Genomic DNA, 55,495 nt, shown 5'->3' on the forward strand with positions numbered 1-55,495 from the left:
GGCCTGAGCGCGATCGGAGCCGACGAACTCGGCTCGGCCGCCCAGCGCGACCGCCGTCGCCGTAAACAGTGTTCTAACACTGTTTCTCACTCACGACGGGAGTCAGCGGGGCCGGTTGGGCTTCTTCGGCAGCAGGTCGTAGAGGCCCTTGCGGGCGCCGTTGTCGTTGACGTTGCGGGCCACCGCCACCTCGGAGATGAAGTCCTCGAAGACGAACTCCTCGTCGGCCGGGACCACCGCGGGTGCCTGGTTCTGCTCCAGGTAGCTGTCCAGCGTCGTCGCGATCTCGCGGAACGACAGCGCCTGCAACGTCTCCGGGGCGTAGGTCGTCACCGGGACGCCGTTCGCCGCCGCCTCGTTCATCACCACGCCCAGCGGCAGGTGCGACAGCATCGGGATGCCGAACTCGTACATCTCCTGCAGCGCCGCGGCCGCGTAGTGCGAGATCGGCCGCCGGTAGAGGCTCGGCACCAGACCGAACCAGGACAGCGGGGGCCGCCCGACCGTCTGCTCGACGTACCGGACCTGGTCGGCCAGCAGCCGCAGCGCGCGAATGCTCGTCTTGTCCGGCTGGACCGGGACCAGGATGCCGTGCGACGCCGCCAGCGCGTTGTTCGTCAGGACGTCCAGCGCCGGCGGGCAGTCGATGATGCAGTGGTCGTAGTTGGCGAACTGGATGACCCGTGCCAGCTGCCAGCCGGGCACGCGGAACGAGTCGAGCCGCCGGATCAGGTCGAACATCCCCGGTGACGTCGGCACGACGTCGAGCGCGCCGCCCTTGCCGAGGTTGCTGCGCGGGTGCGGGACGACGATCTCCTCGATCGGGCCCTTCCACGTCTTGGCCAGCGCTTTCGCCAGGCTCGGCTTGTCCGGGGGCACCTCGGACAACCCGAGCATCTCGGTCGTCGCGTGGCCCTGCGGGTCGAGGTCGACCAGCAGTACCCGGCGCCCCTGTTCGGCCAGTGCGGCCGCGGTGCCGACGCTCAGCGAGGTCTTGCCGACCCCACCTTTCTGGTTGACCACCGAGGTGATCTGCATGCCGGAGCGCTCCTCAAGTCGGTCGTTCCGCGAAGGCTATTGGATGCGGGCCCGTTGTGGGTGGCTATCCGCCCCCGGCCTGTCGCGGTCGCACCATCAGCGCCTGCGCGCCGGTGGCCACCGGGCCGTCGCCGTCGTGCAGGATGCTCGTCGCCGTGCCGACGCCGTGCTTGCCGACCAGGGTGACCGCGTCGAGGCCGATCCACTCGCCCGCCGGCGGGCGCCGCAGGTGCACGGTCAGCTCGGAGTTGATGAACCACCACTTGCGCGGGTCGAGGTAGTTCGACACGCCGTTGCCGGAGTCGGCGACGGCGAACAGGCGCTGCAGTCCGCTCGGCTCCTCACCGTCGACCAGCGGGACGCGCTGGCGGGCCCAGACCGCCGCCGGGCCGGGCACGTCCATGCCGCCGCGGACCGCGCGCCACTCCACCGCGTCGAGGTAGCCGGCCTGCCAGCCTTCGGGCCACTGTGACTCCGTGACGCTGGCCGGGGTGGGCATCAGCGGCCCGGCGTCGGTGGCGATCTCGGCCGTGTCGGACGTCGCGATGCGCCACGCCGAAGCTCGTGCCACGACGCGATCCGCGCTCGCCAGCTCGGCCTGCAGCAGTTCGACCGACCGGCCGGGCCGTTCGATCCGGGCCCGCACGGCGAGCTCGGCGACCGGGGCCGGGCCGAGGATCTCGACGGTGACCCGCGCGAGTTCCGCCGGGTGCGCGGGTTCGACGTTTTCGAGCGCCCGGACCAGCAACGCCGACGGCGGGCCGAAGTGCTGGGAGTCGGAGGACCAGGGCCCGGCCGTGTGGGCGGTCGCGGAGTACCGGTCGCCGCCGAGCGGGACGTAGAAGGCGTCGGCCATCAGTCGGCCCGGTCCAGCGGCGTCTCGTCGCCCGCGTCGGGCTCCGGCCAGCCGGGGTAGGCGGGTGGCGTGCCGCCGTATTCGGGACAGTGCGCCTGGTGGTCGCACCAGTTGCACAGCTTGCTCTTGTTCGCCCGGAAGTCTCCGGTCTTGCCCGCCTTGAGGATGGCCTGCCAGATGGCTTCCAGCGTCCGCTCGAACCGGATCAGCTCGGCTTCGTCCGGGGTGTAGGCCAGCGACTGGCCGTCGGTGAGGTACATCAGCTTCAGCTGGCGCGGCACGATCCCGCGCAGCCGCCACAGCACCACGGCGTAGAACTTCATCTGGAACATCGCCTTGGCCTCGCCGATTTCACGCGGCGCGGCGCCGGTCTTGTAGTCGACGACCCGGATCTCGCCGGTCGGCGCGACGTCGACGCGGTCGATGTAGCCGCGCAGCAGCACGCCGGAACCGAGCTCGATCTCGACGTGCAGCTCGCACGCCTCCGGCTCGAGCCGCCGCGGGTCTTCCAGCTCGAAGTAGGCGTCGAGCAGCTTTTCCGCCGACCGCAACCAGTCCGCGTGGTCGTCGGGCTTCTCGCCGTCGAACAGCTCGGTCCACTCCGGACGGTCTTCGGACAGCTCCGTCCACGCCGGGCCGAGCAGCTCCCGCGCCTGGGCGGGCACGCGCTCCGCGGCGGGCAGCGCGAACAGCCGCTCCAGTACCGAGTGGACGAGCGTGCCGCGCAGCTGGGCCTTGGTCGGTACCTCGGGAAGCCGGTCGACCGCGCGGAACCGGTAGAGCAGCGGGCACTGCTTGAAGTCACTGGCCCTCGACGGCGACAACGCGGGCCGCCGGCGCACCTCGGTGGCGACGGCGGCGGCTGGGGGTTCCGTGGTGACGGTGTCGGCGTCGGACATGGGCAGAGCGTAACGCCGGGGTACGACAGTTCCGGCGACCGCAACGCCCGCCGGCCCCGACAGGTCCGGACAACCCGCGTACCCGGGCAGTCGGTTCGGCCCCGGCGCCGAGCCGACCCTCCGGGTACGCGAGTCGTCCTTCCAGGTACAGGTGCCCGCCATGGGCGACACCACCCGGACCGGATCACCCGGTACCCACACCGGGGGCTCTAGGCTCTCCGGCATGGCCGCGACCAGTGAGCAGGGCACCGGGGGCACCCGGCAGGCCGTCCTCTCGGACGGCGGTCTCCTGCTGTTCCGGGTCGCCGGCGTGCCCGTGCTGCTGGCGCCGTCCTGGTGGATCGGCTCGCTGGTCGTCGTCGTGCTGTACGCGCCGCTGGTCGGGCGGCTGCTCCCGGACGCCTCCACCCTGACGTCGTGGCTGCTGGCCGGCGCTTTCGCGCTGCTGCTGGGCCTGTCGGTGCTCGCCCACGAGCTCGGCCACTGCCTGGCCGCGCTGCGGCTGGGGATCCCGGTGCGGCGGCTGCGCCTCTTCCTGCTGGGCGGGCTGTCCGAAGTGGCCCGCACGCCGAAGCGGCCCGTCCACGAAGGCCTCGTCGCCGCGGCCGGCCCGGCGGTGTCATTGCTGCTGGGCGGGTTCTGTGGCCTGCTGATGTTCGCCGTCCCACCGGACGGCGCGGTCTGGATGCTGGTGGCCGAATGCGCGGTGGCGAACCTCGCCGTCGGCGTGTTCAACCTGCTGCCCGGCCTGCCCCTGGACGGCGGGCGGCTGGTCCGCGCGGGCGTCTGGGCAGCGACGGGGATCCGCGCGAAGGGCACGCGTGCCGCGGTCGCCGGCGGCGCGGTCGTGGCCGCGGGGCTGCTCGTGTGGGCGCTGTGGGGCCTGGCGACCGGGAGCCCGGACCGCTGGCTGCGTCTGGGCGTCTGCGTCGTCACCGCGTGGTTCGTGATCCTCGGCGCGCGCTCGGAGCTGGCCGCGGAAGCGCGCCGCACCTGGCCCGAAGGACTGGAGCTGGGCGAGCTGGTGCGGCCGGTGCTGCAGCTGCCCGCCGAGAGCCCGGTGTCGGACGCGCTGGCCGCGTCGGCGGGCCGGGGCGTGGTACTCGTCCGGGCCGACGGAGTCGCCGCCGGGCTGCTCGACACGGGCGCGGCGGAGCGGCTCGCGGGCACGTCGCCGCACGCGCCGGCGGAACTCGCCGCCGAGCCGATCCGGGCCGAGACCGTGCTGCTGGCCTCGGAACCGGGGGAGGACGTCGTCGAACGCGTCCGCGAAACCGCGGCGTGGCAGTTCCTGGTGGTCGACGACGAGGGCCGCCCGGCGGGCGTGCTGCGCCGGGACGACCTGCGGGCCGCGCTGAACCGCCGCGCCCGCTGACACCCGCTGCGTCCACGGCCCGGGCGGCCTGCGAAGATCTGTCGTCGGCCATTCGGGGTACTGGAGGAAGTGTTGTCGGTCAGCGGACCGTTTCGCGCGGGTGATCGGGTGCAGTTGACCGACTCGAAGGGGCGGCACTACACCCTGACGCTGGCCGACGGCGGGGAGTACCACACCCACCGCGGCGGGCTCGCCCACGACGACCTCATCGGCCGTCCCGAGGGCTCGGTGGTGACCTCCGCGGGCGGGTCGACGTACCTGGCGCTGCGCCCGCTGCTGCCGGACTACGTGCTCTCGATGCCGCGCGGCGCGCAGGTGATCTACCCGAAGGACGCCGCGCAGATCGTGATGTGGGGCGACATCTTCCCCGGCGCTCGCGTGCTCGAGGCGGGCGCGGGTTCTGGTGCGCTGACGTGCTCGCTGCTGCGCGCGGTGGGCCCGGCCGGGAGCGTGCACTCCTACGAGATCCGCGACGACCACGCCGTGCACGCCGAGCACAACGTCGTGAAGTTCTTCGGCGAGAAGCCGGCGAACTGGTCGCTCACGGTGGCGGACCTGGCGTCCCACGAGGGCGAGGTCGACCGGGTCGTGCTGGACATGCTGGCCCCGTGGGACCAGCTGCCGAACGTCGCCGCCCACCTGGTGCCGGGCGGCGTGCTGACGGTCTACGTCGCGACGGTGACGCAGCTGTCGCGCGTCACCGAGTCCTTGCGCGAGCAGCAGTGCTGGACCGAGCCCGAATCGTGGGAAACGCTGATGCGGCCGTGGCACGTGGTAGGCCTGGCGGTGCGCCCGGACCACCGGATGGTCGCGCACACGGCCTTCCTGCTCACGGCCCGGCGGCTCGCGGACGGCACCGTGTCCCCGCGCGTGTCGCGGCGCCCCGCCAAGGGCAAGGGCTGACGTCATGACCGCGCGCCGGTGCCGGCGCGCGGCCGGCTTCGCCGGTTGGGCGGCTTGCCGGGCGCTCGGCGGTTTCGCGCTGGGCGCGCTGCCGACTTTCCGGCAGCCGACGTCGCCGCCGCGCTGGATCGGGGGTGACGTGATCGAGCCGGGCGCCGGGCGCCGGGTCGGAGCCGGACCGCGGTGCCGACCTTGCCGCGCCGGCCATTCCGCTGGTCTGCCTGGCCACTCGCCGGCCCGCGGGGTTCCGGCCGAGCTAGCCCGGCACGCACCAGTGCCCGGACTCCTTGTGCAGCGGGAAGGGCGTGTCCTTCGTCCCGCCCGCGGCCTCGACGTGCACCTTCGCCGTCGCGGACTCGCCGCGGACCTCCGGCGGCTCCTTCAACGTCGCCGTCACCGGGCCGGCCGCGTCCCACGTCCGCTGCAACCCCGCCAGGGCTGCTGCGCTCTGCGGGCGGCACGTCAGCTTGCCGAACGCCGCCGAGTCGTGGTGCGCGATCGCGTCGACGATCGCGCGGGCCAGCACGGTCACCGCTGCTGTATCACCCGCGTCGGGCGCGGTGGACGTCGACGCGCGGGTGGCCGGGGCCGGCGGGGTCGAAGGGGCGGGCGAGGAGCCGGACGGCGCGACGAGCAGCAGTCCCAGCACCACGCCCGCACCGGCCACGCCGAGCAGCACGAGCCCGGCGGCGAGCGCGCGGTTCACCGCCGGCGCGTGCTCACGAGCCGTCCGCCCTGACGTTGGACAGGCACCACAGGCCGGATTCCTTCTGGGCCGACATCGTGCCGACCTTGGTCTTGCTGCCGTCCGTGGCCGAGTAGCGCACGGTGGACTTCTCGCCGGTGTCCTGCGGCGAGCCGGTGAGCTTCACCGTGACCTTCGGGATGTCGCCCGTCGTGCCCTCGAAGACGCTCCGGCAGATGGTGTCGGCCAGCGCCTTCTCGTCGCTCGCGTTGTAGGCGGCGACCGTCGTGTCGAACAGCTCCTGCGAGCTGCCCTGGCCCGAGGGGGCGGGGCCACCGGCCGGCTTGCTGCCGGTCGTCGACGGCTTGGTGGGCGAGGTGGCCCGTGGCTTCGAAGCGGACGTCTTCGGCGCGGACGTCGGCGCGGCAGAGCTGCTGCTGGCGGGCGGGGCAGCGGTGTTGCCGTCGTCGCCGTTGGCCAGGACGACCCACGTCACGCCGCCGCCGACGAGGACCACCGCGGCGGCCGCGATGCCGACGATCAGCCCGGTTTTCTTCTTCTTGGGCGGCGGGGCGTCACCGAAGCCACCGCCCCCGTACGGGTCGTGACCGCCGTAGTTCTGCTGCTGCTGGCCCCACTGGTCCTGCTGGCCGTACTGCGGGTAGCCCTGCTGGGGCTGAGGACCCGTCTGCGGCGGGTAACCGCCCTGCTGCGGCTGACCGTACGGGTCGGGCTGGCCGAACTGCTGGGTGCCGCCGTAGCCCGGCTGGGGCTGCGGTCCGCTCTGGGGGTAGCCACCAGGCTGCTGGCCGTACGGCCCGGGCTGCTGCCCGTAGCCGCCGGGCTGCTGGCCGTAGCCGCCCGGTTGCTGCGGCGGGTAGGTCATGGGTGGTGCCCCCTCGCGTTCCTTCGGCTCCGGACGCCGTCCTCAGGGCGGCCGGCGTCGGCCCGATGCTAGCCATCGGGCCGGGGCGCCGCGCGGTTAGGGCGGAACTCGCCCGAATCGTCATCCCGGGGCACGGTTGGGCCGTCTGTGGAGCGGGTACTCCCGCCGTGCTTGGTTCGTCCCGGCCCGGACGGGCCCGCGACGCGCCGGGGCCACGGCACCGAAATGGCCGCTTGCGCTGCGGGAATGTCCGTGCTGGACCAGGCGAGGAAACCGCGACGCGCCGATCTTGTGATCCGGAAAGGCCTTTTCTTGTCGGTGATCGCCGGTACCGTGGAATGAAAAGCACTCCGAGGAGGTGCCCGATGCATCATGACCTTCCCGGAGGTCGGCGCGAGGAGGCCGACCCTTCAGCAACATCCGGAGCTGGGACGACGGCGGACGAGCAGGCTCGGCAGATCCGTTTTCTCGAGGAGGAAGTGGCGCTGCTGCGCCGCAAACTGACCGACTCGCCACGGCAGAACCGAGTTCTCGAACAGCGGCTCGCCGAGGCCTCGGAAAGGGTGAGCCAGCTCACCGAACGCAACACCAAACTGGTCGAAACCCTGCGTGAAGCGCGAGGACAGCTCCTCGCGCTGCGTGAGGAAGTCGACCGGCTGGCCCAGCCACCGTCCGGGTACGGCGTCTTCGTCGAGGCGTACGAGGACAACACGGTGGACGTCTTCACGGCCGGCCGGAAGATGCGGGTGTCGGTCTCACCCGCGGTCGAGCTCTCGTCGTTGCGTCGCGGCCAGGCGCTGCGGCTCAACGAGGCGCTCACCGTGGTCGAGGCCGGCGGCTTCGAACGCACCGGCGAGGTGTGTGCCTTGCGTGAGGTGCTCGCCGCCGACGTCGAGGGCGGCAGCCTTCGCGCGCTGGTGGTCGGGCACGCGGACGAGGAGCGGGTGGTCCTGCTCTCCGATCTGCTGGCCGAGCAGCCGCTCAAACCGGGCGACTCGCTCCTGGTCGACTCCAAGGCCGGCTACGCGTACGAGCGCGTGCCGAAGGCGGAGGTCGAGGACCTGGTGCTGGAGGAGGTGCCCGACGTCCGCTACGAGGACATCGGTGGCCTCACCCGGCAGATCGAACAGATCCGCGACGCGGTGGAACTGCCGTTCCTGCACGCCGACCTGTACCAGGAGTACCAGCTGCGCCCGCCCAAGGGCGTCCTGCTCTACGGCCCGCCGGGCTGCGGCAAGACGCTCATCGCCAAGGCGGTCGCGAACTCGCTGGCCAAGAAGGTGGCCGCGGCACGGGGCGACAACGAGGACGGGAAGTCCTACTTCCTGAACATCAAGGGTCCCGAGCTGCTCAACAAGTTCGTCGGGGAGACCGAGCGGCACATCCGCCTGATCTTCCAGCGGGCGCGGGAGAAGGCCTCCGAGGGCACCCCGGTGATCGTGTTCTTCGACGAGATGGACTCGATCTTCCGGACCCGTGGGTCGGGCGTTTCGTCCGACGTGGAAACCACGATCGTGCCGCAGCTGCTGTCGGAGATCGACGGTGTCGAAGGCCTGGAGAACGTCATCGTCATCGGCGCCTCCAACCGCGAGGACATGATCGACCCGGCGATCCTGCGGCCGGGCCGGCTCGACGTCAAGATCAAGATCGAGCGTCCGGACGCCGAAGGCGCGAAGGACATCTTCTCCAAGTACCTGGCCGAAGGCCTGCCGATCCACGCCGACGACCTCGCCGAGTTCGGCGGCGACGCCAAGGCGACGTTCGACGCGATGATCCAGCACACGGTCGAGCGGATGTACGAGGAGAGCGACGAGAACCGGTTCCTCGAGGTGACCTACGCCAACGGGGACAAGGAGGTCCTGTACTTCCGTGACTTCAACTCGGGCGCGATGATCCAGAACATCGTGGACCGGGCGAAGAAGTCGGCCATCAAGTCCGTGCTGGAGACCAACCAGCCCGGCCTGCGCGTGCAGCACCTGCTGGACGCGATCGTCGACGAGTTCGCGGAGAACGAGGACCTGCCCAACACCACCAACCCGGACGACTGGGCCCGGATCTCCGGCAAGAAGGGCGAGCGGATCGTCTACATCCGCACGCTCGTCACCGGCAAGAACACGGACTCGGGGCGGGCGATCGACACCGCCACGAACACCGGTCAGTACCTGTAGGTTCGCATGTTCGATGGGGCGGTCGCTTCGGCGGCCGCCCCATCGGCGTGTCCGGCGGTGGACAATTCGGGTTCGGAGGCGCGGCTCCGAGGCGGACGTCCGTGCGCCGCGACGATGCCCAGAACCACCAGGAGCGCGCCGGCCGGCTGGTTCCAGCTCAGCGGTTCGCCCAGTACGAGCACGCCGAGCAGCACCCCGACCACCGGTGTGAGGTAGGTCACGGCCGAGGCGTTGGCCGCGCCCCAGGCCGCGATGATGCGGACGTTCCAGACGTAGGCGATGCCCGTGCCGAAGACGCCGAGCGCCACCATGCTCGCCACCACCGTGAGGCCCAGGTGGACCGGCGTCGCCGCGACCGCCGGCGCCAGCAGGGCGAGGATGACCGTCGCCGAGCCCGTCTGACCGAACGCGACCACGACCGGATCCGCCCCGCGCGGTGAGACGAACCGGCGCAGGTAGACGAAACAGGCGCCGTAGCACGTCGTGGCACCGAGGCAGGTCAGTTGCGCGGTCAGCTGGTGCGAGACGTCGACGCCGTGCCACACCCCGACGATCGTGAGCACGCCGAGGAAACCGAGCGACAGGCCGAGCACGCGGGGCGGCGTGAACCGCTCTTCGGGCAGCGCCGTGGCGGCCATCAGCATCGTGATGAGCGGGGTCGTCGCGTTGAAGATACTGGCCAAACCGGACGAAATGTACTGTTCCGCCCACGAGAACAGCAGGAACGGCACCACGCACAGCAGCACCGAGACGACCGCGAGGTGGCCCCATAGTACGGGATCCCGGGGGAGCGGCCGCCGGCGCAGCACCAGCACGGCCGCCAGCGCGAGCGCGCCCAACCCGACCCGCGCGAGCGCGATCTGACCGGGGGAGAGCCCACCCAGGCCCACCTTGATGAAGAGGAAACTCGCCCCCCAGACGACCGCCAGCAGCGCGAACCGCACCGTGACGCCGAACTCCATGGCTCCGAACCGCATGCGCGCAGTCAAGCCGGGACGGCAGGCGCGAAGCCAGCAGGTTTCGGACGTCGTAATTCCGTATAACGACCTATACGCATCGGGGTAGGATGCCGCCCATGGCGTGGGGGGAAGAACCGTGGCGGCGAGCGGTCGAGCACATCGCGCGCCGCGTGGACGGGCCGCCGCTGCCCGGTGGCCTGGACGTCACCGTCCACTTCCACCCGGACCGCCTGGTGGGCGAGGTGCCGTTGCTGCGGCACCTCGTCATCGACGGCGTCTACCGCTCGCAGTTCGAGACGGGCACGAGCAACGGCGGGCTGACCGCGCACACCGGCGGCGACCGGTGGCGCTGGGAGAACCGCATGTTCGGCGGCGCCTACGACGACCTGCCGCCGTCGGCCCGGCCCAAGTACGGGTCGCTCAACTACCGTCGCCGTCCGGCGGGCGGCTCCGTCCGGTTCGGCTCGTCCCACCTGCGGCTGAAGCGGGAAGTGCTCGCGCGCACGACGTTCTGCTACCCGGACAGCTTCTTCGAGCCGGAAGACTTCGGCACTGCCGAGCACCTGCCGCTGCTCGCCCTCGCCGAGGCGGACACCCAGGACGAGCTCGACGACCACGTCGAAGCCCACGTCCACGGCCCGCTCCGGCTCGCGACGGACGTCGACGCGCTCGTGCTGGACCCGGCGTTCCGGGGCACCGACGTCGAGGCGGCGGCCGCCGAGCTGCCGTTTCCCACCTCCTGGCACCACGGGTTCCGGCTGCCGGTCGAGGTTTTGGCCGAACACGCCGGCTTCCGGGGCGAGGATGTCGTGCGGGCCGGCAAGGAGATCGCCCGGGACGGCCTGCTCGACGCCCGCGTCATCGGCGACGCCGTCCGTGCCGGCCGGCACGATCCGCAGGGGCTCAAGCGCGTCTGGCACTGCACCGCGCGGTTCGGGCTACGCGACGACGCCGGCGGGTAACAGCGCTTCGGCCAGCCGGCGCCAGTGCGGCATGGCCGAAGTGCCCGGTTCGACCCCGATCACCTGGATGCCGACGTGGTCGGCGCCGGCGTCGAGGTGGGCGCCCAGCTTGCCGGTGATCGTGTCGAGGTCGCCCCAGAAGACGAGATCGTCGACGAGCCGGTCGCTGGCGCCGTCGATGTCGGCCGGCGAGTAGCCGAGCCGCCGGAACTTCGCGATGTTGTACTGCGAGGTGAGGTACATGTGCAGGTGGCCGCGGGCGATTTCCCGCGCCTTGGCCGCGTCGGTTTCGAAGAGCACGGCTTGCTCGACGCCGAGGAACGGCCCGTCGCCGAGGATCTCCCGCGCCTGGGCGGTGTGCTCCGGCGTCACGTGGTACGTGTGCGCCCCCGCCGACCGGTCTCGGGCCAGCTCCAGCATCTTCGGGCCGTACGCGGCGAGCAGGCGCCGGATCGGCGTCGGCGGCTCGGGGTTGACGCTCGTGATGGCGTCCAGGGCGTCGAGGTAGTCGTTCATCGCCTGAAGCGGCTTCGCGCCGGGCTCCCCGGCGCCGAAGCCGAGGCCGAGCAGGTGGCGGTCCGGGTAGGCGTCGGCCAGCAGCAGGGCCGCGCCGCGGGTCCAGCGCGGTCCGCGCGACCGGATCTGCGCGATCCCGTTGACGACGGTGAGGCGTTCGGTGGCCGACAGCAGGAACCCGGCGTGCGTCAGGGCTTCCCGGCCGTCGCTCTCCGGGATCCAGACCGCCGGCCAGCCGAGTTCTTCCAGCTCCCGCACGGAGTCCCGGATCAGGCCGGCCGGCTGGTCCTCGAAGTCGAACGTCCAGATGCCGTAGCGGCCGAGCCGCATGTTCTCGATCGTGCCCATGCATCGAAGTATCGCAGAAGTACGATATGAGTCAACCGTGTGTCCGCCGCGGCGGGGGAGGGGAGCGGTCAGAGGGAGTGGCCGAGCGCGGCGACGAACTCGGCGATCCGGGCTTCGTCGCGCTTGTAGTGCGTCCACTTGCCGACGCGGGTCGCGCGCACCAGGCCGGCGCGCTGCAGCGACGCCATGTAGGCCGACACGGTCGACTGCGCGAGACCCAGCTTCTCCTGGATGTGGCTCACGCACACGCCGACCTCGACCGGGTCGGCGATGGCCCGGTCCACGGGGAAGTGCCGCTCGGGCTCCCGCAGCCACCGCAGCACCTGCAGCCGCACGGGGTTCGCGAGCGCCTTGAAGACCTCGAGCAGCTGCTCGGCGTCCGGCTGGGATTCGGTGCGTGTCGTCATGGCTGGTTCGAGTATATCGACGTATAACGACCTATACTCCACGCCGTGAGCGAAGAAATCCGCCGGCCGCGCGCGCCGATCACCGAAACCGACGTACTGGCCTGGCTGGAGACGACGGCCGCCGCCGTCCAGGCGGGGGAGGTGAGCGCCCAAGAGCTCATCGACATCCTCGGGGAGCTGCGCCGTGCCTCGGCCGCTTGTGCCGACGCCTCCGACTGGGCCCTGCTCGCCGCCCGCGAAGGCGGCGCGAGCCTCCGTCAGATCGCGCCGGTCTTCGGCAAGGGGTACGTCCGGGCGCCGGCCGCGCGCCTCGAGAAGCTCCACCGCCAGGCCCAGAACGCCGACCAGTGGCTGGCCATCCTCCGGCACAAGCAGACGGCGTGAGGGCGCCGGTGGAGCGCATCGCGCTCGGCCTGGCCGCGCTGGGCCGGCCCGCCTACATCAACCTGGGCCGCGACGGTGCGCTGCCGGCGGAGCGGGACGTCGAGTCCATGCGCGCCGCGACCTTCGCGGTGCTCGACGACGCCTACGCCGCGGGGATCCGGCACGTCGACGTCGCGCGGTCGTACGGGCGCTCCGAGGAGTTCCTGGCCGGCTGGCTCGCCGAGCGCGGGCACCCCGGCGTCGAGGTCTCCAGCAAGTGGGGCTACGCCTACGTGGGGGACTGGCGGCTCGACGCCGACGTGCACGAGGTGAAGGAGCACTCGGCGGCGCGGTTCGCCGCGCAGTGGGCGGAAACCCTGGCGCTGCTGGCAGATCGGGTCGGCCTGTACCAGGTGCATTCGCTCACTGTGGACAGTCCTTTGTTCACCGACGAGCCGCTGATCGAGGCGCTGGCGGAGCTTTCCGCGAACGGCGTCGCGGTCGGGTTCTCGACGTCCGGACCGGCGCAGGCGGACGCGATCGAGCGGGCGTTCGCGCTGGAAGTGGCCGGGCGGCCGGTGTTCTCGGCGGTGCAGTCGACGTGGAACGTCCTGGAACGGTCCGCCGGGCCGGCGCTCGCCGCGGCGCACGCGGCCGGGAAGCGCGTGCTGGTCAAGGAAACCCTGGCCAACGGCCGGCTCGCGGTCGAAGCCCCGAAGGCGGTCCGCGACATCGCGGCGGCGCACGGGATCGGGCCGGACGCCGTCGCCGTCGCCGCGGTGCTGGCGCAGGAGTGGGCTGCCGCGGCGGTCATCGGCCCGGCGAGCCCGGGCCAGCTCGAGGCGAACCTGCGGGGCGCCACGCTCTCGTTGAGCACGGAGGAGGAGGCCGGACTCGCGGGCCTGGCGGAGAATCCGGAGCAGTACTGGCGACACCGGTCCTCGTTGCGTTGGGACTGAGGGGCTGCACTACTCTGCGCAGGCACGAAACCGGATGACAGGAGTCGAGGTGCGGCATCGGCAGGCGATCGCGTTGGCCGCGGTTGCGTTGGCAAGCCTCACCGGCTGCGACGGGCCCGACCCGAACAACCTCGAGACGTACTACGACGATCCGGTGACCACGTCGGCGCCGGTCCCCGCGGAACCGCGGGTGAGTCAGGCCCAGGCCGCGCCGGAGAAACCGGCGGTCCCCGATCTCGGGCCGCTCGCGGAGCGGGCGCTGCTGACCGACGCCGATGTCGCGGAAGAAGGCGTCGAGCCGGTTTCCGGCGAGGCCTCGGGGTGCCTGGCGGACGGGCCGTCGGTGGGCAGCCGGACGGCGACCTGGCGCTACCCCGGCGCGTCGCTGCTGAGCCACCGCGTCCTCGCGTTCCCGGACCGATCGGCCGCCCAAGCCGTCGCGGAAAACGAGTGCGCGGGCAAGACGGTGAGCGTCCCCGTCCAGCCCGGGGTCGAGTTGCAGCATGCCTGGCGCGATGGCAAGACCTGCACGGTGATGCTGGCCAAGGGAAGCCTGGTGTCCGAGCTGACGGTCTCGGCGAGCACCGAGACCCGCGCGGTGGACGCGGCGAAGCGCCTGCTGCCCGCGATGACGGCGAAGCTCACCGCTCAGCCGTAGCGGCGGAACCATTCCTGGACGCCTTCGCGGCCGTCGGGGATGAAGGGCAGTTCGGGTGCCGGGTCGTCGATCCAGGCGCGGAGCTCTTCCAGCGGGATCCAGCGGCCTTCGACGATCTCTTCGGCCTGGTGGCGGATCGGGCCGTCCCAGCGGACCTCGAAGGCGAAGTTGTGGCAGCGATTGCGACCGTCGTCGTAGACCTTGGTGAACAGCGGAGCGGGTTCCACCCCTTGGACGCCGAGCTCTTCGGCCAGTTCCCGGCCGGCGCACTCGGCCGGTGACTCGCCCGCGGCGACCATGCCGCCGGCCCAGCAGTCCCAGGTGGACGGGAACACGTCCTTGTCCGGGGTGCGCAGGTGCACGTAGACGGCCTTTCCGTCACCCGAACGGACGAGTACGACGCCGGCGGCGTGCCACAGGCCCTCGGCACGGACGCGGGAGCGGCTGGTCGTGCCGACGGCGGAGCCGGCCTGGTCATAGAGCGCAACGAGTTCGTCACTGCCTGGCATGGGTGCATCGTTCCACTAGGACGACCCCGTAGGGTGGTGGACATGCGGCGGATCATGGGAACCGAAGTCGAGTACGGCATCTCCGTGCCGGGCGACGCGACGGCGAACCCGGTACTCACCTCGACCCAGGTCGTGCTGGCCTACGCGGCCGCGGCCGACATCCCGCGCGCCCGCCGGGCGCGGTGGGACTACGAGGTGGAGTCCCCGTTGCGGGACGCGCGCGGGTTCGACCTGACCGGGCCCGGCGGGCCCGGGCACGACCCGGACGTCGAGGACCTCGGCGCGGCCAACGTCATCCTGACCAACGGGGCGCGGCTGTACGTCGATCACGCGCACCCGGAGTACTCGGCACCCGAGGTGACGAACGCGCGCGACGCGGTCATCTGGGACAAGGCCGGCGAGCGGGTGATGGAGGAGGCCGCGCTCAAGGCGGCGTCCGTGCCCGGCCAGCCGCAGCTGCAGCTGTACAAGAACAACGTCGACGGCAAGGGCGCGAGCTACGGCACGCACGAGAACTACCTGTGCGCGCGGTCGACGCCGTTCACCGCGATCATCGCCGGGCTGACCCCGTTCTTCGTGTCGCGGCAGGTGGTGACCGGCTCGGGCCGGGTCGGCATCGGCCAGCAGAGCGAAGAGGCCGGGTTCCAGCTCTCCCAGCGTGCGGACTACATCGAGGTCGAGGTCGGGCTCGAGACGACGCTCAAGCGCGGGATCATCAACACCCGCGACGAGCCGCACGCGGACGCGGACAAGTACCGGCGGCTGCACGTCATCATCGGCGACGCGAACATGTCCGAGTACTCGACGTACCTGAAGGTCGGGACGACGGCGCTGATCCTCGACCTGATCGAGTCGGGCATCCGGTTCGACGACCTGAAGCTGGACGAGCCGGTGCGCGCGGTGCACCAGATCAGTCACGACCCGACGCTGAAGGCGCAGGTCGCGCTGGCGAACGGGAAGAAGTACACCGGGCTGGACCTGCAGTTCGCCTACCACGAGATCGCCTCGCAGAACTTGGAGCGCACGGACGCCGACCAGGCCTCGAAGGAGGTCCTGCGGGTCTGGGGCGAGATCCTGGACGCGCTGGCGCGCGACCCGCAGGAGTGCGCGGACCGGCTGGACTGGCCGGCGAAGCTGCGCCTGCTGGAGGGTTACCGGCAGCGGGACAACCTGGCGTGGGGCGCGCCGCGGCTGCGGCTGGTCGACCTGCAGTACTCCGACGTGCGGCTGGCGAAGGGCCTGTACAACCGGCTCGTGACGCGCGGGTCGATGAAACGGCTGGTGTCGGAGGAAGAGGTGCTGGCCGCGGTGACGACGCCGCCCTCGGACACGCGGGCCTACTTCCGGGGCCGGGCGCTGGAGAAGTACGCGACGTCGATCGCGGCGGCGTCGTGGGACTCGGTCATCTTCGACGTGGGCAAGGAGTCGCTCGTGCGGATCCCGACCCTGGAGCCGCTGCGCGGGACCAAGGCCCACGTCGGGAAGCTGCTGGACGAGTCGGCGACGGCGGAGGACCTGGTGGAGGCGCTCACCGGTTCGGACTAGGCGGGACGCACCAGCGATCGCGGCGTGACCCCGAATGTCGGGGCCGCTGGGTAGGCTAGGAAACATCAGCCACACCGGGAGGCGAGATGGCCCAGGAAAAGATCGAAAAGCACGGCGGTGGTGACTCCGACGAGGAGTTCGACGACACCGGCGCGGCGGGTCAGGAGCGGCGCGAGAAGCTCGGCGAGGACGTGGACACGATCCTGGACGAGATCGACGACGTGCTCGAGGAGAACGCCGAGGACTTCGTCCGGGCCTACGTGCAGAAGGGCGGCGAGTAAGCCGCTCGGGCGCTGCGCCCTTGCCGACCGTTCAGCCGGCGGCCGGGGTTCCGCGCGTGGTGACCGTGGTCCGGGTGGGCCCGGCTCGCCCGGCGCGGGGCTCTGGTCCGCGTGGCCCGCACAGATGGGATTTTTGAGCACGTATGGACAACACCAGGGGCATGTCGGGTCCCGCGCTGCCGGCCGCGTACTTCTCGTCGGCGACGTCGTCGTTTTCGGACTTCTTGCGGGTGCAGGCGCCGGAGCTGCTTCCGGAGCGGCGGGTGGGCGGTGGCGTCGCGGAGCTGGGCGTGCCGCACGGGACGACGATCGTCGCGCTGACCTTCGCGAGCGGTGTGCTGATCGCGGGTGACCGGCGGGCGACGTCGGGGAACCTGGTCGCGAGCCGCGACATCGAGAAGGTGCACGTCACCGACGAGTATTCGGCGGTGGGCATCGCGGGCACGGCCGGGCTGGCCGTGGAGATGGTGCGGCTGTACGCGGTGGAACTGGCGCACTACGAGAAGATCGAGGGCGTCCGGCTGTCGCTGGACGGCAAGACGAACAAGCTGGCCGGGATGGTCAAGGCCAACCTCGAGATGGCGATGGCCGGGCTGGCGGCGATCCCGTTGTTCGTCGGGTACGACCTGGAAGCCGAGGACGCCAAGCACGCGGGCCGGATCGTCTCGTACGACGCCGCGGGTGGCCGGTACGAGGAGAACGGCGGCTACGCGGGCATCGGCTCGGGTTCGCTGTTCGCGAAATCCGCGCTGAAGAAGCTGCACGACCCGGACGCCGATCTCGAAGGCGCGGTGCGGGTGGCGGTCGAGGCGCTGTACGACGCGGCGGACGACGACACCGCGTCGGGCGGCCCGGACCTGGTGCGGCGGATCTTCCCGAGCGTCGTGACGATCACCGCGGAGCACGGCGCCGTGCAGCTGCCCGAGTCGGAGACCGCCGCCGTCGCGGAAGCCGTGGTGGCCGGGCGGATCGAGCGCCATCAGCGCCGGCTCTCCTGAAATCGCCGGAGCTGAACCAGTGAACGATGGAACACCGAAAGACCTGGAGCGCACACCGTGACGATGCCGTTGTATGCCTCTCCCGAGCAGCTGATGCGGGAGCGTTCCGAGCTGGCGCGCAAGGGCATCGCGCGCGGCCGGAGCGTGGTGGTGCTGAAGTACGCGGGTGGCGTGCTGTTCGTGGCGGAGAACCCGTCGGCCACGCTGCACAAGGTTTCCGAGATCTACGACCGGATCGGCTTCGCCGCGGTCGGGCGCTACAGCGAGTTCGAGAACCTGCGCGTGGCGGGGATCCGGCACGCGGACCTCAAGGGCTACCAGTACGACCGTCGTGACGTCAGCGCGCGGGCACTGGCGAACGCGTACGCGGCGACGCTGGGCAGCATCTTCACCGAGCAGCTGAAGCCGTTCGAGGTGGAGGTCTGCGTGGCCGAGGTGGGGGCGACCTCGGCGGAGGACCAGCTGTACCGGCTGACCTACGACGGGTCGATCTTCGACGAGCCGCAGTTCACCGTCATGGGCGGGCAGAACGAGAAGATCGCGGCGAAGCTGAAGGAGACGTTCGAGGACGGCCTGGACCTGCAGGCGGCCTTGGGCGTGGCGGTGGCGGCCCTGCGCACGCCGACCCAGCCGGCGCCGACGACGACGTCTTCGTCGACGGCCTCTTCTTCGTCCTCGTCTTCGGCGGCGAGCTCGTCGCCGAACGGCAACGGCGAGGCCGACCCGATCAAGCTGGAGGTGGCGGTGCTGGACCGCGACCGCCCGCGCCGCTCGTTCCGCCGTCTGACGGGCACGGCGCTGGACTCGCTGCTGCCGGTCCCGGACCCGCAGGGCGACGAGCCGGAGGGCAAGCCGGAAGGCGAGTAGTACTTCGCGAAGGCGGGGGGCGTGGTCGGTGACCGCGCCCCCCGCCTTCGTCATGCGGGCCGGTGGGCGAAGGCGAGCAGGTGGGCGCTGGCGTCCATGAGGTGCGGGTCCCGCTCGACGATCCGGGCGGCGCGCAGGGCCGGTTCGACGAGCTCGTCGAACCGGGACAGCCCGGCAGAGTCGAGCGCGGGCCACGAAGGCCCTTCGACGCCGAAGACGGCTGTGCCGGCGAAGCCCGCGGCGGCGACTTCGTCGTGGAGTTGGGTCGCCGTGTGCCAGTGCGTGGGGACGAAGCCGGCGTGGCCGTCGTACGCGCCGGTCTCGATGACCGCGCGAACCGGGGCCACGTGGCCGGGCGTGAGTGTGCCGGCCGCGCCGGTCTCCAGCAGGGAGAGGTACCGGCTGATCCCCGCGGCCGCGAGCAGGCCACCCGGGCGCAGTACGCGCCGGGATTCGGCCAGTGCGCGGGCGCGGTCCTCGGCGTCGACGAGGTGGTAGAGCGGGCCGAACAGCAGGACGACGTCGTACGAGGCGTCGGCCGCGTCGAGGTCGCGCGCGTCGCCGACCGAAGCGGTGACACCGGACAATGTCGCCGCCTGGGCGACGTGGGCCGGTACGACGTCGACCAGGTGCACCGGGTGCCCGGCGGCGGCCAGCCAGGCCGCGTGGACGCCGGTGCCGCCGCCGACGTCGAGGACGCGTTCGTGGCCTGGCAAAAAGCGGCGGAGCAGTTCCCGGGTGCGCAGGTATTCGAGGCGGCCGTGCGGAGTGCGGGCGAGCCTGCTGTCTTCGGCGGGGCCGGTGGCGTAGTGCGTCGCGAGGTCCATGCTCCAGGATCGCGTGCACCACAACCGGATTTCAGGTGGCGCCGGGGCCGAAGAGGCCGTCGAACCGGGCTTTCGCCCGCCGCCGGAGCAGGACGAAGACCGCGGTGAGCACCAGGACCAGCGCGACGGTCCCGCCGAGCAGCCACCACGGCCAGGTGCGCGGGGTGTGCCCGGTGACGACGACCGTGTTGCCGCCGGGCACCGCCGTGATGTCCGCCGGGGTCATGACGAGGTCCTCGGGGGTGAGCAGGTCGTTGTGGGCGCGGAAGTCCGCCAGGTCGGTGTAGCCGCGGCCGGTCCGGTCGATGGCCAGGGACTTCCCGGGGCCGTGCACGACGTAGAGCGTGAGCAGTTCGAGCGTGCCGCGTTCGTGTTCGACGAGCAGCGACCGGGCGTACAGGTCGCCGTCGCCGGCCGTGCGGCGGACTTCGTCGGTGAGGTCGCACTTGTCGGAGGGCCACGGGCCGTGCTGGCCGCCGGCGCCGCACCGGAACGTCCCCAGCAGCGCACCGAAGAGCCGCCCGCCGGGGTAGTTGGCGAAGAGGTACTGCGCTCGCTGCGCGCTCGACCCGGTCCCGGTGAACCGGTCGTTCTTCACCGTCGTCGACCGTGCGTACTCGTCGAGCAGGGCCGCCGTGGACGGGAGCGGGTCCGGCGGTCCGCAGGCGGAGACGGCCAGGGTCGCCGTCACGGCGAGGAGCAGGGAACCGAGGCGCACCCGGCGACCGTAGCCGCGGGTGCCGGGGACCCCTCCCGGTTCAGGACGTCGCGGGGGAGGCCCGGAAGTTCTGGTCGGCGAAGGCGAGCAGGTACGGCAGCGTCGCCCGGGCCGTGTGCCAGGTGTGGTTGAAGCCGCGTTCGGCGTGGACGACCGCTTCCTGGCCGCGGGCGCGGAGGGCGTCGGCGATCCGGTGGGCCGTCGTGACGTCGGTGGGCGCGCCGGTGCCGACCGCGAGCATCACCGAGATAGGCGCGGCGAACGTCATCGCCGGCAGGTAGCGGCGCGGGGTGTTGGCGGCGATGGCCGCCCGGTTGCCGTCGAGGACGCCGACCGAGTCGTTGAGGTCGTCGTAGGGGAGGGCGATCAGCAGGGTGCCGAACTCGTCGACGTGGTGCAGGCCGATGTTGAGCGCCCCGAACCCGCCGCCGGACATGCCGCCCAGCGCCCGGTGACCGCGGTCGGCGACGGTGCGGTAGCGCTGGTCGATCGCCGGGACCACCGTGCGCGCCAGGTACGTCTCCAGCTGCGGGCCGCCGGGGACGTCGAGGCATTCCCAGTCGGTGGCGGGGTTGCCGGCGGTCAGGTCGACGCTGACCACGATCATCGGCGCGATCACGCCGGCGCGCTGCAGGGCCAGCACCGTCCCCGGGGCGTCGCCGGAGGTCAGCCAGTCGCGCGGGCCGCCGAACGGGTAGCCGTGGATCAGGTAGACGACCGGGTAGCGGCGGGCCGCTTTCGCGTCGTAGCCGGGCGGCAGGACGACGTAGTTGCTGCCCGACGGGACACCGTGCGCGGGGTCGGGCAGGTTCACGACGTCGATGCGCTGACCGGCGGCCGCAGCGCCCGCGCCGACCCCGGGCTTCGGCGCGGACGGTGCTTCCTTGTCGTCGTCGAGCAGACGGCCCGCGAGGTTGACGACGCCGGGGCCGCGTTGCAGCAGGCGGGCGAGGTCGTCGGACGTGCGGACGTACCCGACGTAGCTGTTCAGGGCAGTGACTGCCGCGAGCAGCACCAGGACGCCGAAGGCGGTGAAGCCCCAGCGACGTGCCCGGCGCCGGTGCCACAACGCGAAGACGGCAGCGAGGACCGCGACGGCGGCCGAGGCGAGGGCGAGCCAGATGAGCGGGGACTCGAACGGGCCGAGGTCACGGGCGCGCGCGGTGATGTCGCCGGGCAGCACCGGGTCGGTGGCGGCCCGGTGGATGCCGCTCGCCAGGCCGTGCCCGCCCATTCGATCCCCGCTCGTCCCCTGGTCGCGGGCAGGATCGCCCGCATCTCGATCAAGACGCTAGCCAGGGCTCGCTGTGGGTTCGTTGAGAGAAAGTAAGGAGTACTTAAAGGCGGTAGATGGTCAGGGCGCTGGGGCAGGACCGGAACCGGAACCGGTTGCCGAGCGGGCCGACCTCGCCGTCGGTGGCGACGCGGCGGTGGCCGTCCAGCAGCTCGACGTCCAGCTCGGGCACGTCGAGCTCGTGGTAGACGTGGCTGGCCGCGAGCGTGCGGGTGACCATCGCCAGCAGGAACCGGGCGCGCGAGTAGGGCAGGTCCGCGCGCAGGTAGCGGACGTCGAGCAGGCCGGTGTCGAGCGCGGGCCGCCGGCTGGGCGCGAAGCCCTTCGGCGCGTACGTGCCGTTGCCGACGAACAGCAGCCAGACCTGGGTCTGCTTGCCGTTGAGCCGCACGGTCAGCGGCCTGGCGTGGCGTAGCGTCCGGGCCAGCGCGATCGCGGCCGAGGGCCACTTGGGGTGCTTTTCCTGGAGCTTCTCGCGCAGCCGGACCATCTCCGGGTAGCCGCCGAGGCTGGCGGTGTTGACGAACCAGCGGTGCGCGGTGCCGTCGCCGCCCTCGATCTCGACTTCGCCCAGGTCGATGCCGACGGCGTTGCCGAGCTCGGTCGCCGCGTCCGCGTCGGGCATCGAGCTGACGCCGACGTCGCGGGCGAAGTGGTTGAGGGTGCCCGCCGGGATCAGCGCGAGCGGGAGGTCGCGTTCGGCGGCGACCGAGGCGACCGCGGCCACGGTGCCGTCACCGCCCGCGACGCCGAGCGCGCGGACCGTTCCTCGGGCGTCGATCTCGCTTTCGAGCTGGGTACGCAGGTCCTGGTCGGGGTCCGGGTAGAGGATCTCGGCCTTGGGCCAGGCGTGCCGGGCGTCGTCGGTGGGGTCCTGGCCGTCGATCCCGGACTTCGGGTTCACCAGCACGAGCATGTCGTCGCCGTCGACCATCTCGGGCGCGTCCGCGTCGTGGGCGGTCCGCCCCGGCACGTCGTCGTGCAGCGGCCACCAGTGCCGGGTCACCAGGCCCACGCCGACCCCGATGCCCAGGCCGACGCCGACGTCGGAGGGCCAGTGGACGCCCGTGTGGACGCGCGAGTAGGCGACGGCCAGCGCGAGGGGCGCCACCGCGAGACCGGCGCGGGGCGACTCCATCGCCACCGCCGTCGCGAAGGCCGCAGCCGAGGCCGAATGGCCGGACGGGAACGACGACGACGTCGGGCGTTTCCGCAGGCGGCGGTGCACGGGCACCTCCTCCTCGGCCGGTCGGCGGCGGGGGAACAGCGGCTTGCCGATCAGGTTCGCCGCAGCGCTGGCCCCGGCGATCGCCACGACCCCGCGCAGCGCGCCGCGCCGCATGGTGCCCTTCTGAACGGCCAGCAGCGCGGCGACGCCCCACCAGAGCCGGGACTTGTTCGCCGATCTCGACAGCGCCATCAGTGCGTCATCGGCTTTCGTGGCCGGGAGGGCGGCGCTGCGCCGGATGAGGGCGCGATCGGTGCGCCCGACCCGCCGGAAGGCCTGGATGAGCTGGTGTGTCAAGGAGTCGCCTTCCCCAAGTAGTCAAGAGCAGTGCTCCAATCGTGCCTGAATCGGGGAGATTTCACCGTCTGTGGCACACCGGGGGCGTGTCGACGCCCGAACGGCGCACCGTCGAAGGGGGTCCAGCGCCTACTCTGGTGGCATGCAGCGGCGGATCTTTGGCATCGAGACCGAGTTCGGGGTCACGTGCACCTTCCACGGACAGCGCAGGCTCTCGCCCGACGAGGTGGCGCGCTACCTCTTCCGGCGGGTCGTGTCCTGGGGACGCTCCTCCAACGTGTTCTTGTCGAACGGCTCCCGGCTCTACCTCGACGTCGGCTCGCACCCCGAGTACGCGACGGCCGAGTGCGACGACCTCGTCCAGCTGGTGACGCACGACAAGGCCGGGGAACGGATCCTCGAGGACCTGCTGGTCGACGCCGAACGGCGGCTCGCCGACGAAGGCATCGGCGGCGACATCTTCCTGTTCAAGAACAACACCGACTCCGCGGGCAACTCCTACGGCTGTCACGAGAACTACCTGGTGACCCGCGCGGGTGAGTTCTCGCGGATCGCCGACGTGCTGCTGCCGTTCCTGGTGACCCGGCAGCTCATCTGCGGCGCCGGCAAGGTGCTGCAGACCCCGCGCGGCGCCGTGTACTGCCTCTCCCAGCGTGCGGAACACATCTGGGAGGGCGTCTCCAGCGCGACCACCCGGTCCCGGCCCATCATCAACACCCGCGACGAGCCGCACGCCGACGCCGAGCGCTACCGGCGCCTGCACGTCATCGTCGGCGACTCGAACATGGCCGAGCCGACGACCATGCTCAAGGTCGGCTCGGCGAACCTCGTGCTCGAGATGATCGAGGCCGGCGTCCAGTTCCGCGACTTCACGCTGGACAACCCGATCCGGGCGATCCGCGAGATCAGCCACGACCTCACCGGCCGCCGTCAGGTGCGCCTGGCCGGCGGACGCGAGGCCTCGGCCCTGGACATCCAGCGCGAGTACTACGCCCGCGCCGTCCAGCACCTCAAGGACAACGGCTCGAGCGCGGCGAACGACCGCGTCATCGAGCTGTGGGGCCGGGCGCTGGACGCGGTCGAGCAGCAGGACTTCGGCAAGATCGACACCGAGATCGACTGGGCGATCAAGCACCGGCTGGTCGAGCGCTACCGGCACAAGCACGACCTGGACCTGTCCAGCCCGCGGATCGCGCAGCTCGACCTGGCCTACCACGACATCCGCCGCGGCCGGGGCATCTTCGACCTGCTCCAGCGCAAGGGCCTGGTCCGCCGGGTCACCGACGACGGCGAGATCGAGGCCGCCAAGGACACCCCGCCGCAGACCACCCGCGCGAAGCTGCGCGGCGACTTCATCGCCGCCGCCCAGGCCGCCGGGCGCGACTTCACGGTCGACTGGGTGCACCTGAAGCTCAACGACCAGGCCCAGCGCACGGTCCTGTGCAAGGACCCGTTCCGCTCGGTCGACGAGCGCGTGGAACGCCTGATCAGCTCGCTCTAGTCCGCACCGCCCGCCCGGTGAACCCTACGAAAGTCGCCGGGCGGGTGCGGCAGGATCTCCCGCATGCGTGTCGTGCTGCTCGTGTGCGCCCTGCTGGTCTCGCTCGCGGTCCCGGCATCGGCGGGTGAGCACCTGCCGAAGTGGGAGCTGACGCCCACCGGCGTCACCGCCCAGTTCCGCGGCCTGTCCGCCGTCAGCGCCCGCGTCGCGTGGGTCAGCGGCACGCAGGGCACGGTCCTGCGCACCACCGACGGCGGGACGAGCTGGAAGTCCGTCGGCCCGCCGGACACCGGCACCCTCGAGTTCCGGGACATCGAGGCCTTCGACGCCGACCGCGCCGTAATCCTTTCGATCGGCCCCGGCACCGACTCGCGCGTCTACCGGACCGACGACGGCGGCGCGCACTGGCGCCAGACCTTCCAGAACACCGACGCGGCGGCGTTCTACGACTGCCTCGCCTTCTTCGACCCGTGGCGCGGCCTCGCGATGAGCGACCCCGTCGACGGCCGCTTCCGCGTGCAGGCCACCTTCGACGGCGGCCGCAGCTGGCGCCAGGTCCCCGACAGCGGCTTCCCGCCCGCGCTGCCCGGTGAGGCCGGTTTCGCCGCCAGCGGGCAGTGCATCACCACGGCGGGGCCGTTCGACGCCTGGCTCGCCACCGGCGGCGGTGCCACGGCGCGCGTCCTGCACTCCGGCGACGGTGGCCGGCACTGGACCGCGTCCGCCACGCCGTTGCCGAGCAGCCCGTCCGCGGGCGTGTTCGCCGTCGCCTTCCGCACCCCCGGCGAGGGCGTGGCGATCGGCGGCGACTACGCGAACCCGACCGCGCCCGGCCCGGCCGTCGCGCTGACCAAGGACCGCGGCCGCACCTGGCGCACCCCGGAGCAGTACCCCGCCGGGTACCGCTCCGGGCTGGCCTGGCGCGGTGGCTCCGTGCTCGCCGTCGGCCCGGGCGGCAGCGACCGCAGCCCGGACGGCGGCCGGCACTGGACGTCGTTCGACTCCGGCAGCTTCGACAGCGTGGACTGCGCCGGGATGGCGTGCTGGGCAAGCGGCGTCCAGGGGCGTGTGGCCCGCCTGAGCCGCTAGTGTCGCGCGTCCGAGGTTCGTTGACGGCTCGGCGGCGAGGGCGAGCGTCTTGAATGAATCATTCAGGTCTTCGGAGGTCTTGAATGACTCATTCAAGACCTTTGTTACGGGCTACCGAGCCTGGTCCGGGCTCGGCGAGCGCCCCGGCTCCAGCGGCCCGAACGTCCACAACTTGCCACGCGCGACACTAGAGGACCTGGCCGGTCGGGCGGACCATGATCTCGTTGACGTCCACCGACGGCGGCTGCGACAGCGCGTAAAGCACGGCGCGGGCGATGTCGTCCGGCTCCAGGTGGGGCTTCTTCCGCTGGTCGTCGGTGAGGATGTCGGTGTCGGTGATGCCGGGGTTGATCAGCGTGACCCGCACGCCGGTGCCGACGGCCTCCTCGCGGATCGCGCCGGCCATCCCGGTCACCGCCCACTTGGTCACCGAGTACAGGCTCGCGTTCCGGATGTAGCGGCCGGCGACCGAGCCGGTGATCAGCAGGTGCCCGGACGACTCCTTCAGCGCGGGCAGGGCGGCGCGGGCGGTGTAGGCGGCGCCGAGGACGTTGGTGCGGACCATCTCCTCCCACGCCCGCGGGTCGGGGTCGTCGGTGCCGAAGAACGACGTCCCGACGCCGATGCCGGCGTTGGCGAAGGCCGCGTCGAGCCGCCCGAACCGCTCGACGGCCCGCGTGACGGCGCCGGAGATGCTCGGCCAGTCGCCGACGTCGGCGCCGAGTGCGAGGGCTTTGTCCTCGCCGAGTTCGGCGGCCAGCGACGTGACGGATTCGGACTTGCGAGCCACGAGGGCGACCTTGAACCCGGAGGCGGCGGCGAGGCGCGCGGTGGCGGCGCCGAGACCGCGGGAGGCGCCGGTGATGAGAAGAACGCGATCATCCATGCCCCCCAGGCTAGGGAGGATGCGCGGCGCCGGCATTCCCCGCGCACGTTCGGGGAGCTACTCTCCATCGGGAAGCGCGTCGCCGACCGCACGAGGAGGTTCGCCCGGTGCCCACCCCCGCCGCGGAACGAGGGCAGTTCGACGCCTACCTCGCGGCCTGTCCCACCCGGAAGCTCCTCGACGAGATCGCCGGCAAGTGGGTCAGCCTGATCCTCGTCGCGCTCGGTGACGGCCCGCAGCGCTACAGCGACCTTTCGCGGCGCATCGCCGGGGTCAGCCAGAAGATGCTCACCCAGACCCTGCGGGTGCTCGAACGGGACGGGCTGGTGCGCCGCGAGGTGACCCCGTCGGTGCCCGTCCGCGTCGACTATTCCCTTACGCCGCTGGGGGAAAGCCTCCGCGCGCTGATGGCCGGGTTCAAGGACTGGGCCGAGACGAACTTCGCCGCCGTGGACGCCGCCAGGACCGATTACGACGCGCGCACACCGGACCTCACGATCGGGCCGGGCGGCGCGGGCTAGGCTCTACCGGGTGTCCACCGCACGCGCCGAACGGCTGGTCAATCTGGTGCTGGCCCTCCTGTCCACCCGGCAGTACCTCACTGCCGAGCGGATCCGCGGCATCGTGCCCGGATACGGCGACGCGGCCAGCGACGACGCCTACTTCCGGATGTTCGAGCGGGACAAGACCGAGCTGCGCGAACTCGGCATCCCGCTCGAGACTGGCCGCAACTCCGCCTTCGACGCCATCGAGGGCTACCGCATCGCCCGCCGCGACTACGAACTCGGCGAGATCGACCTCGCCCCCGACGAGGCCGCCGCCGTCGCGCTCGCTTCCCGGCTGTGGGACTCCCCGGAGCTGACCGGGCAGGCGCAGGGCGCGCTCGTGAAGCTGCGCGCCGCCGGCCTGGAGGTCGACGACCAGGCCCCCACCATCGTCGAGCCGCGCGTGCGCGCCGAACCCGCGTTCGGGCCGCTGCTGGCCGCGGTGCAGAACGGCCAGGCCGTCCGCTTCGAGTACCGCCGCAGCGGCTCCCCGGAACGCATCATGCGCACCCTGGAGCCGTGGGGCGTGGTGTCGTGGCGGGCCCGCTGGTACGTCGTCGGGCACGACCGCGACCGCGGCGCCACCCGCTGCTTCCGCCTCTCGCGCGTCACCGGCCAGGTCCACCCGGTCGGCAAGCCGGGCGCGGTGCAGCGCCCCGAGGGCGTCAACCTGCTCAAACTCGTGTCGGTGACGGGGGAGTCCGAACCGTCGCCGGTCACCACCGCCCGGCTCTGGGTCGCCGACGGCCGCGCCGCCGGGGTCCGCCGCCGCGGCACCGTCCTGGGCCGGTGCGTGATCGACGGCGAAGAGGGCGACCTCGTCGAGATCGGGCTCTACTTCCCGGAGTCGGCGGCCGACTGGATCACCGCGCAGGGCCCCGACGTCGTCGTGCTCGAACCCGACGTGCTGGCCAAGAGCGTCCAGGACCGGCTCGAAGCCGTCGTGGCCCGGCAGGGGAGCGGCCGGTGAGCGGGTCGACCGACCGGATGCCGCGGCTGCTCGCGCTCGTGCCGTACCTGCTCGCGCGCCCCGGCGTCCGCGTCGACGACGCGGCGCACGACTTCGACGTCACGCCGAAGCAGCTGCGCAAGGACCTCGAGCTGCTGTGGATGTGCGGGCTGCCCGGCTACGGGCCCGGCGACCTGATCGACCTGTCCTTCGAGGGTGACACGATCGTCGTGACCCACGACGCCGGGATGAACCGCCCGCTGCGGCTCACCGGCGGCGAGGCCACGGCACTGCTGGTCGCGCTGCGGGCGCTGGCCGAGACGCCGGGCGTGCTCGACGGCGACGCCGTCCGCCGCTCCATCGCCAAGATCGAGTCCGCGGCCGGGCAGGCCCAGCCCGCCGGCGTGGTCGTCGGCGGCGGGGTGCGCGAAGGCAAGAAGACCGCGCGGACCCGCGAAGAGGTCGCCCGGGCGCTGCGGGACGGGCGGGCGCTGCGGATCCGCTACTACACCGCGTCCAAGGACCAGATCACCGAGCGCACGGTCGACCCGATGCGGCTGCTGATCGTGCAGGCGGTCGGCTACCTGGAGGCCTGGTGCCGCCGTGCCGAGGGCGTCCGGCTGTTCCGGCTCGACCGGATCGACGAGCTGACGGTCCTCGACGAGCCTTCGCGCCCGCCCGCGCACGCCCATCCGACCGATATTTCCGAGGGTGTCTTCCGGGAGCGTCCCGACCAGCGGGAAGCGGTGCTGGTCCTCGACCCGGACGCACGCTGGGTAGCCGAGTACTACCCGTGCGAGGAGCTCGACGAGCTCGAGGGCGGCCGGCTGCGGATCCGGATGCGCTACGCCGACCAGTCCTGGATGGTGCGCCTGGTGCTGGGTCTGGGCGGAGAAGCGCTGGTGGAGAGCCCGGCCGACCTCGCGTCGGACGTCGGCCGCCGCGCCGCCGGCGCGGTGGCCCGAGCCCGTCACCTTCCGTCAACCTGCGACCACTAGGGTGATCGACGTGCCGTACCTGCCCACCGTCGTGCTCGTCGCGATCGGCCTGCTGCTGCTCGTGGTCCTCGTGGTGCGGACCGCCAAGGTCTTGCGTGGTTTCAAGCAGACCGCAAGCATGGTGGCTACGAACACCCAGGACCGGGCGGGGCTCGTCCGCGCCCGGTCGGCCGCGCTGCGCGTCGCCTTCGCGGAGCGCCGCCGGAAACCGGAAAACCAGTAACATCCCTACCAGACGCAGATAGGAGGCCATCTTGTTCGCCAACGGATTGCAAGGATGGCATTTGATCATCTTGGTGCTGCTCGTCGTGCTGCTGTTCGGGGCCAAGCGGCTTCCCGATGCGGCGCGGTCGATCGGCAAGTCCATGAAGATCTTCAAGGCCGAGACCAAGGACCTCGCGGGCGACAAGAGCACCTCGCACGAGGACGCCGAGCCGGTCGAGACGAAGCAGATCCCGGCCACGCCCGCCCCCGTGACGCCGCCGGCCGCCGCGACCGACCAGCAGGTCGCCGACCTGCAGCGGCAACTCGACGAGCTGAAGAAGCAGCAGGCCGCCGACCAGCCGCAGAAGAACGCCAGCTGAGCGGCTGAAGCCACACCCGGTCCCTGGTCCACGGAGCGCGCCGGTCCGGCGCGCTCCGGCGGACTCCGACGAGAACGGAACATCCCGTGGCGGAACCCGCCTCCGGAAACGGTGACAGCCGCCGGTCGAAGCGGCGCAAGCGCAGCCGTCGCCGGAACCCCGACGGCACGATGACGCTCATCGAGCACATCTACGAGTTCCGCCGCCGTCTCGGCTTCGCGATGCTCGCCGTCGTCGTCGGCGGCATCCTCGGCTTCATCTGGTTCAGCACCAAGGTGGGCCCGATCCCGTCGCTCGGCGAGATCGTCAAGGCCCCCTACTGCGCCATCCCGGCCGGTCGGCGGCTCGACGGCGAAGCGGGCTGCCGCCTGCTGCAGACCGTGCCGTTCGAAGCGTTCATGACGCAGCTGAAGGTCGGTATCGCGGCGGGTGCCGTGCTGCTGTCCCCGGGGTGGCTGTACCAGATCTGGGCGTTCATCGCGCCCGGCCTGTACTCCAAGGAACGCAAGTACGCGCTGACGTTCGTCGGCTTCGCGTCGGTGCTGTTCGCCGCCGGCGCCGTGCTCGCCTACATCCTCTTCCCGCACGCGCTCGAGCTGCTCATGGGCTTCGGCCAGGACGAGTTCGTCACCGCGCTGACCGCGGACAAGTACATCTCCTTCATGCTGTCGCTGCTGATCATCTTCGGGATCAGCTTCGAGCTGCCGCTGCTCGTTGTGATGCTCAACCGCGTCGGCGTGGTCAAGTACCGGCAGCTGAAGAAGTGGCGCCGCGGCATCGTGTTCGGGCTGTTCGTCTTCGCCGCCTTCGTCACGCCCGGGTCGGACCCGTTCTCCATGCTCGGCCTGGCCGGTGCGCTGACCCTGTTGTTCGAGTTGTCCATCCAGATCGCCCGCGTCCACGACCGCAAGAAGGACCGGGAACGCCACGACGAGGGCTGGGACCAGCTCGACGACGACGAAGCCGCGCCGTTCGAGTACACGCCGAGCAAGGTCGACGACGAGCCGTCCGCGCCGACCGCGTCCGGCGGCCGCTCGGCGACCGACGACATCACGTAGTGGGGATCCACGCCGCGCTCGCCGTGCACCCGGCTTCGGGGCACGGCGCGGCCGCGCGGATCGCGGACACCGTCGCCGAGCGGCTGCGCACCGCCGTCGACCGGCTCGACGTGCTGGTCGCCAACTCCGTCGAAGAGTCCCGCGAACTGATGCGGACCTCCCACGACGCCGGTCTCGACGTCCTGATCGTCCTCGGCGGCGACGGCGCCGCGCACCAGGGCGTCCAGTTCTGCGCGAACCACGACGTCGCGCTCGGCCTGGTCCCGGCGGGCACCGGCAACGACTTCGCCCGTGCCCTCGGCGTCCCCGGCGAGCCCCTGCTCGCGGTCGAGGCGCTGGTGGCGGCGTGCAAGTCGGGCGCCCGGCGGCGCATCGACCTCGGCCGGGCCGGCGACACGTGGTTCGCGACGGTGCTGTGCGCGGGCTTCGACGCCAGCGTCAACGAACGCGCCAACCGGCTGCGCTGGCCGTCCGGGCCGCGCCGCTACGACGTCGCGATCCTCGCCGAACTGGCGGCGTTCCGCTCCCGGCCGGTGGTGGTCGACACCGGCACCGAACGTCTCGAGCTCGACGCGACCCTGGTGGCCGTCGGCAACACCCGCTTCTACGGCGGCGGCGTTCCGATCTGCCCGACGGCGGACCCCGAGGACGGCGTCTTCGACGTGACGGTGGTCGGCGACGTGACCCGCCGCGGCCTCATCCGCATGCTGCCGGGCCTGCGCACCGGCAAGCACCTCACGCACCCGGCGGTCCGCACGCTGCGCGCCCGGTCGGTCTCGCTGACGGGCAACAGCTGGCCGGCCTACGCCGACGGCGAGCCGCAGGGGACCGTGCCGGTGACCGTCACCTGCGTCCCGGGCGCGCTGACGGTCCTGGCCTAACGCTCGTAGCCGCCGGCCCGCGCCACCAGCTGCCGGAAGTGCGCCGGCGTCAGCAGCCGCCCCGCGTCGGTGAAGTAGACCCCGCCGCAGCGGTGGCAGAACCACCCCTGCTCCCACAGCTGCGTCGCCGCCGGCACCCCGCGCCGCTGCCGCCGGTGTACCCGGACCCGCCGGACGTAGAGCCACACCAGCACACCGGCCGCGACGAACACGCACAACGACGGCAACGAGATCAGCGCGACCCCCAGCACCCGCGAAGCCGGTCCACCCGGCGGCGGATCGTCCACCGCCGACAACGGAAGCAGCAGGAAACAGCTCCCCACCAACGCCAGCACGATCACCGCCGCCACCAGGCCACCACCGCGGCGCGGGGGAGGGAAGGGGTCCAGCGACCGCGCCACCGCGGTCACCGAAACCCCGCTGACCTGGCTGTTCGTGTAAAGCAGACCGTCCCCGGCCGGAACCGCGACCACCGAACCCCGACCGCGGAAGAACGAGTGCCCGCCGTGGTAGACAGCGGGCACGTGCTGCACCTGGTCCAGCTGTCCGCAGCTCGGACACGGTTCGGTCATGCAGCCTCCGACGCCGCCTTACCCACCCCGGTTCCACCCCGCCACTCAAGTGTATAACGACCTATACGGCGGCCGAACGCGGTGATCACCGCGCCGCCTTGCTCGATCGAAAAAGAAGCACGGACGGCCGACCGTCACGCCGCGTGCGAACTGTCGGGGGGATGTGAAACCCTGACGAGGTGGCCAGTAGCCCTTCTCCCTCCCCGGCCGAGGCCTATGCGGCCTCGGCGCGCCGAGGGAAGTACCCCCAGCTGACGCGCTTCGCGGCGGAAGCGTCCTTCGAGTTCGACGAGTTCCAGATCCGTGGGTGCGAGGCCCTCGAGGGCGGTCACGGTGTGCTCGTCTGCGCGCCGACCGGGGCGGGGAAGACCGTCGTCGGCGAATTCGCCGTGCACCTGGCGCTGGCCGAGGGCCGCAAGTGCTTCTACACCACGCCGATCAAGGCGTTGTCGAACCAGAAGTACGGCGACCTCGTCGCCCGGTACGGCCCGGACGCCGTCGGCCTGCTCACCGGTGACACCTCGATCAACGGCAACGCGCAGGTGGTCGTGATGACGACCGAGGTGCTGCGCAACATGCTCTACGCGGGGTCGTCGACGATCACCGATCTCGGCTACGTGGTCATGGACGAGGTCCACTACCTGGCCGACCGGTTCCGCGGGGCGGTGTGGGAAGAGGTGATCCTGCACCTGCCCGAGCACGTCCGGGTGGTCGGGCTGTCGGCCACGGTCAGCAACGCCGAGGAGTTCGGCGAGTGGCTGGTCGAGGTCCGCGGGGACACGACCGTCGTCGTCGACGAGCACCGGCCGGTGCCGCTCTGGCAGCACATGCTCGTCGGAAACCGGCTGCTCGACCTGTTCGCCGGCGAGGACGTCCACGCGCCGGGGGCCGAGCTGCGGATCAACCCGACCCTGCTGCGCCGCACCGAGGAGATCGGCCGCCAGTACGCGCCCGCCGGCTTCCGCGGCGGGCCGCGCGGGCGGCGGGGTCCCCAGTCGCGGATGCCGCGGTTCCGCCCGCCGTCGCGGGTGGAGGTCGTCGAGCAACTGGACCGGGCCGGGCTGCTGCCGGCGATCGTGTTCATCTTCTCGCGCGCCGGCTGCGACGCCGCTGTCGCGCAGTGCGTCCGGTCGGGGCTGCGGCTCAACGGACCGGACGAAGTCGACCAAATCCGCCGGATCATCGAAGAGCGGACATCGGGCCTGCCCGAGGGCGACCTGGGCGTGCTCGGGTACTGGGAGTGGCGAGACGCCCTGGAACGCGGGATCGCCGGTCACCACGCCGGGTTGCTGCCGGCGTTCAAGGAAACGGTCGAGGAGCTGTTCGTCCGGGGCCTGGTGAAGGCGGTGTTCGCCACCGAGACGCTCGCGCTCGGGATCAACATGCCCGCGCGCACCGTCGTGCTCGAGCGGCTGGTCAAGTACAACGGCGAGGCGCACGTCGAGCTGACGCCGGGGGAGTACACCCAGCTGACCGGGCGGGCCGGGCGGCGCGGTATCGACGTCGAAGGCCACGCCGTCGTGGCGTGGCAGCCGGGGGTCGACCCGAAGCAGGTCGCGGGGCTCGCCTCGACGCGGACCTACCCGCTGCGGTCGTCGTTCCGGCCCGGCTACAACATGGCGGTGAACCTGGTCGCCCAGGTCGGCGCGGCCGAGGCCCGTGAGCTGCTGGAGCAGTCGTTCGCCCAGTTCCAGGCCGACCGGTCGGTGGTCGGCACGGCGCGGCGGATCGAGCGGAACAAGGAAGCCCTCAAGGGCTACACGGCCGCGGTGACCGGGGACTTCGACGAGATGCTCGAGTACGTCGAGCTGCGCGCCAAGCTTTCGGCGCGGGAGAAGGCGTTGTCGCGGCAGAACACGGCGGTGCGCCGCGCCGGGACGGCCGAGTCGCTGGAGAAGCTGCGGAAGGGCGATGTCATCGCCGTTCCCGCGGGCCGGCGGGCGGGGCTGGCCGTGGTCGTCGACCCGGGGCTCGACCCGATCCGCGAGCCGCGTCCGGTCGTGGTGACCGAGGACCGGTGGTCGGGGCCGCTGTCGGTGGCCGACTTCCCGGCTCCGGTGGAGGCGCTGGGGCACATCAAGCTGCCCAAGCACATCGAGCTGCGCTCGCCCAAGACCCGCCGGGACATCGCCTCGACGCTGCGCAGCGCCGGGATTTCGTTGCCGGGCCGGCAGAAGCGGCGGTCCGGCGCGAACGAGGACGGCGAGCTGGCGGCGTTGCAGCGGGCCCTGCGCGCGCACCCGTGCCACGGGCTCGCCGAGCGTGAGGCGAACCTGCGCTGGGTCGAGCGGTACCAGCGTCTGACGGCGGAGAACCAGCAGCTGGAACGGAAGGTCGCCGCGACGACGCACTCGCTGGCGCGCGCGTTCGACCGGATCCTGGCGCTGCTGGGCGAGCGCGGCTATCTCGGCCCGGAGTCGGCCGGCGACGGCGAGGACCGCGTCACCGAGCACGGCCGGCGCCTGACCCGGCTCTACAGCGAGTCGGATCTGCTGGCCGCGGAATGCATCCGCCACGGCGTGTGGCGCGGGCTCGCCGCGGCCGAGCTGGCCGCGGTCGTTTCGACGCTGGTTTTCGAGGCTCGCCGGGACACCGCGGGCGAGCCGAGGCTGCCCGGCGGTGCGGTGCCCGAGGCGTGGCAGGAGACGGTGAAGCTGTGGGTGGACCTCACCGAGGACGAGCGGCGGCACCGGCTCGACCGCACCCGGGAGCCCGACGCGGGGTTCGCGTGGCCGGTCTACCGCTGGGCGCGCGGCGAGTCGCTGGAGAAGGTGCTCACGGCGGCCGAGGCCAACGGGCAGGAGCTCTCGGCGGGTGACTTCGTGCGCTGGTCGCGTCAGGTGATCGACCTGCTCGACCAGATCCGCGACGTGCTCGGGAAGGGCGATCCGGTGGGTAAGACGGCGGCCGACGCGGTGAAGGCGCTGCGGCGGGGCGTCGTCGCCGCGGGTGCCGCGTGAACTCCGTGTTAGGCCTGCTCGCCGGCGGGGCAGGCGGTGGGCGTGGACACGTGTGCTCGGCTCCGACCTGTGGTTGGATCGCCTGCAGGACCGTGTGTACGCGGCTTTACAGCGGTTTCGGGTGGACAGCGAGATGAGCGAAGCAGGCGGAGGCAGAAGATGAGCACGCCGTATGGCGGCAACGACCCACAGCAGCCCCAGTACGGGCAGCAGCCGGGCGGCGCGTACCCCCCGAGCGGCCCGCAGGAGCAGCCGCAGTGGGGCCAGCAGCCGCCTTCGTACGACCCGAACCAGCAACAGCAGTGGGGTGGTCAGCAGCAGCCCCCGCAGCCGCCGTACGGCCAGCAGCCCGGGGGGTACACGCCGCCGCAGCAGCCGCAGTGGGGTCAGCAGCCGCCGCCCTACGGCCAGCAGCAGCCCGGCGGTGGTTACCCGCAGAGCGGCCCCCAGGCTCAGCCGCAGTACGGGCAGCAGCCGGGCGGGGCGTACCCGCAGAGCGGGCCCCAGCAGCAGCCGCAGTACGGCCAGCAGCCACCGCAGGGCCAGTACGACTACGGCCAGCAGCAGCAGTTCCCCGGCCAGGGCGCGCCGGAGGGCGAGCAGCCGGCGAAGTCGAAGAAGGGCCTGCTGATCGGCATCGTCGTGCTGGTCGTGGTGGTGGCCGTGGTCGGCATCCTCGGTTTCGTGGCGCCCGGGTTCTTCAAGACGCAGGTCTTCAACAACACCCAGATGCAGACCGACGTCCAGAAGCTGCTCACCGAGACCTACAAGATCGACGGCGTCACCGGTGTCACGTGCCCGGCCGAGCAGAAGGTCGAGGACGGGGCGAAGTTCGAGTGCACCGCGACGATCGCGGGCAAGCCGCAGCAGATCCCCATCACGGTGAAGGGTGACGGCGGGAACTACGAGGTTTCCCCGCCCGCCACGAAGTAGCTGTGCGCACGAGGTCCGGTCGCCGCGGAATTGCGGTGGCCGGACCTCGTCGTTTCCGGAGATGATCCGGGGATGAGCGACTTCGAGATCCGGACGCTGCGCGACGACGAAATCCGCGGGGCGAGTGACCTCTTCCGCGCGAGCCTGCACGTACCGCCGAGCGACGACGCCGACTGGGAGCGGGCGGCGCGCGCGTACCAGCCCGGCCGGACGATCGGGGCGTTCGACGCCGGGCTCATCGGTACCGCGCGGTCCTTCGACGCCGAGCTGACGGTCCCGGGCGGGGCGCGCCTGCCGATGGCCGGGGTCACCGGGGTCGCCGTGCGCGCGGACCGGACGCGGCGGGGCGTGCTGCGGGCGTTGATGGCGGCGCAGCTGGCGGACTTCACCGCACGCGGGGTGGTCTTCGCGAGCCTGCTCGCCTCGGAAGCCCGGATCTACGGCCGGTTCGGGTACGGGCTGGCCTTGCGGCACCGCACCTACAGCGTCGACCGGCACCGCGCGCGGCTGAGTCCGGCCGCGCCGGTGGACGGGGAGGTCCGGCTGCTCGAGCTGGACGAGGCCCTGGAGGTCTGTCCCGGCGTCTACGAGCGGCTGGCGGGCCGGCCGGGGAAGATCTCCCGGCCGGAGGTGATGTGGCGGCTCTACGAGAACCACGCCCGCCGCAGCACCCAGCCGGTCCGGGCCATCGTGCACCACGGCCCCGACGGGCCGGACGGCTTCGCGACCTACTTCGTCGACGGCCTGCAGGCGCACCCGTGGACGAAGAACCTGCACCTGGTGGACATGTTCACCGGCACGCCGGCCGCTTTCGCCGGGCTTTGGAGGTTCCTGCTGGGCATCGACCTGGTCGACCGGATCGTCGCGGAGGCCCGTCCGCTCGACGAGCCCATCGAGCTGATCCTCGAAGACCACCGGCTCAGCACCGTCGACCGTGTCGGCGACGAGCACTGGATCCGGCTCGTCGACGTCCCGGCGGCGCTGGCCGGCCGCGAGTACGGAACCGCCGGGCCGGTCGTCGTCGAGGTCGACGACCCGCTGCTGCCCGCCAACAGCGGCACGTACCGGATCGGCCCCGGCGGCGCCGAGCGCACCGGCGAGCCCGCGGCGCTCCGCCTCGACGTCACCACCCTCGCGATGGCCTACTTCGGCACGTGGCGGCCGTCCGCGCTGGCCGGTGCGGGCCGGATCGAGGTCCGTGATCTGGACGCCCTGGCGAACGCCGACGTGCTCTTCGGGACGCGGGTGGCGGCGTGGAGCGGCACGCACTTCTGAGCCACCGGAAATGGAGATGCCCCGGCCGGGGGCGGACGGCAAGATCGGTGGCATGACCGACTTCGACGTCCGCCCCGTGACCGAGGACGAGCGGCGCGGCACCCTGGACCTGCTGGGCCGCTCGCTGCACACCAACCGGATCAGCGACGAATCCTGGGTGCAGTACGGGGTTTCGTGGCCCGCGGCGCACAAGTTCGGCGCGTTCGACGGCGGCACCCCGATCGGGATCGCCAGCTCGTTCGACACCGAGATCGCGGTACCCGGCGGTGCGGTCCTGCCGCTGGGTGCGGTCGACGGCGTCGGGGTCCGCGCCGATCGCACCCGCCGCGGGGTCCTCACCGCGATGATGGCGGTGCAGCTGGCGGACTTCGTCTCGCGCGGAATTCCGCTGGCCGCGCTGCACGCCAGTGAACCCACCATCTACGGCCGGTTCGGTTACGGCTCGGCCGCGCTCGGCAAGACCGTGTGGCTGCCGAGGCCCGCGGCCCGGCTCCACGACCGCGTGCCGGCGGGCGGGGACGTCCGGATGCTCACGCCCGAGGAAGCCCTGAAGGAGATTCCCGGGCTGTACCAGCGGATCGGACTGCACCGGGCCGGGATGATCGGCCGGCCGGCGGAGTGGTGGCCGATCGCGCACGACCGTCTCGTCGGCCCGAAGGGCAGCTACGTCGTCGCCGTCCACAGTGGACCCGGCGGCGACGACGGGTTCGTCGTGTACGACACCGCGGACCGCCGCACCCTGGAGTCACCGGACGAAGGCGCCGTGCTGAAGGTCCGGGAGCTGCACACCGCGGACCCGGTGGCCCGCGCCGCGCTGTGGCGGTTCCTGCTGTCGATCGACCTCGTCTCCGGGGTGCGTGCCCGCTACCGCCCGGTCGACGAGCCGCTGGCCGCGATGCTGGCCGACCACCGGCACGCCCGCACGACCGATGTCGAGGACGACCTGTGGCTGCGGGTGGTCGACGTGCCCGCCGCGCTCGGCGCCCGGACGTACCGGGCGGGCGACCCGGTGGTGCTGGCGGTGACCGACCGGCACCTGCCGGCCAACACCGGGCACTACGAGGTGACGCCCGACGGTGTCCGTCGCACGGACGCCGAGGCGGACCTGGCGCTGGACGTCGACACCCTCGGCATGCTCTACCTGGGGGAGTGGCGCGCAACCGCGCTGGCCGAAGCCGGCCGGATCACGGTGCGCGACCCGGCTGCCCTCGGCCGGGCGGACGAGCTGTTCACCACCCTTGCCGCGCCGTGGTGCGGCACGCACTTCTAGGAGCGCTAGGCGCCGGGCAGGGCCTTGAGCAGCCGCTCGACGGATTGGCCGAGGTTCCACCGCTCGGCCAGCTCCGCCACGCGGTCCGGGTCGGCGGGCGTCGCGGGCACGGTGTCGGGGCGGGACTGCTCCACCGGCGCGTCGACGGCGACCCGGACCACGGTCGGCGCGACGGCGAGGTAGTCGGCGGCGTCGGCCAGCCGCAGCCGCGTCTTGAGCGGGACGCGGGGGTCGCTCGCGGCCGACGCCTTCAGGAGCGCGTCGAGGCTGCCGAACTGCGTGATCAGCTTCGCGGCGGTCTTCTCGCCGATGCCGGCGACGCCGGGCAGCCCGTCGGACGGGTCGCCGCGCATCATGGACATGTCCGCGTACGCCGGCCCGGCGGTCTCGCGGGGGAGGCTGTAGCGCTCGGCGATCTCGGCGGGGCCGAGCACCTCGGCCTTGGCCCAGCCCTTGCCGACGTAGATCACCGACGCGGGCGTCGGTTCGGTGCGCACGAGCTGGAACAGGTCCCGGTCGCCGGTGATCACCTCGACGGGGTCCTTCTTCTCGCGGGTGGCCAGCGCGCCGATGACGTCGTCGGCCTCGTAGCCCGCCGCCTCCGCGGTGGCGAACCCGAACGCCTCCATGAGGTCGAGGATGATCGGGACCTGCGGGGTGAGCGTGTCGGGCACCTCTTCGACGTCCGGGCTCGCGCCGGACGTCTCCTCGGCCACCCGGTGCGCCTTGTAGCTGGGCAGCAGGTCGGTGCGGAACTTCGGCCGCCAGTCCGCGTCGAGGCAGCACACCAGCCGGGCCGGGTGCCGGTCGGTGAGGATCCGCGCGATCGTGTCGGCGAACCCGCGCACGGCGTTGACCTGCGTCCCGTCGGCGGCGCGCATCGAGTCGGGCAGGGCGAAGAAGGAACGGAAGTACAGGCTCGCGGAGTCGAGCAGGGCAAGGGATCCGGTCACCCGCACAGCCTGCCACGCCCGGCGGGTGCCGAGGGGCAAGCCACGCGCACGCGGGCACGCGGGGAGATGCTACTGGGGGAGACACACTCGGCTCGGCGAGCCCGCGGCCAGGGGCGCGGCCAGGGAGGGTGGGTCATGGGGCGCGGGCTCGCCAGGCGGGGAGTTGTACGGGCAGCGAGAGCCGGGGCAGCGGGCCTGCCCGGTGCCTATGGCATGGCGGAGTGGCGTGCCGGAAGGCGTGGGCCGGCGGCGAGAGCCAAGGGGGCAGGCGTCCCGAGGGACCTGCGCCGGCACCGTGGGGGAGCGGCGGAGCCGGACGGGGAGCCGCGTCACCCGGACCGGCATGTCGTGGGCCCGGGCGGGCGGACCACCCGGCCCGCCCTACTAGGCTCGCCCTCATGTCGCGCCGTTCCCTCCACACGCCCGCCCCCGACGCCGCCGCCCTCCGCGCCCGGCTGGACCGCGCCCGCTCCGCTGCGGCCGCCGCGGACACCGATGCCCTGCTGATCGCGCCCGGTTCCGACCTGCGCTACCTCATCGGGCAGGCCGGCGGCTCGTTCGAGCGCCTCACGACTCTCGTCGTCCCGGCCGACGGCACTCCCGCGCTGGTCGTGCCGAAGCTGGAGGCGCCCGGTTACGCGGACGTCCCGACCGACGAGCTCGGCGTCGAGCTGCTCACCTGGGTGGACGGCGACGACCCGTACGCGCTCGTCGCGGACCGGCTCGGCAAGCCCGGCCGCGTCGCGGTCAGCGACTTCACGCCGGCGCTGCACGTCCTGGCCCTGCGGGCCGCCCTCGGTTCGGCCGAGCAGACGCTGGCCGGGCCGGTGGTGCGGGAGCTGCGGATGCGCAAGGACGCCGCGGAGATCGCGTCGCTGCGGGACGCCGGCGCGGCCATCGACCGCGTGCACGCCCGGGTCCACGAGTGGCTGCGGCCCGGCCGCACCGAGGCCGAGGTCGGCGCCGACATCGCCGCGGCCATCGTCGAGGAAGGCCACGTCCAGGCCGACTTCGTGATCGTCGGGTCCGGCCCGAACGGCGCGAGCCCGCACCACGACGTCTCCGACCGCGTCATCGAAAAGGGTGACGTCGTGGTCGTCGACATCGGCGGCCCGCTGCCGGCCGGCTACAACTCCGACTCGACCCGCACCTACGCGGTCGGCACCCCGCGCGACGCCGACGTCGTCGAGACCTACGCCGTGCTGCAGCGCGCCCAGGCCGCCGCGGTGGCCGCGGTCAAGCCGGGCGTCACGGCCGAGGCCGTCGACGCGGCCGCGCGCGACGTCATCGCCGGGGCCGGGTTCGGCGAGTACTTCATCCACCGCACCGGCCACGGCATCGGCTTGGACGTGCACGAGGAGCCCTACATCATCGCCGGGAACGCGCTGCCGCTGGAGCCGGGCATGGCCTTCAGCGTCGAGCCGGGCATCTACCAGCCGGGCCGGTGGGGCGCCCGGATCGAGGACATCGTCATCGTCACCGAAGACGGCGTCGAGTCCGTCAACAACCAGCCGCACGAGCTCGTCGTGCTGAACGCATGACGCCCGGTGGCCTGGAGCCGCTGGACCAGTCGATCGTCCAGGAGCTCGCGGCCGACGGGCGGCGCAGCTTCACCGACCTCGCCGAGCGGGTCGGGCTGTCGGTGTCGGCGGTGCACCAGCGGGTGCGCCGCCTCGAGCAGCGCGGGGTCATCCTGGGCTACACCGCGCGGCTCGACGGCGAGCAGATCGGGCTGCCGCTGACGGCCCTGATCTCGCTGACGCCCAACGACCCGGGTGCGCCGGACGACTACCCCCAGCGGATCCAGCACATCAAGGAGATCGAGTCGTGCTACTCCGTGGCCGGCGACGAGTCCTACATCCTGCTGGTGCGCGTCCAGTCGCCGCTGGCCCTGGAGGACCTGCTGCGCCGGATCCGCGAGGCCGCGAAGGTGTCGACGAGGACCACGGTGGTGCTCTCTACGCCGTTCGAGGGACGTTCGCCGACGTTCTGACCTCGGCGTCCCGCTGGTATCAGAACATGGGCGCTGGTACGGTAAAAGGTATGGCAACACGTAAGGTCACTCTTTCGCTGGACAGCGGCGCCTTGGACTTCGCCGAACGCGCCGCGAAAGCACACGGGATCTCGGTCTCGTCCTGGCTGTCGAAGGCGGCCAGGCGCGAGGCGGTTCGCACGGGCTACACCCCGCAGAAGCCGGAACCGGCCGTCGCGGAGTTCGACGAGGCCGAGCGCGCGGCGGCGGAGAAGGATCTGCGTGCGCAGGGGTGAAGTCTGGACGTACCACCCCCCGACCGAACCGGCCCGGCAACGCACCGTGGTGCTGCTGTCCTCGGACGGGGTGAACGAGTCCGAGCGCCCCTGGCTGCTCGGCACCGAACTGCTCGAACGCGACCCGCAGGACATCCTCGGCGTGGCGATCGACGCCCGGTACTGGGTCTCGACGCTCAACCTCACCCGGCTCTACCGGCCGTGGTTCGACGAGCGCATCGCCGAGATCGACATGGACGTCCAGGAGCGCATCGACATCGCCCTGCGAGCCGCCCTCGATCTTTAAGTGTATAACGCCTTATACCACCGGGCGAGGTTGAAAGACCTGCGGTCCAGTAAGCACACACGTCACCACTGAAACCCGCCAAGAGCGAGGGGGGTCAGCGGGCGACGACCTCCGGGGCCGCGTGCAGCTTCCCGTCCGCGCCCGCGAGGCAGGACGCGTTGCCGTCGCGGACGGCGATGAACTCCGTCAAGCAGTTCGCGATCGCCGCGTGGCCGGCCGCGTTGGGGTGGAACGACTCCTGCAGCGCGTGGCCCGCGCGGTCGGCTTGACCGAGGTCGGCCAGCTGGAGCGTCAGCCGGGTGAACCACTCCGTCGCCGGGTTGGCGCCGCCGCTGCACGCCTCGTGCTTGGCGCCGGCCTTCGCCAGGTCGAGGAACCGTGCGCCGGTTTGCTGGGCGGCCGCCTTGAGGCCGGCCGACAGCACGCCGATGCCGGTCTGGGAGATCCACCGGAGGTCCTCGACGCGGAACGGGCAGCCGTTGAGGCTGCGCAGGTCCTCCGGCAGGTCGGGGCCGATCGGGGCGGCGTAGGACTGCAGGATCAATTGGTAGTCCGCGGGGACGTACCCGGCGGCGGCCAGCACCTTCTTCACGTCGGAGACGGCGGTGGCGACCTTCGGCACCATGGCGTCCACTTTGGACTGCCAGGTTTGCTTGAGTGCGGTGCTGCACGGCGGGCCGCCGGCGTTGAACCACGCTTTGAAGCAGTCGGTGACCTGGTTGGAGAACTTGGGCTCGTCGTTGGCGCCGACCGCGATGACGACCGCGGCGACCCGGTGGTCCTTGACGAGCGCGGCGAGCTGCTGTGCCTGTGAAGGCTCGGTCCACTGTTTGACGTCGCCGAGTGCGACTTGTTCGGCGGGCGCGCCGGAGCAGCCGAGGTTGACGTGCGCGGTGATGCCGGGGGCGGCGATCTTGTCGACGAAGGCGTTGGGCGAGCGGTGGCACCAGTTGCCGCCTTGGCCGTTGGTGGTGGCGGTGTACTGGCCGGCGCCTTCGCCGGAGACGGTGCTGTCGCCCATCGCGACGACGGTGAGCGGTCCGGTGCCCGGTGGGCCCTGGCGTGGTTGTGGTTGTCCGTTCTTGCTTTCGGAGCCGAAGAAGACGAAGAAGCCGGCCAGCAGGGCCACGCACGCGAGGACCAAGGCTCCCCAGTACCACTTGAGACGTCGCATCGTCGTCGAGTCTACGGATCAGTGGTCGGCGGGGTGTGCGTCACCGGTCACGCCGAGCGCTTGACGGCTTGGCGGGGGACCAGTTCGACGGGCAGTTCCCGGACGCCGAAGATCATCGGTGAGGGGTAGCCGATCTGGACGCCGTCGCGGACGCGGATGTCGGCGAAGCCGTCGAGTAGTTGCTCGAAGACGACGCGGCCTTCGAGGCGGGCCAGCGGTGCGCCGAGGCAGAAGTGGACGCCGCCGCCGAAGGCGAGGTTGGGTTCCTTGCGGGGGCGGGGGTCGAACTCGGTGGGGCGGGTGTGGTGGCGGGGGTCGCGGTTGGCGCCGAGGACCCAGGGGGTGACCATCGACTTGGCGGGGATGGTGACGCCGCCGAGTTCGACGTCGGTGGTGCTGATCCGCAGCAGGCGCATGATCGGGGGCCGGTGGCGGGTGACTTCGTCGAGCAGGCTGGGGACCAGGCGGGGGTCGCGGCGGACCTGGGCGGCGGCGTCGGGGAATTCGTGCAGGGAGAGCACGGTGTTGCCGAGCATCATGGTGGTGGTGATGTGGCCGGCGGCCAGCAGAAGGGAGGCGAAGTTGAGGACTTCGTGGTCGGCGAGGCGTTCGCCGTCGACTTCGGCGTGGGCGAGTGCGCTGAAGAGGTCGTCTTCGGGGCTGCGTCGCCGTTGGGCGAGCAGGGCGGAGAGGTAGGTCTCCATGACCTCGGTCAGGGAGGTGCCGTCTTCTTGGGGGCCGCCGCCGGCGAGCAGGGCGTCGGCCCAGCCGCGGTAGAGCGTGCGGTCTTCGGGTGGGATGCCGATCAGGTCGCCGATGACCACGACGGGGAGTGCGTAGGCGAGGTCGCGGATGAGGTCGGGGTCGTCGCGCTGCGCCATTTCGGTGATGAGGGTGTCGGTGGCGGTGACGATCCGTGGTTCGAGGTCGGCCACGACTTTGGGGGTGAAGGCTTTGCTGACCAGTTTCCGCAGCCGGTGGTGGACCGGCGGGTCGACTGCCGCCATATTGCCGCGGACGGCTTCGGCGGTGTCCGGGAGCAGCAATCCCGGGTCGGGGGAGAATGTCTGGTGGTCGGTGAAAATGCGGCGGACGTCGGCGTGCCGGAATACGTGCCAGGTTTCGTCGTCATCGACGAGGACCGGGTGGTTCTCGCGCATGTCGTCGACCCACTCGAACAGCGTGGCTCCGCCGTCTTCCATTGATGGTGGGCGGACTTCGGGCGAGTTCATCCCGTGGCTCCTTCGCTGAAACCGATTTCCCCAGAACGAAGCACATTGTTCGTTGACATTGAACAGGTTATTGGCGTTGCCGGTTGGGCGTCAACAAGAAAAGGTGATCGTATTCGTCAACCAAATGGGCTTGTCGATCAACTTTCGGTGTGAATGCGACCAGAGCGGGCAACCCGGACGAGCTATCCCGCTTCGGTCAGGTCGGTGGTCGCCGCCAGTTCGACGGCGACGTCCGCGATCACCGGGACCGCCGGGTTGTCGTGGCCCGGCACCCACACCAGTTCGGTCCGGGCGAGATCGTCTTCCAGGGGCACGAACGTCACGCCGCTGCGCCGGAGGCTGTGGGATGAGCGGGTCAGGCGCGTGATCCCGACGCCGGCTGCGACGAGGCCGAGCAGTCCCTGCACGGTGGCGGCCCGCTGGACGACGTGCGGGGTGAAGCCGGCGGCGGCGAAGTCGTTGTCGTAGCTGTGGTGCCAGGGTTCCCAGCTGCTGCGTGGGGTCAGCACCCACGGTTCCCCGGCGAGGTCGGCCAGCTTCAGTGACGCGCGTCCGGCGAGGGGGTGGCCGGTGGGGAGGACGGCGCACACTTCCTCGGTGAGCAATGTCCGTGACGCGAGACCGGGCACGAGGGGTGGCCGGGTGAAGGCGAGGTCGAAGCGGCGTTCGCGCAGGCCGTCGACGAGTTCGGCGATCGACGCCTCGGCGGTGGTGACGGTGAGGTCGGGGAATCGCTCGCGGACGGTGCGGACGATCGGGGGCAGCAGGTAGTTCGCGGTGGTGGTGAGGAACGCGAGCCGGACGTTGCCGATTTCGCCGCGTACGGCCCGGCCGAGGGTGGCGACGGCTTCGTCGGCGCGGGCCAGGACTGCGCGCGCCTCGGGGAGGAAGAGTTCTCCGACGGCGGTGAGGCGGGTTCCGCGGGCGTCGCGGTCGAACAGTCTCGTGCCGAGGCTGCGCTCGAGGACGGTGATCTGCTGCGAGAGCGACTGCTGGGCGATGTGCAGGACGGCGGCGGCGCGCGTGAAGCTGGTTTCGTCGGCGACGGCGACGAAGTAGCGAAGCTGTCGCAGCTCGGGGGTCACAGGCTTGGACTGTAGCCCCGGCAGGAGATCGGTGTTGGCGGCGCGGTGGTGATCGTCCCCAGGATGGTGGGGAGGAAACCACTGGGAGGAACGCGAAGATGACGAACACCGACGGCCGCGTCTGGCTGATCACCGGCTGCTCGGCCGGGTTCGGCCGGGAGATCGCGCTGGCCGCGCTGGCGGCGGGTGACCGGGTGCTGGCCACCGCGCGGCGGCCGGAAGCCCTGTCCGGCCTGCGGGAGCGTGGCGGTGACCGGGTCCGGACGGCGGCGCTGGACGTCACCGACGCCGGGCAGGTCGACGCGGCGGTGAAGACGGCGCTGGAAGAGTTCGGCCGGATCGACGTCGTGGTCAACAACGCCGGCAACGGCTCGGTCGGCGCGGTCGAGGAGCTCACGCTGGAGGAGTTGCGGGCGCTGATGGAGGTGATGTTCTTCGGGGCGGTGGCGGTGACCAAGGCGGTGCTGCCGCACCTGCGGGCGCAGGGCAGCGGCACGGTCGTGCAGATCAGCTCGATGGGCGGGCAGCTGTCGATGCCGGGTTACGGCGCTTACTGCGCGACGAAGTACGCGCTGGAAGGCCTGTCCGAAGCCCTTGCCGAAGAAGTGAAACCGTTCGGGGTGCGGGTGCTGATCGTGGAACCGGGGGCGTTCCGGACGGAGTTCGGTGGCGGCCGGATGCACCGGTCCCGCACGATCGACGCTTACGCCGTGTCGACGTCGGGCACGCGGGACGCGGTCGAGTCGATGGACGGCACCCAGCCGGGCGACCCGGCGAAGGCGGCCGCGGCGATCGTCCGCGCGGTCGGCAGTGACGACGCGCCGCTGCACCTCGCGCTGGGCGCGGACGCGGTGGAGGCGATCCGGGCCCAGCACGAGTCCCTCGCCGCCGATCTGGCGGCGTGGGAGGACGTCAGCCGGTCGACGGCGCTGGATTAGGCGGGGTCCTGCAGGAGGCCGAGGACGTTGCCGTCGGCGTCGGTGAAGGTCGCGACGAGGCGGCCGTTGCCGACGTCCTTCGGTTCGTCGTTCACCTTCGCTCCCGCCGCGGTCACCTCGGCCAGCTTGGCCTGGATGTCGGCGACCTCCCAGTAGGTGATCGGCGAGGTCATGCCGGAGTTCGGCACCAGGCCGATGTGCTGGCCGCCGGCGTCGTAGCCGACGTAGTAGGGCGAGTCGGCCTGGGCTTCGATGCCGAGCAGGGCGGTGTAGACGGCCTTGGCTGCGGTCAGGTCGGTGACGGGGTGGAGAACGGTCTTGATCCCCTGGGTGCTCATCGCGGTGCTCCTGAAGTCGGTGGTGCGGTACGGCGATGACGCTATTCCCGGGCCGTTGACCAGCGCTTCTCGATTCCTGATCGGTTAGTCCAGCAGCGCGGTCAGCGGCGGCCCGAACGTCTTGAATGAGTCATTCAGGTCTTCGGAGGTCCTGAATGACTCATTCAAGACACGCAGACACCCGTGCGAACCCGCGCTTCGGCTGGCCGGCTTCCGCTGAAGGTCGGAGCGAGCCCCATCCGCCGACCTGACCGCAGGTCGGGACGAGCCGCGTCCGACTAGTCCAGCAGCGCGGTCAGCACTCCGTCCAGAAGACGCACGCGACGGTCGGCGATGCGGTGCACGTCGTCGTCGTGGGTTGCGACGATCACCGCCGCGCCTTCCTCGGCGCACCGGCGTAGCAGCCGCAGGACCCGCGGCGTCGAGCCCGCGTCCAGGTGCGCGGTCGGTTCGTCGGTGAGCAGCACCCGCGGTCGCCCGGCCACCGCGCGGGCCAGGGCGACGCGCTGCTGCTGGCCGAACGACACTTCCAGCGGGTAGCGGTCGCCCAGCTCGCCGATGCCCAGCTCGTCCAGTAGTTCGGTGACACGAGCGTGGATCGCCGCGGGAGAGGGGCGGGGGACGTCCGAACGCAACCGCAGTGGCAGGGCGACGTTCTCCGCGATCGTCAGCTCGTTGGCGAGCCCGAGCGCCTGGGGCAGCACCGCGCAGGTGTGCCAGGGTGGGGCGCCGCTGATCGGGACGCCGTCGAGCAGGACGCAGCCGGAGTCGGGGGAGTCGAATCCGCACAGCAGCGCCAGTAGCGCGCTCTTGCCGGACCCGGAGCGGCCCGACACCGTGACGAGTTCGCCGGCGCCGACGCGCAGTTCGAGCCCTCGCAGGACCTCGATGTCGCCGCTGGGGTGGGCGAAGCTGCGGCGCAGGCCGACGGCTTCCACGAGGGTCACGGCTGGGGCTCCCGTTCTTCGACGGCTTCGAGGGTGCCCTTGTGCAGCCGGGCCACGCGCGCGCCGAGGTCGATGAGGCGTTCGTCGTGCGAGGCGACCAGGACCGCGAAGTCCTGGTCCACCAGGTATTGCAGGGTGTCCAGCACGAGGTCGGCCGAGGCTTCGTCGAGCTGGGACGTCGGTTCGTCGGCGAGGATCACCGTGGAGCGCGCGGCGAGCACGCACCCGAACGCCAGGCGTTGCTGCTGTCCGCCCGAGAGCGCGGAGATCTTCCAGTCGCCGGTGCCGTGGAGGCCGAGCTGTCCGAGGATGTCGGCCGGGTTGCAGTCGGTGCCGGCGGCTTCGGCCGCGGCGCGCAGGTTCTCGGCGACCGACAGGTAGCCGAGGAGGTTGTCGGAGGGGTTCTGGAACACCAGCCCGAGGTGGTGGCGCCGCAGCGCACGCCGTTCGCGGTGCTTGAGCTTGCGGACGTCGGCGCCCTGGAAGGTCAGCGTGCCGCGCGCGGGTTGTTCGAACAGGCCGAGGACGCGCAGCAGCGTCGACTTCCCGGAGCCGGACGGCCCGGCGAACACGGTCATGCCGCGTGCGGGGACGTCGAAGCTGACGTCGTCGACGCCGGTGACGACGCCGGCCGGGGTCGGGTAGTCGACGCCGATGCCGCGCAGGGTGAAGATCGGTTTGTCAGGCACGGATCAGCTCCGCGGTCCGGGCGGTGCGCACCGAGCGCACCGCGATCCAGCCGGCCAGGGCCACCACGAGCACGCCGACGACCAGCACGGTCAGGACGAACGGCAGTGGGTCGGGCAGTTCGGAGCGCGGCGCGAGGAAGGTCGCCGGGTCGAACCGCGGGACGGAGAGTCCCGCGACGGAGATCCCGCACACCACGCCGACGACGATCGCCAGTCCGCTCAGCGCGCCGAGTTCCATGAGGTGGCTCGCCAGGAGGGTTCGCGGCCGCATGCCCATCCGCAGCACCAGCGCGCCGGCCAGGGCGTTCTGGCGCCGTCTCACCTCGACCGCGACGAGCAGCGCGAGGATCGCGACGACGCCGAGGACCGCGCCGAGCAGCGCCACGAACGAGAACGTCCAGGACACGACGAAGAACGGCAGGCTGTCCAACGCGCTTTCGCGGCTGACCCGGTTGGGGATGAACACGCCCGCGGCGCGCAACGCGGCGGTCGCGTCCGCCATCGATGCGCCGGTCAGGACGCTCCACTTCGGGATCCGGTCCAGCTGGCCGTGGTCGAGTGCGGTGCGGGAGACGACGTAGCCGGGGGAGGTGCCGATCATCGGGAACACCGGCAGGTCGGCGACGGTGACGGCGTCGCGCAGCCCGTCGGGCAGCTGGGGCTTCTGCTTCGAGGTGTGGCCGACGCGGATGACCGGGGTGCCCTGGGGGTTCGGCTGCGAGATCTGCCGTAGCAGCCCGTCGAGGTCGCCGGCCGGGACGTCGCCGACGGCGGCGCCCTTGGTGAACGTCGCGGGGTCGACGACCAGCACGACGCTGCCGGTGCCGGTCAGCTCGCCGACGACGGTGCTGTTCTGCGCGAGCGCGGCGGGCATCGCGACGGTGCCCATGCCGATCGGGCTGTCGGTGTCGAGGCGGGCGTTGCCGCCGACGAAGATCGACGACTTCGTGTCGAGTGCGGCCTCCTGGCCGTTGGCGATGCCGATGCCGGTGGCGAGCGTGCCGATGGCGAGGGTGCCGATGACCAGGACGCCGGTCACCGGGGCGCGGGCGCCGGCGAGGCGCCGGATCGCCAGCTGCAGGGCCGGGCGCGACCAGAGCCGGGCCCGGTGGGACGCGTGCAGGGCCAGCCACGCGAGCCGTGCGGTCAGCAGGCCGACGGTCAGCACGACGAACACCGGGTAGGTCAGGGCGAGCGGGTCGACTTGGGGTAATGGATTTCCGAGGCGGGAGCCGGTGCTGTAGTGCGCCAGGCGGGTCCAGCCGAGCCACGCCATGCCGGCCGTCGCGAGCTCCCAGGGGAAGTACCCGAGCAGCCGCATCCGGTTGCCTTCGCGGCGTACGCGGCCGAGTTCGAACTCCCGGTGGGCGCGCACGGCGACGACCAGGGCCAGCAGCGCGAGCGACACGACCAGCACGCCGGCCGCGACGACGCCGGCGCGCAGCTCGGCCTCGGGGTCGGGCGCGCCGGGTGGGCCGTAGACGCCGAGCAGCAGGCGGGCGGCGACCGCGCCGAGCGCGCCGCCGAGCAGGATCGGCAGGCCCAGTTCGGCGACGGCGAGGCCGCCGAGGGCGCCCGGGCCGCTGCCGCGGGCCGAGAGCAGCCGCAGCTGCGCGTGGCGGCGCTGGTACCACTGCAGGGCGACGGTGCCGAGGCCGGCGCAGCCGACCAGGACGCTGATCAGCGCGAGCGGCAGGATCGAGACGAACACGTTGTCCTGGGCCTGGCGGGCGATCTGCACCGAGCGTTCGAACGTCGGGACGTCGGCGGCGACGAGGTTCCCGAGCCCTTGGGCGGTCAGGTCCCCGCGGACGTCGGCGACCAGGTCGTGGGAGCGTTGCAGCAGGTCTTCGGCCGCGCTGAGGGTGGTCGGGGCGGGCTCGTAGAACGAGATGTGGAAGTACTGCATCTTCGGCAGGCCGATCGCCTTGATCGTGTCGTCGAAGGTCTTGCGGTCGGTGGCGAAGACGATCGAGTCGATGGGGTCGTTGGCGAGCCGGTCGACGACGGCGCCGGACTGCTGCGAGCACCACCAGCGCGGCGGCGGGTCGAGCAGGTCGCGGTAGATGCCGGTGACGGGCGGCAGGGCGATGCCCTGGATGCTGGGCTGGGTGCCGACCCCGATGTGCTCGGCGTCGGCGACGACGTTGCCCAGCCACAGTCCGGGTGCCCGGCTGCCCTGCTGCAGCGCCAGGTTGTCCAGACCGGCCTGGTCGCGGTAGGCGAGGCGGACCTTGTAGTGCGGGTCGCCGTTGAACTGGGTGCCGGGCAGGACGGTGGTGTACTGGCCGACGACGGGCGCGCCGAAGCCGTGCGCGGGTGCGTGGCGGGCGACCGCGCCGGTGAGCGCCGGGATGTCCTGGACGGGGATGTTGCCCTTGCCGAAGACCGGGCCGTAGCTGTCGGGGCAGGTGATCCCGGTCTGGTAGGCGATCGTCGCGCCGCCGGCCGCGGAGGCCTGCAGGACCGCGGCGGTGCCGAGGAAGCAGGCGAGCAGCGAGGTCACCGCCGCGACGATCAGGGTGAGCGGACTCGAGAGGGCGGCCTTCGGCGCCGCACGCCACGGCTTGGTCACTCTGCGCTGTCCAATCGTCCCCCACTTCACCCGCATGGACGCGCACGCTACCGGCAGATCGCTGGAGTTGGCACGTTTTTGTATCCGATTGTTGCTCACAGGCCGTCATCGACCGGCGAAAAGGGGAATGAGCAACGGGTGCCGCCATCCGGCCGGTTTAGTGGTCTGGACCTTGACGTCGATATTGGTCTGATCCAATCCTGAAGACGTTCTCGCCGTGTTACGCCGCGGCACGGCTTCCCGCCGGCACTGGAGCGCAGATGCGTCGACGCAGACCTTTCTCCCGAATGTCCGTTTTACTTGCCCTGCTGGGAGTTTCGACCGGCTCGCTGGTCGCCGCCGCGGGGACCGCCCAAGCCGCGACGCCGCTGCCCGCCCACGTCTTCGCGCCCTACTTCGAAGCCTGGACCGGCGAGAGCCCCGCCGCGCTGGCGCAGGCTTCGGGCGCCAAGCACCTCACGATGGCGTTCATCCAGGCCGCCACCAAGGGTTCCTGCACCGTCTACTGGAACGGTGACACCGGGATGCCGATCGCGAACTCGACGTTCGGGTCCGACATCGCCACCATCCGCTCCCGCGGCGGCGACGTCATCCCGTCCTTCGGCGGCTACACCGCCGACAACACCGGCACCGAGATCGCCGACAGCTGCACCAATGTGGACTCCGTCGCCGCGGCCTACGAGTCGGTGATCACCACCTACGACGTCCCCCGCCTCGACATGGACATCGAGGACAACTCGCTCACCAACTCCGCCGGCATCGACCGGCGCAACAAGGCCATCAAGAAGGTCCAGGACTGGGCCGCGGCGTCCGGGCGCTCGCTGCAGATCTCCTACACCCTGCCCACGACCACCCGCGGCCTCGCCGACAGCGGCCTGGCCGTGCTGCGCAACGCCGTCGCCAACGGCACCCGCGTCGACGTGGTCAACATGATGACCTTCGACTACTACGACAACGCCGCCCACCAGATGGCCACCGACACCCAGACCTCGGCCACCGGGCTCGTCTCCCAGCTCGGCGCGCTGTACCCGGGCAAGACGCAGGCGCAGCTGTGGGGGATGGTCGGCATCACCGAGATGATCGGCGTCGACGACTTCGGTCCGGCCGAGACGTTCACGACCGCCGACGCCGCCACCGTCTACAACTGGGCGGTCTCCAAGGGCATCAACGAGCTGTCGTTCTGGGCCCTGCAGCGCGACAACGGCAGCTGCCCCGGCGGCGCCGCCGCGGACAACTGCTCCGGCATCGCCCAGTCCACGTGGTTCTTCAGCCACGCCTTCGCGCCGTTCACCGGCGGCACGACCGTGCCCGGCAACGACTTCTCCCTCGCCGCGAACCCGTCCTCGGCCGCGGTCGACCCGGGTGGCTCGGCCACCGCGACCGTCGGCACCGCCGTCACGTCCGGGTCGGCCCAGCAGGTGGCGCTGTCGGTCACCGGTGCCCCCGCCGGCGTCACGGCCTCGGTCAGCCCCGGCTCGGTGACCGCGGGCGGCAGCGCGACGCTGTCGGTGAGCACCACCTCGGCGGCGGTCCCCGGCGTCTACCCGCTGACCGTCACCGGCACCGCCGCTTCCGCGAGCCACAGCGCCACGTTCACCCTCACGGTGAAGGGCACCCCGCCCGCGGGCGGAGTCGTCAACGGCGGGTTCGAGACCGGCGCGCTCAGCCCGTGGAGCGCCGCGGGTGACGCGATCGTCGCCACCCCCGCCCACTCCGGGACCCACGCGCTGCAGGTCGTGCCCACGTCCTCGGCCACCGGGGAAGCGGCGCAGAACGTCACGCTCGCGCCGAACCACGCCTACACGCTCAAGGCGTGGGTGCAGGGCAGCTACGCCTACGTCGGGGTCCGGGGCGGCGCGACCGCAAGTACGTGGACCTCGAGCAGCGGCTGGATGCAGCTGTCGGTGCCGTTCACGACCGGCGCGTCGGGCGCGGTGACGGTGTACGTCCACGGCTGGTACGGCCAAAGTGCCCTCTACGCCGACGACTTCACCCTCGGCTGAGCCTTTCGGCGGCGGCCCGGTTGCGCATCGCGGAGGTTGGCCGGGCCGCCGCCGGCCGAAAGACTTCGGGGGAGATCGTCCGCCTTCGCGAGGAGAATCGATGCCGCACATCCCGCTCGATCCGCAGCTGCCCGGGATCCGGTCGCTGATGGCCTACCGCCCGGAGACCGCGGTGCCGCTCAACCACCTGGCGCAGACGCTCCTGCGCGGGCCCAGCACGCTGACGGTCGGCGAGCGCGAGCTGATCGCGGCGGTGGTGTCGAACGGCAACGAATGCCGCTTCTGCCACGGCAGCCACGCCGCCGCGGCGGCCGAAACCCTCGACGGCGGCCGCGCGGTGGTCGACGCGGCGTGCGCCGGGATCGACGACGCACCCGTGTCGGAGAAGCTCAAGGCCCTGCTGCGGATCGCCCTCGCGACCCGCGAAACCGGCCGCGCCGTCACCGACGAGCTCGTCGCGGCCGCCCGCGCCGAAGGGGCGACCGACGTCGAGCTGCACGACACCGTGCTCATCGCGGCGGCGTTCTGCATGTACAACCGCTACGTCGACGGCCTGGCCACGGTCGCGCCGGAGGATCCCGCGGCCTACGAGATGATGGGGAAGGTGCTGGCCGCCGAGGGCTACGGCCGCTAGGGCACCAGCACGATCCGGCCGGGTCGCGTCCAGGCGTCGCCCGCGTCGAGCAGCGAGACGCGCTCGTAGTCGACGGTGAGCGCCCCGGCGATCGCGTGCCCCACCACCGTGAGCAGCGCTTCGCGGCGGCGGCCGGTGTCGAGCTCGTTGTTCGTGTAGCCGTGGATGTGCAGCGACCCGCTGCGCAGCACCGCCGAGGACACCGGGCACTCGTCGCCGGCCGCGCTGCCGAGGTTCACCAGCCGCCCGCCCGGGCGCAGGCTGCGCAGCGCCGCCGCGGCCGGGATCCCGGACACCGGGTCGATCACCAGGTCGACGGGGGTGTCACCGAGCCGCCGCGCCAGCCGCTCGACGTCGTCGTCCCCGGCCAGCCGTACGACGCTGTCCGCGCCGAGCCGCCGGGCGCGCTCCAGCGCGGCGTCGGACCGCGCGCAGGCGACGACGTGCCCGGCCCCGGCCACCCGGGCCAGCTGCACCGCCGACAGGCCGACCACGCCACCCGCGCCGAGCACGAGCACGGTCTCGCCCGGGACGAGGTTTCCCTTCCAGGTCAAGCACATCCACGCCGCCACCGCCGACAGCCCGAGCGCCGCCACGAGCGCGTGGTCCGTCCCCGGTGGCAGGACCACCAGGTCGCCGGGTCCGACGACGGCGTGCTCGGCCATGCTGCCGTCCCCGGGCCGCATGCCCGCCGTCGTGGCGAACCAGACCGCGGTCCCGGCCGGCTCGGTCGGGGTCGCACGCGTCAGCACCCCGACCCCCTGAACCCCGGGCACGTAGGGCGTCTCCGGCAGCCCGAAGTACGACGTGCCGGACGCGCAGAGCAGGTCGAGCGGGGTGATCGGCGCGGCGGTGACACTCACCGCGACCTCGTTCGCCCCGGGCTCGGGCACCGGCCGGTCGGCCACCACCGGGGGACCGCCGGCCGTCCGGATCTCCGCCGCGCGCACCGGCGTCAGACGGGCTGGAGGACGAAGTCGTAGCGCGCCTCGAGCCACGGCTCGGCCGACTCGCCGCCGTCGGGCGTCGGCCCCGGGTCGCGGTGTTCGAAGGTGACGACGAGCTCTTGCTTGGTGCCGAACACGACATCGCTGTCGAGGTACTCGGCGCCCTCCTGGAACAGGTGCGTGATCAGCGGCTCGTAGCCGGCCGCGTTGATCAGAAAGTGCACGTGGGCCGGGCGGAAGTGGCTGATGTCGGTGCCGCCGATGAGCTCGCCGACCGGGCCGTCCATCGGGATCGAGTAGCCCTTGGGTGCGATGGTGCGCAGGCAGTAGGTCCCGTCGGCACGGGTGGCGTACTTGGCGCGCAGCCGGGCCTCGTCGATGTCGGCGATCTGCGACTCGTAGGCGCCTTCTTCGTCGGCCTGCCAGACGTCGAGGATCGCGCCGGCGACGGGGGAGCCGTCGAGCCCGGTGACGGTGCCGGTGACGTAGAGCGGTGTGCCGGGCAGGCCGTCGGACATGTCGCCGCCGAACTCCTTCTCCGGCGAGCCGTCGATGTGGAACGGGCCGAGCACGGTGGCCGGGGTCGCCTTGGCGTCGAAGGCGTGGTTCATCTGCACCACCAGCATGCTCAGGCCGAGCACGTCGGAGGCGAGGATGAACTCCTCGCGCTTCTCGTCGCTGATCTGCCCGGTCTCGGTGAGCCACCGCATGGCGGCCATCCATTCGGTCTCGCTGAGGCGCACCTCGCGGGCGAAGGCGTGCAGGTGCCGGACGAGGGCGGCCATGACCTGCGCCGTGCGCGGGTCGTGCGCGCTTGCCCAGCGCTGCGCGGCGAGCTCGGTGATGTTGTCCTCGGTGACGAGCTGCATCCTCGTTCCTTTCAGCGTTGCGGGTCCGGGGGGACCGGCCGGTTGTTCAGGTCGACCGACAGGAAGATGTCGTTCGCGACCGGGTGGCGCAGCTCCTCGGCGAGCTGGCCGATGAGCCCGGCGGTCCGGGCCAGCAGCGCGAACCCGCGCAGCAGCTCCAGCGGCAGCCCGAGGTCGGCCAGGGCGGCGCCGCAGACGCCGGCGCCGTTGAGCGGCAGCGTCTTGCCGAGCACCTGCGGGTGCACGCGGCCGATGGCGGCGAACAGCTCCAGGTGCGGCCCGCGCAGGCCTTCCTCGGCGGCGATCTCGAACAGCCGCCGGGTCCGCGGGTCGCCGTCCTTGTGCACGTGGTGCCCGAGCCCCGGGATGAACTTCTTCTCCGCCCGGCGGGTTTCGACGGTTTTCAGCGCGAGCGCGTCCCAGCCCGCCTCGTCCGTCGGGACGTCTTCGGTGGCGGCGAGGACGTCGTGCAGGAACCGGCCGCAGTCCTCGGTGACGCCGAGGAAGCGC

The 55,495-nt window shown here is 71.9% G+C and carries 57 protein-coding genes (1 of these 57 cut by a window edge); 31 read left to right on the top strand and 26 right to left on the bottom strand.

Annotated elements, in window-relative coordinates; genetic code table 11:
- Positions 1 to 102: 102 nt before the first annotated feature.
- The 3 genes from AB0M59_RS32530 to AB0M59_RS32540 form a co-directional block, all read right to left on the bottom strand.
- Complete coding sequence (locus AB0M59_RS32530; RefSeq protein WP_364622912.1) at positions 103 to 1,038, bottom strand: ParA family protein; 936 nt, start codon at positions 1,036 to 1,038, stop codon at positions 103 to 105.
- A gap of 64 nt (positions 1,039 to 1,102) precedes the next feature.
- Entirely contained in the window at positions 1,103 to 1,894 is a 792-nt protein-coding gene (locus tag AB0M59_RS32535; RefSeq protein ID WP_364622915.1) for a thioesterase family protein, read from the bottom strand.
- Entirely contained in the window at positions 1,894 to 2,793 is a 900-nt protein-coding gene (locus AB0M59_RS32540) for a RecB family exonuclease (protein ID WP_364622918.1), read from the bottom strand. Before AB0M59_RS32540 ends, AB0M59_RS32535 begins: the two co-directional genes overlap by 1 nt.
- Positions 2,794 to 3,016: 223 nt before the next feature.
- Here AB0M59_RS32540 and AB0M59_RS32545 point away from each other — a divergent pair, with 223 nt between their 5' ends.
- Positions 3,017 to 4,168: a site-2 protease family protein gene (locus AB0M59_RS32545; RefSeq protein WP_364622921.1), complete on the top strand. Its 1,152-nt coding sequence runs from the start codon at positions 3,017 to 3,019 to the stop codon at positions 4,166 to 4,168.
- A 72-nt stretch (positions 4,169 to 4,240) separates the two neighbouring features.
- Entirely contained in the window at positions 4,241 to 5,071 is an 831-nt protein-coding gene (locus AB0M59_RS32550; RefSeq protein WP_364622923.1) for a tRNA (adenine-N1)-methyltransferase, read from the top strand.
- Between the two features lie 256 nt (positions 5,072 to 5,327).
- On the opposite strand, the gene AB0M59_RS32555 is transcribed toward AB0M59_RS32550, so the two are convergent.
- Positions 5,328 to 5,777 carry a hypothetical protein gene (locus AB0M59_RS32555; protein WP_364622926.1) on the bottom strand — a complete coding sequence of 150 codons (450 nt, stop codon included), beginning with the start codon at positions 5,775 to 5,777 and terminating at the stop codon, positions 5,328 to 5,330.
- A 13-nt stretch (positions 5,778 to 5,790) separates the two neighbouring features.
- A complete protein-coding gene (locus tag AB0M59_RS32560; RefSeq protein WP_364622929.1) occupies positions 5,791 to 6,642 on the bottom strand; it encodes a hypothetical protein in 852 nt (283 codons plus the stop codon).
- A 365-nt stretch (positions 6,643 to 7,007) separates the two neighbouring features.
- On the opposite strand from AB0M59_RS32560, the gene arc reads away from it, so the two are divergent.
- Entirely contained in the window at positions 7,008 to 8,810 is a 1,803-nt protein-coding gene (gene arc, locus AB0M59_RS32565) for a proteasome ATPase (RefSeq protein ID WP_364622931.1), read from the top strand.
- Here the strand turns inward: arc and AB0M59_RS32570 are convergent.
- Positions 8,798 to 9,787 carry a DMT family transporter gene (locus tag AB0M59_RS32570; RefSeq protein WP_364622934.1) on the bottom strand — a complete coding sequence of 330 codons (990 nt, stop codon included), beginning with the start codon at positions 9,785 to 9,787 and terminating at the stop codon, positions 8,798 to 8,800. The two genes, arc and AB0M59_RS32570, sit on opposite strands and share 13 nt — an antisense overlap.
- Positions 9,788 to 9,885: 98 nt before the next feature.
- On the opposite strand from AB0M59_RS32570, the gene AB0M59_RS32575 reads away from it, so the two are divergent.
- On the top strand, positions 9,886 to 10,731 hold the full coding sequence (locus AB0M59_RS32575) for a DUF3626 domain-containing protein (protein ID WP_364622936.1): 846 nt from the start codon (positions 9,886 to 9,888) through the stop codon (positions 10,729 to 10,731).
- Here AB0M59_RS32575 and AB0M59_RS32580 read toward each other — a convergent pair.
- Complete coding sequence (locus tag AB0M59_RS32580) at positions 10,708 to 11,595, bottom strand: TIGR03620 family F420-dependent LLM class oxidoreductase (RefSeq protein WP_364622939.1); 888 nt, start codon at positions 11,593 to 11,595, stop codon at positions 10,708 to 10,710. The two genes, AB0M59_RS32575 and AB0M59_RS32580, sit on opposite strands and share 24 nt — an antisense overlap.
- A gap of 68 nt (positions 11,596 to 11,663) precedes the next feature.
- A complete protein-coding gene (locus AB0M59_RS32585) occupies positions 11,664 to 12,002 on the bottom strand; it encodes a metalloregulator ArsR/SmtB family transcription factor (RefSeq protein ID WP_364622941.1) in 339 nt (112 codons plus the stop codon).
- Between the two features lie 45 nt (positions 12,003 to 12,047).
- On the opposite strand from AB0M59_RS32585, the gene AB0M59_RS32590 reads away from it, so the two are divergent.
- From AB0M59_RS32590 to AB0M59_RS32600, 3 genes are read left to right on the top strand one after another with little or no spacing between them, the layout of a single operon-like run.
- Complete coding sequence (locus AB0M59_RS32590; protein ID WP_364622943.1) at positions 12,048 to 12,386, top strand: hypothetical protein; 339 nt, start codon at positions 12,048 to 12,050, stop codon at positions 12,384 to 12,386.
- Positions 12,383 to 13,324 (top strand): aldo/keto reductase, encoded by a 942-nt coding sequence (locus AB0M59_RS32595; protein ID WP_364622945.1) that lies wholly within the window; start codon positions 12,383 to 12,385, stop codon positions 13,322 to 13,324. Before AB0M59_RS32590 ends, AB0M59_RS32595 begins: the two co-directional genes overlap by 4 nt.
- A 49-nt stretch (positions 13,325 to 13,373) precedes the next feature.
- Positions 13,374 to 13,982 (top strand): hypothetical protein, encoded by a 609-nt coding sequence (locus tag AB0M59_RS32600; protein ID WP_364622948.1) that lies wholly within the window; start codon positions 13,374 to 13,376, stop codon positions 13,980 to 13,982.
- Here the strand turns inward: AB0M59_RS32600 and AB0M59_RS32605 are convergent.
- The gene (locus AB0M59_RS32605; RefSeq protein ID WP_364622951.1) at positions 13,973 to 14,491 is read right to left on the bottom strand and encodes an NUDIX domain-containing protein; all 519 of its coding nucleotides are present in this window, start codon (positions 14,489 to 14,491) and stop codon (positions 13,973 to 13,975) included. The genes AB0M59_RS32600 and AB0M59_RS32605 overlap by 10 nt on opposite strands.
- A 42-nt stretch (positions 14,492 to 14,533) precedes the next feature.
- Between AB0M59_RS32605 and dop the strand changes: the two genes are divergently transcribed.
- From dop to prcA, 4 genes are all read left to right on the top strand, one after another.
- Positions 14,534 to 16,036 (top strand): depupylase/deamidase Dop, encoded by a 1,503-nt coding sequence (gene dop, locus AB0M59_RS32610; protein ID WP_364622954.1) that lies wholly within the window; start codon positions 14,534 to 14,536, stop codon positions 16,034 to 16,036.
- An 86-nt stretch (positions 16,037 to 16,122) separates the two neighbouring features.
- Positions 16,123 to 16,317 (top strand): ubiquitin-like protein Pup, encoded by a 195-nt coding sequence (locus AB0M59_RS32615; RefSeq protein WP_013226725.1) that lies wholly within the window; start codon positions 16,123 to 16,125, stop codon positions 16,315 to 16,317.
- A 143-nt stretch (positions 16,318 to 16,460) separates the two neighbouring features.
- Entirely contained in the window at positions 16,461 to 17,315 is an 855-nt protein-coding gene (gene prcB, locus AB0M59_RS32620; RefSeq protein WP_364622957.1) for a proteasome subunit beta, read from the top strand.
- A gap of 57 nt (positions 17,316 to 17,372) precedes the next feature.
- Positions 17,373 to 18,182 (top strand): proteasome subunit alpha, encoded by an 810-nt coding sequence (prcA, locus tag AB0M59_RS32625; protein ID WP_364622960.1) that lies wholly within the window; start codon positions 17,373 to 17,375, stop codon positions 18,180 to 18,182.
- A gap of 50 nt (positions 18,183 to 18,232) precedes the next feature.
- On the opposite strand, the gene AB0M59_RS32630 is transcribed toward prcA, so the two are convergent.
- The 4 genes from AB0M59_RS32630 to AB0M59_RS32645 form a co-directional block, all read right to left on the bottom strand.
- A complete protein-coding gene (locus tag AB0M59_RS32630) occupies positions 18,233 to 19,009 on the bottom strand; it encodes a class I SAM-dependent methyltransferase (protein WP_364622962.1) in 777 nt (258 codons plus the stop codon).
- Between the two features lie 31 nt (positions 19,010 to 19,040).
- Positions 19,041 to 19,727, bottom strand: coding sequence for a hypothetical protein (locus tag AB0M59_RS32635; RefSeq protein ID WP_364622965.1), 687 nt, complete (start codon positions 19,725 to 19,727; stop codon positions 19,041 to 19,043).
- A gap of 40 nt (positions 19,728 to 19,767) precedes the next feature.
- Positions 19,768 to 20,961 (bottom strand): alpha/beta hydrolase-fold protein, encoded by a 1,194-nt coding sequence (locus tag AB0M59_RS32640; RefSeq protein WP_364622968.1) that lies wholly within the window; start codon positions 20,959 to 20,961, stop codon positions 19,768 to 19,770.
- A 103-nt stretch (positions 20,962 to 21,064) separates the two neighbouring features.
- A complete protein-coding gene (locus AB0M59_RS32645; RefSeq protein ID WP_364622970.1) occupies positions 21,065 to 22,546 on the bottom strand; it encodes a phosphatase PAP2 family protein in 1,482 nt (493 codons plus the stop codon).
- 142 nt (positions 22,547 to 22,688) lie between these two features.
- Between AB0M59_RS32645 and pafA the strand changes: the two genes are divergently transcribed.
- Entirely contained in the window at positions 22,689 to 24,047 is a 1,359-nt protein-coding gene (gene pafA / locus AB0M59_RS32650) for a Pup--protein ligase (protein WP_364622973.1), read from the top strand.
- 63 nt (positions 24,048 to 24,110) lie between these two features.
- Positions 24,111 to 25,136, top strand: coding sequence for an oxidoreductase (locus tag AB0M59_RS32655; protein WP_364622975.1), 1,026 nt, complete (start codon positions 24,111 to 24,113; stop codon positions 25,134 to 25,136).
- A 187-nt stretch (positions 25,137 to 25,323) separates the two neighbouring features.
- Here the strand turns inward: AB0M59_RS32655 and AB0M59_RS32660 are convergent, their stop codons facing one another.
- The gene (locus AB0M59_RS32660; RefSeq protein WP_364622977.1) at positions 25,324 to 26,022 is read right to left on the bottom strand and encodes an SDR family oxidoreductase; all 699 of its coding nucleotides are present in this window, start codon (positions 26,020 to 26,022) and stop codon (positions 25,324 to 25,326) included.
- A 107-nt stretch (positions 26,023 to 26,129) separates the two neighbouring features.
- Here AB0M59_RS32660 and AB0M59_RS32665 point away from each other — a divergent pair, with 107 nt between their 5' ends.
- The 7 genes from AB0M59_RS32665 to AB0M59_RS32695 all read left to right on the top strand — a co-directional run bounded on the left by AB0M59_RS32665 (position 26,130) and on the right by AB0M59_RS32695 (position 31,037).
- On the top strand, positions 26,130 to 26,543 hold the full coding sequence (locus AB0M59_RS32665) for a helix-turn-helix domain-containing protein (RefSeq protein WP_364622979.1): 414 nt from the start codon (positions 26,130 to 26,132) through the stop codon (positions 26,541 to 26,543).
- A gap of 10 nt (positions 26,544 to 26,553) precedes the next feature.
- Positions 26,554 to 27,537 (top strand): WYL domain-containing protein, encoded by a 984-nt coding sequence (locus AB0M59_RS32670; protein WP_364622982.1) that lies wholly within the window; start codon positions 26,554 to 26,556, stop codon positions 27,535 to 27,537.
- Entirely contained in the window at positions 27,534 to 28,514 is a 981-nt protein-coding gene (locus tag AB0M59_RS32675) for a WYL domain-containing protein (RefSeq protein WP_364622985.1), read from the top strand. Before AB0M59_RS32670 ends, AB0M59_RS32675 begins: the two co-directional genes overlap by 4 nt.
- A 10-nt stretch (positions 28,515 to 28,524) precedes the next feature.
- A complete protein-coding gene (locus tag AB0M59_RS32680) occupies positions 28,525 to 28,737 on the top strand; it encodes a bacteriophage holin (RefSeq protein ID WP_364622988.1) in 213 nt (70 codons plus the stop codon).
- Positions 28,738 to 28,768: 31 nt separating this feature from the next.
- Positions 28,769 to 29,098, top strand: a complete 330-nt coding sequence (gene tatA / locus AB0M59_RS32685) for a Sec-independent protein translocase subunit TatA (RefSeq protein WP_364622991.1) — start codon at positions 28,769 to 28,771, stop codon at positions 29,096 to 29,098.
- An 86-nt stretch (positions 29,099 to 29,184) separates the two neighbouring features.
- Positions 29,185 to 30,156, top strand: a complete 972-nt coding sequence (tatC, locus tag AB0M59_RS32690; protein ID WP_364622994.1) for a twin-arginine translocase subunit TatC — start codon at positions 29,185 to 29,187, stop codon at positions 30,154 to 30,156.
- The gene (locus AB0M59_RS32695; protein WP_364622996.1) at positions 30,156 to 31,037 is read left to right on the top strand and encodes a YegS/Rv2252/BmrU family lipid kinase; all 882 of its coding nucleotides are present in this window, start codon (positions 30,156 to 30,158) and stop codon (positions 31,035 to 31,037) included. Before tatC ends, AB0M59_RS32695 begins: the two co-directional genes overlap by 1 nt.
- Here AB0M59_RS32695 and AB0M59_RS32700 read toward each other — a convergent pair.
- Positions 31,034 to 31,609 (bottom strand): hypothetical protein, encoded by a 576-nt coding sequence (locus AB0M59_RS32700; RefSeq protein ID WP_364622999.1) that lies wholly within the window; start codon positions 31,607 to 31,609, stop codon positions 31,034 to 31,036. The two genes, AB0M59_RS32695 and AB0M59_RS32700, sit on opposite strands and share 4 nt — an antisense overlap.
- Positions 31,610 to 31,788: 179 nt before the next feature.
- On the opposite strand from AB0M59_RS32700, the gene AB0M59_RS32705 reads away from it, so the two are divergent.
- The 4 genes from AB0M59_RS32705 to AB0M59_RS32720 all read left to right on the top strand — a co-directional run bounded on the left by AB0M59_RS32705 (position 31,789) and on the right by AB0M59_RS32720 (position 38,047).
- Positions 31,789 to 34,569: a DEAD/DEAH box helicase gene (locus AB0M59_RS32705; protein ID WP_364623002.1), complete on the top strand. Its 2,781-nt coding sequence runs from the start codon at positions 31,789 to 31,791 to the stop codon at positions 34,567 to 34,569.
- Between the two features lie 159 nt (positions 34,570 to 34,728).
- The gene (locus AB0M59_RS32710) at positions 34,729 to 35,502 is read left to right on the top strand and encodes a DUF4333 domain-containing protein (protein WP_364623005.1); all 774 of its coding nucleotides are present in this window, start codon (positions 34,729 to 34,731) and stop codon (positions 35,500 to 35,502) included.
- A gap of 72 nt (positions 35,503 to 35,574) precedes the next feature.
- The gene (locus AB0M59_RS32715) at positions 35,575 to 36,777 is read left to right on the top strand and encodes a GNAT family N-acetyltransferase (protein WP_364623008.1); all 1,203 of its coding nucleotides are present in this window, start codon (positions 35,575 to 35,577) and stop codon (positions 36,775 to 36,777) included.
- A gap of 52 nt (positions 36,778 to 36,829) precedes the next feature.
- Entirely contained in the window at positions 36,830 to 38,047 is a 1,218-nt protein-coding gene (locus tag AB0M59_RS32720; protein WP_364623011.1) for a GNAT family N-acetyltransferase, read from the top strand.
- A gap of 5 nt (positions 38,048 to 38,052) precedes the next feature.
- Here the strand turns inward: AB0M59_RS32720 and AB0M59_RS32725 are convergent, their stop codons facing one another.
- Positions 38,053 to 39,000 (bottom strand): 5'-3' exonuclease, encoded by a 948-nt coding sequence (locus AB0M59_RS32725; protein ID WP_364623014.1) that lies wholly within the window; start codon positions 38,998 to 39,000, stop codon positions 38,053 to 38,055.
- 398 nt (positions 39,001 to 39,398) lie between these two features.
- Between AB0M59_RS32725 and AB0M59_RS32730 the strand changes: the two genes are divergently transcribed.
- The 4 genes from AB0M59_RS32730 to AB0M59_RS32745 are packed head-to-tail and all read left to right on the top strand — an operon-like array spanning position 39,399 to position 41,554.
- The gene (locus AB0M59_RS32730; RefSeq protein WP_364623016.1) at positions 39,399 to 40,541 is read left to right on the top strand and encodes a Xaa-Pro peptidase family protein; all 1,143 of its coding nucleotides are present in this window, start codon (positions 39,399 to 39,401) and stop codon (positions 40,539 to 40,541) included.
- Complete coding sequence (locus tag AB0M59_RS32735) at positions 40,538 to 40,993, top strand: Lrp/AsnC family transcriptional regulator (RefSeq protein ID WP_364623019.1); 456 nt, start codon at positions 40,538 to 40,540, stop codon at positions 40,991 to 40,993. The genes AB0M59_RS32730 and AB0M59_RS32735 overlap by 4 nt, the downstream gene beginning before the upstream one ends.
- 50 nt (positions 40,994 to 41,043) lie before the next feature.
- A complete protein-coding gene (locus AB0M59_RS32740; RefSeq protein WP_364623022.1) occupies positions 41,044 to 41,268 on the top strand; it encodes a hypothetical protein in 225 nt (74 codons plus the stop codon).
- The gene (locus AB0M59_RS32745) at positions 41,255 to 41,554 is read left to right on the top strand and encodes a hypothetical protein (protein WP_364623025.1); all 300 of its coding nucleotides are present in this window, start codon (positions 41,255 to 41,257) and stop codon (positions 41,552 to 41,554) included. Before AB0M59_RS32740 ends, AB0M59_RS32745 begins: the two co-directional genes overlap by 14 nt.
- Positions 41,555 to 41,648: 94 nt before the next feature.
- Here AB0M59_RS32745 and AB0M59_RS32750 read toward each other — a convergent pair whose 3' ends face one another.
- From AB0M59_RS32750 to AB0M59_RS32760, 3 genes are all read right to left on the bottom strand, one after another.
- The gene (locus AB0M59_RS32750) at positions 41,649 to 42,728 is read right to left on the bottom strand and encodes a GDSL-type esterase/lipase family protein (RefSeq protein WP_364623028.1); all 1,080 of its coding nucleotides are present in this window, start codon (positions 42,726 to 42,728) and stop codon (positions 41,649 to 41,651) included.
- 47 nt (positions 42,729 to 42,775) lie between these two features.
- Positions 42,776 to 43,960 carry a cytochrome P450 gene (locus tag AB0M59_RS32755; RefSeq protein WP_364623031.1) on the bottom strand — a complete coding sequence of 395 codons (1,185 nt, stop codon included), beginning with the start codon at positions 43,958 to 43,960 and terminating at the stop codon, positions 42,776 to 42,778.
- Positions 43,961 to 44,142: 182 nt separating this feature from the next.
- Positions 44,143 to 45,045 (bottom strand): LysR family transcriptional regulator, encoded by a 903-nt coding sequence (locus AB0M59_RS32760; RefSeq protein WP_364623034.1) that lies wholly within the window; start codon positions 45,043 to 45,045, stop codon positions 44,143 to 44,145.
- A gap of 98 nt (positions 45,046 to 45,143) precedes the next feature.
- On the opposite strand from AB0M59_RS32760, the gene AB0M59_RS32765 reads away from it, so the two are divergent.
- A complete protein-coding gene (locus AB0M59_RS32765; protein WP_364623037.1) occupies positions 45,144 to 45,983 on the top strand; it encodes an oxidoreductase in 840 nt (279 codons plus the stop codon).
- Here the strand turns inward: AB0M59_RS32765 and AB0M59_RS32770 are convergent.
- From AB0M59_RS32770 to AB0M59_RS32785, 4 genes are all read right to left on the bottom strand, one after another.
- Positions 45,980 to 46,321: a VOC family protein gene (locus AB0M59_RS32770; RefSeq protein ID WP_364623040.1), complete on the bottom strand. Its 342-nt coding sequence runs from the start codon at positions 46,319 to 46,321 to the stop codon at positions 45,980 to 45,982. The two genes, AB0M59_RS32765 and AB0M59_RS32770, sit on opposite strands and share 4 nt — an antisense overlap.
- Positions 46,322 to 46,599: 278 nt before the next feature.
- Positions 46,600 to 47,268: an ATP-binding cassette domain-containing protein gene (locus tag AB0M59_RS32775; protein WP_364623043.1), complete on the bottom strand. Its 669-nt coding sequence runs from the start codon at positions 47,266 to 47,268 to the stop codon at positions 46,600 to 46,602.
- On the bottom strand, positions 47,265 to 47,957 hold the full coding sequence (locus tag AB0M59_RS32780; RefSeq protein WP_364623046.1) for an ATP-binding cassette domain-containing protein: 693 nt from the start codon (positions 47,955 to 47,957) through the stop codon (positions 47,265 to 47,267). Before AB0M59_RS32780 ends, AB0M59_RS32775 begins: the two co-directional genes overlap by 4 nt.
- Complete coding sequence (locus AB0M59_RS32785) at positions 47,950 to 50,532, bottom strand: FtsX-like permease family protein (protein ID WP_364623049.1); 2,583 nt, start codon at positions 50,530 to 50,532, stop codon at positions 47,950 to 47,952. Before AB0M59_RS32785 ends, AB0M59_RS32780 begins: the two co-directional genes overlap by 8 nt.
- Positions 50,533 to 50,819: 287 nt before the next feature.
- Here AB0M59_RS32785 and AB0M59_RS32790 point away from each other — a divergent pair, with 287 nt between their 5' ends.
- Together AB0M59_RS32790 and AB0M59_RS32795 are read left to right on the top strand one after the other, a co-directional pair.
- Positions 50,820 to 52,535, top strand: a complete 1,716-nt coding sequence (locus tag AB0M59_RS32790; RefSeq protein WP_364623052.1) for a glycosyl hydrolase family 18 protein — start codon at positions 50,820 to 50,822, stop codon at positions 52,533 to 52,535.
- Between the two features lie 100 nt (positions 52,536 to 52,635).
- The gene (locus tag AB0M59_RS32795; RefSeq protein WP_364623055.1) at positions 52,636 to 53,169 is read left to right on the top strand and encodes a carboxymuconolactone decarboxylase; all 534 of its coding nucleotides are present in this window, start codon (positions 52,636 to 52,638) and stop codon (positions 53,167 to 53,169) included.
- Here AB0M59_RS32795 and AB0M59_RS32800 read toward each other — a convergent pair.
- The 3 genes in view from AB0M59_RS32800 to AB0M59_RS32810 are tightly spaced (at most 11 nt apart) and all read right to left on the bottom strand, a layout consistent with a single transcriptional unit that may run on beyond the window.
- Positions 53,166 to 54,119, bottom strand: a complete 954-nt coding sequence (locus AB0M59_RS32800) for a zinc-binding alcohol dehydrogenase family protein (RefSeq protein WP_364623058.1) — start codon at positions 54,117 to 54,119, stop codon at positions 53,166 to 53,168. The genes AB0M59_RS32795 and AB0M59_RS32800 overlap by 4 nt on opposite strands.
- A gap of 5 nt (positions 54,120 to 54,124) precedes the next feature.
- On the bottom strand, positions 54,125 to 54,985 hold the full coding sequence (locus AB0M59_RS32805; protein WP_364623061.1) for a dioxygenase: 861 nt from the start codon (positions 54,983 to 54,985) through the stop codon (positions 54,125 to 54,127).
- 11 nt (positions 54,986 to 54,996) lie between these two features.
- Positions 54,997 to 55,495 carry the 3' portion of a citryl-CoA lyase gene (locus AB0M59_RS32810; protein ID WP_364623064.1) on the bottom strand. It continues 296 nt past the right edge of the window, so the window shows 499 of its 795 coding nt (coding positions 297-795); its start codon lies off the right edge, out of view — the gene reads right to left on this strand; the stop codon is at positions 54,997 to 54,999.

Origin of the sequence: Amycolatopsis sp. NPDC051371, from assembly GCF_040682155.1 — a bacterium.
In the GTDB taxonomy this organism is placed as follows: Bacteria; Actinomycetota; Actinomycetes; order Mycobacteriales; family Pseudonocardiaceae; genus Amycolatopsis.

Bases quoted from the DNA above. Each gene is read 5' to 3' on its own strand.
- AB0M59_RS32575 (WP_364622936.1), top strand. From the start codon at position 9,886: ATGGCGTGGGGGGAAGAACCGTGGCGGCGAGCGGTCGAGCACATCGCG.
- dop (WP_364622954.1), top strand. From the start codon at position 14,534: ATGCGGCGGATCATGGGAACCGAAGTCGAGTACGGCATCTCCGTGCCG.
- AB0M59_RS32530 (WP_364622912.1), bottom strand. From the start codon at position 1,038: ATGCAGATCACCTCGGTGGTCAACCAGAAAGGTGGGGTCGGCAAGACC.
- AB0M59_RS32605 (WP_364622951.1), bottom strand. From the start codon at position 14,491: ATGCCAGGCAGTGACGAACTCGTTGCGCTCTATGACCAGGCCGGCTCC.
- AB0M59_RS32750 (WP_364623028.1), bottom strand. From the start codon at position 42,728: ATGCGACGTCTCAAGTGGTACTGGGGAGCCTTGGTCCTCGCGTGCGTG.
- pafA (WP_364622973.1), top strand. From the start codon at position 22,689: ATGCAGCGGCGGATCTTTGGCATCGAGACCGAGTTCGGGGTCACGTGC.
- AB0M59_RS32560 (WP_364622929.1), bottom strand. From the start codon at position 6,642: ATGACCTACCCGCCGCAGCAACCGGGCGGCTACGGCCAGCAGCCCGGC.
- AB0M59_RS32700 (WP_364622999.1), bottom strand. From the start codon at position 31,609: ATGACCGAACCGTGTCCGAGCTGCGGACAGCTGGACCAGGTGCAGCAC.
- AB0M59_RS32795 (WP_364623055.1), top strand. From the start codon at position 52,636: ATGCCGCACATCCCGCTCGATCCGCAGCTGCCCGGGATCCGGTCGCTG.
- AB0M59_RS32630 (WP_364622962.1), bottom strand. From the start codon at position 19,009: ATGGACCTCGCGACGCACTACGCCACCGGCCCCGCCGAAGACAGCAGG.
- AB0M59_RS32640 (WP_364622968.1), bottom strand. From the start codon at position 20,961: ATGGGCGGGCACGGCCTGGCGAGCGGCATCCACCGGGCCGCCACCGAC.
- AB0M59_RS32615 (WP_013226725.1), top strand. From the start codon at position 16,123: ATGGCCCAGGAAAAGATCGAAAAGCACGGCGGTGGTGACTCCGACGAG.
- AB0M59_RS32755 (WP_364623031.1), bottom strand. From the start codon at position 43,960: ATGAACTCGCCCGAAGTCCGCCCACCATCAATGGAAGACGGCGGAGCC.
- AB0M59_RS32545 (WP_364622921.1), top strand. From the start codon at position 3,017: ATGGCCGCGACCAGTGAGCAGGGCACCGGGGGCACCCGGCAGGCCGTC.
- AB0M59_RS32540 (WP_364622918.1), bottom strand. From the start codon at position 2,793: ATGTCCGACGCCGACACCGTCACCACGGAACCCCCAGCCGCCGCCGTC.
- AB0M59_RS32585 (WP_364622941.1), bottom strand. From the start codon at position 12,002: ATGACGACACGCACCGAATCCCAGCCGGACGCCGAGCAGCTGCTCGAG.
- AB0M59_RS32570 (WP_364622934.1), bottom strand. From the start codon at position 9,787: ATGCGGTTCGGAGCCATGGAGTTCGGCGTCACGGTGCGGTTCGCGCTG.
- AB0M59_RS32580 (WP_364622939.1), bottom strand. From the start codon at position 11,595: ATGGGCACGATCGAGAACATGCGGCTCGGCCGCTACGGCATCTGGACG.
- AB0M59_RS32535 (WP_364622915.1), bottom strand. From the start codon at position 1,894: ATGGCCGACGCCTTCTACGTCCCGCTCGGCGGCGACCGGTACTCCGCG.
- AB0M59_RS32730 (WP_364623016.1), top strand. From the start codon at position 39,399: ATGTCGCGCCGTTCCCTCCACACGCCCGCCCCCGACGCCGCCGCCCTC.
- AB0M59_RS32715 (WP_364623008.1), top strand. From the start codon at position 35,575: ATGAGCGACTTCGAGATCCGGACGCTGCGCGACGACGAAATCCGCGGG.
- AB0M59_RS32660 (WP_364622977.1), bottom strand. From the start codon at position 26,022: ATGGATGATCGCGTTCTTCTCATCACCGGCGCCTCCCGCGGTCTCGGC.
- AB0M59_RS32740 (WP_364623022.1), top strand. From the start codon at position 41,044: ATGGCAACACGTAAGGTCACTCTTTCGCTGGACAGCGGCGCCTTGGAC.
- AB0M59_RS32710 (WP_364623005.1), top strand. From the start codon at position 34,729: ATGAGCACGCCGTATGGCGGCAACGACCCACAGCAGCCCCAGTACGGG.
- AB0M59_RS32720 (WP_364623011.1), top strand. From the start codon at position 36,830: ATGACCGACTTCGACGTCCGCCCCGTGACCGAGGACGAGCGGCGCGGC.
- AB0M59_RS32735 (WP_364623019.1), top strand. From the start codon at position 40,538: ATGACGCCCGGTGGCCTGGAGCCGCTGGACCAGTCGATCGTCCAGGAG.
- AB0M59_RS32765 (WP_364623037.1), top strand. From the start codon at position 45,144: ATGACGAACACCGACGGCCGCGTCTGGCTGATCACCGGCTGCTCGGCC.
- arc (WP_364622931.1), top strand. From the start codon at position 7,008: ATGCATCATGACCTTCCCGGAGGTCGGCGCGAGGAGGCCGACCCTTCA.
- AB0M59_RS32805 (WP_364623061.1), bottom strand. From the start codon at position 54,985: ATGCAGCTCGTCACCGAGGACAACATCACCGAGCTCGCCGCGCAGCGC.
- AB0M59_RS32770 (WP_364623040.1), bottom strand. From the start codon at position 46,321: ATGAGCACCCAGGGGATCAAGACCGTTCTCCACCCCGTCACCGACCTG.
- AB0M59_RS32655 (WP_364622975.1), top strand. From the start codon at position 24,111: ATGCGTGTCGTGCTGCTCGTGTGCGCCCTGCTGGTCTCGCTCGCGGTC.
- AB0M59_RS32790 (WP_364623052.1), top strand. From the start codon at position 50,820: ATGTCCGTTTTACTTGCCCTGCTGGGAGTTTCGACCGGCTCGCTGGTC.
- prcB (WP_364622957.1), top strand. From the start codon at position 16,461: ATGGACAACACCAGGGGCATGTCGGGTCCCGCGCTGCCGGCCGCGTAC.